This window comes from Halomonas heilongjiangensis (assembly GCF_002879645.1).
GTDB lineage: Bacteria > Pseudomonadota > Gammaproteobacteria > Pseudomonadales > Halomonadaceae > Halomonas > Halomonas heilongjiangensis.
Genome location: NZ_PNRE01000059.1, coordinates 1 through 51,659, shown reverse-complemented (window position 1 = coordinate 51,659; position 51,659 = coordinate 1). Strand labels below are relative to the sequence as shown.

The 51,659-nt window shown below is 68.1% G+C and carries 62 protein-coding genes; 34 read left to right on the top strand and 28 right to left on the bottom strand.

The features are described 5' to 3' along the window. Window positions 1-106 precede the first annotated feature (106 nt). The gene (locus C1H66_RS13435; protein WP_102628384.1) at window positions 107-514 is read left to right on the top strand and encodes a VOC family protein; all 408 of its coding nucleotides are present in this window, start codon (window positions 107-109) and stop codon (window positions 512-514) included. A 93-nt stretch (window positions 515-607) separates the two neighbouring features. Continuing rightward, entirely contained in the window at window positions 608-958 is a 351-nt protein-coding gene (locus C1H66_RS13430) for an antibiotic biosynthesis monooxygenase family protein (RefSeq protein ID WP_102628383.1), read from the top strand. A gap of 243 nt (window positions 959-1,201) precedes the next feature. Here C1H66_RS13430 and C1H66_RS13425 read toward each other — a convergent pair whose 3' ends face one another. Then, window positions 1,202-1,660, bottom strand: a complete 459-nt coding sequence (locus tag C1H66_RS13425) for a cupin domain-containing protein (protein WP_102628382.1) — start codon at window positions 1,658-1,660, stop codon at window positions 1,202-1,204. A 91-nt stretch (window positions 1,661-1,751) separates the two neighbouring features. Continuing rightward, window positions 1,752-2,459, bottom strand: coding sequence for a glutathione S-transferase family protein (locus tag C1H66_RS13420; protein WP_102628381.1), 708 nt, complete (start codon window positions 2,457-2,459; stop codon window positions 1,752-1,754). 116 nt (window positions 2,460-2,575) lie between these two features. Between C1H66_RS13420 and C1H66_RS13415 the strand changes: the two genes are divergently transcribed. From C1H66_RS13415 to sigJ, 4 genes are all read left to right on the top strand, one after another. Beyond that, window positions 2,576-3,529: a helix-turn-helix transcriptional regulator gene (locus C1H66_RS13415; RefSeq protein ID WP_102628380.1), complete on the top strand. Its 954-nt coding sequence runs from the start codon at window positions 2,576-2,578 to the stop codon at window positions 3,527-3,529. A gap of 77 nt (window positions 3,530-3,606) precedes the next feature. Beyond that, window positions 3,607-4,044 carry a VOC family protein gene (locus tag C1H66_RS13410; RefSeq protein WP_102628379.1) on the top strand — a complete coding sequence of 146 codons (438 nt, stop codon included), beginning with the start codon at window positions 3,607-3,609 and terminating at the stop codon, window positions 4,042-4,044. 212 nt (window positions 4,045-4,256) lie between these two features. Beyond that, window positions 4,257-4,589 (top strand): putative quinol monooxygenase, encoded by a 333-nt coding sequence (locus tag C1H66_RS13405; RefSeq protein ID WP_102628378.1) that lies wholly within the window; start codon window positions 4,257-4,259, stop codon window positions 4,587-4,589. Then, window positions 4,589-5,461, top strand: a complete 873-nt coding sequence (gene sigJ, locus C1H66_RS13400) for an RNA polymerase sigma factor SigJ (protein ID WP_102628377.1) — start codon at window positions 4,589-4,591, stop codon at window positions 5,459-5,461. Before C1H66_RS13405 ends, sigJ begins: the two co-directional genes overlap by 1 nt. Here sigJ and C1H66_RS13395 read toward each other — a convergent pair. Next, window positions 5,456-6,376: a LysR substrate-binding domain-containing protein gene (locus C1H66_RS13395; protein WP_102628376.1), complete on the bottom strand. Its 921-nt coding sequence runs from the start codon at window positions 6,374-6,376 to the stop codon at window positions 5,456-5,458. The genes sigJ and C1H66_RS13395 overlap by 6 nt on opposite strands. 140 nt (window positions 6,377-6,516) lie before the next feature. On the opposite strand from C1H66_RS13395, the gene C1H66_RS13390 reads away from it, so the two are divergent. Further along, window positions 6,517-7,236: an FMN-dependent NADH-azoreductase gene (locus C1H66_RS13390; protein ID WP_102628375.1), complete on the top strand. Its 720-nt coding sequence runs from the start codon at window positions 6,517-6,519 to the stop codon at window positions 7,234-7,236. 60 nt (window positions 7,237-7,296) lie between these two features. Here the strand turns inward: C1H66_RS13390 and arsH are convergent, their stop codons facing one another. From arsH to C1H66_RS13375, 3 genes are all read right to left on the bottom strand, one after another. Further along, window positions 7,297-8,043 (bottom strand): arsenical resistance protein ArsH, encoded by a 747-nt coding sequence (gene arsH, locus C1H66_RS13385; RefSeq protein WP_102628374.1) that lies wholly within the window; start codon window positions 8,041-8,043, stop codon window positions 7,297-7,299. Further along, a complete protein-coding gene (locus C1H66_RS13380) occupies window positions 8,040-9,203 on the bottom strand; it encodes an MFS transporter (protein ID WP_102628418.1) in 1,164 nt (387 codons plus the stop codon). Before C1H66_RS13380 ends, arsH begins: the two co-directional genes overlap by 4 nt. A 142-nt stretch (window positions 9,204-9,345) precedes the next feature. Further along, on the bottom strand, window positions 9,346-9,768 hold the full coding sequence (locus tag C1H66_RS13375) for a PadR family transcriptional regulator (protein WP_205738665.1): 423 nt from the start codon (window positions 9,766-9,768) through the stop codon (window positions 9,346-9,348). 120 nt (window positions 9,769-9,888) lie between these two features. Here C1H66_RS13375 and C1H66_RS13370 point away from each other — a divergent pair, with 120 nt between their 5' ends. The 3 genes from C1H66_RS13370 to C1H66_RS13360 all read left to right on the top strand — a co-directional run bounded on the left by C1H66_RS13370 (window position 9,889) and on the right by C1H66_RS13360 (window position 11,894). Continuing rightward, window positions 9,889-10,620, top strand: coding sequence for a DUF899 domain-containing protein (locus C1H66_RS13370; protein ID WP_102628373.1), 732 nt, complete (start codon window positions 9,889-9,891; stop codon window positions 10,618-10,620). Window positions 10,621-10,689: 69 nt separating this feature from the next. Then, complete coding sequence (locus C1H66_RS13365; RefSeq protein ID WP_102628372.1) at window positions 10,690-11,124, top strand: VOC family protein; 435 nt, start codon at window positions 10,690-10,692, stop codon at window positions 11,122-11,124. A 20-nt stretch (window positions 11,125-11,144) separates the two neighbouring features. Then, entirely contained in the window at window positions 11,145-11,894 is a 750-nt protein-coding gene (locus tag C1H66_RS13360; protein ID WP_102628371.1) for a DUF899 domain-containing protein, read from the top strand. 21 nt (window positions 11,895-11,915) lie between these two features. Here the strand turns inward: C1H66_RS13360 and C1H66_RS13355 are convergent, their stop codons facing one another. Then, window positions 11,916-12,731 (bottom strand): helix-turn-helix transcriptional regulator, encoded by an 816-nt coding sequence (locus tag C1H66_RS13355; RefSeq protein WP_102628370.1) that lies wholly within the window; start codon window positions 12,729-12,731, stop codon window positions 11,916-11,918. A 92-nt stretch (window positions 12,732-12,823) separates the two neighbouring features. Between C1H66_RS13355 and C1H66_RS13350 the strand changes: the two genes are divergently transcribed. After that, window positions 12,824-13,276 (top strand): carboxymuconolactone decarboxylase family protein, encoded by a 453-nt coding sequence (locus C1H66_RS13350; protein ID WP_240618314.1) that lies wholly within the window; start codon window positions 12,824-12,826, stop codon window positions 13,274-13,276. A 10-nt stretch (window positions 13,277-13,286) separates the two neighbouring features. Here the strand turns inward: C1H66_RS13350 and C1H66_RS13345 are convergent, their stop codons facing one another. After that, window positions 13,287-14,186 carry an arylamine N-acetyltransferase family protein gene (locus tag C1H66_RS13345; protein WP_102628368.1) on the bottom strand — a complete coding sequence of 300 codons (900 nt, stop codon included), beginning with the start codon at window positions 14,184-14,186 and terminating at the stop codon, window positions 13,287-13,289. 238 nt (window positions 14,187-14,424) lie between these two features. On the opposite strand from C1H66_RS13345, the gene C1H66_RS13340 reads away from it, so the two are divergent. Beyond that, window positions 14,425-15,294: an Nmad3 family putative nucleotide modification protein gene (locus C1H66_RS13340; protein ID WP_102628367.1), complete on the top strand. Its 870-nt coding sequence runs from the start codon at window positions 14,425-14,427 to the stop codon at window positions 15,292-15,294. Window positions 15,295-15,347: 53 nt separating this feature from the next. On the opposite strand, the gene C1H66_RS13335 is transcribed toward C1H66_RS13340, so the two are convergent. After that, complete coding sequence (locus tag C1H66_RS13335) at window positions 15,348-16,022, bottom strand: glutathione S-transferase family protein (protein WP_102628366.1); 675 nt, start codon at window positions 16,020-16,022, stop codon at window positions 15,348-15,350. A 287-nt stretch (window positions 16,023-16,309) separates the two neighbouring features. Between C1H66_RS13335 and C1H66_RS13330 the strand changes: the two genes are divergently transcribed. From C1H66_RS13330 to C1H66_RS13320, 3 genes are all read left to right on the top strand, one after another. Next, a complete protein-coding gene (locus C1H66_RS13330; protein ID WP_102628365.1) occupies window positions 16,310-19,432 on the top strand; it encodes an ATP-binding protein in 3,123 nt (1,040 codons plus the stop codon). A 144-nt stretch (window positions 19,433-19,576) separates the two neighbouring features. Beyond that, entirely contained in the window at window positions 19,577-20,974 is a 1,398-nt protein-coding gene (locus tag C1H66_RS13325; protein WP_102628364.1) for an FAD-binding oxidoreductase, read from the top strand. Between the two features lie 15 nt (window positions 20,975-20,989). Continuing rightward, window positions 20,990-21,541 (top strand): cupin domain-containing protein, encoded by a 552-nt coding sequence (locus C1H66_RS13320; protein WP_102628363.1) that lies wholly within the window; start codon window positions 20,990-20,992, stop codon window positions 21,539-21,541. 31 nt (window positions 21,542-21,572) lie between these two features. On the opposite strand, the gene C1H66_RS13315 is transcribed toward C1H66_RS13320, so the two are convergent. Then, the gene (locus C1H66_RS13315) at window positions 21,573-22,469 is read right to left on the bottom strand and encodes a LysR substrate-binding domain-containing protein (protein WP_102628362.1); all 897 of its coding nucleotides are present in this window, start codon (window positions 22,467-22,469) and stop codon (window positions 21,573-21,575) included. 163 nt (window positions 22,470-22,632) lie between these two features. Between C1H66_RS13315 and C1H66_RS13310 the strand changes: the two genes are divergently transcribed. Then, window positions 22,633-22,980 (top strand): hypothetical protein, encoded by a 348-nt coding sequence (locus C1H66_RS13310; protein WP_102628361.1) that lies wholly within the window; start codon window positions 22,633-22,635, stop codon window positions 22,978-22,980. A 90-nt stretch (window positions 22,981-23,070) separates the two neighbouring features. Here C1H66_RS13310 and C1H66_RS13305 read toward each other — a convergent pair whose 3' ends face one another. Then, window positions 23,071-23,559, bottom strand: a complete 489-nt coding sequence (locus tag C1H66_RS13305) for a MarR family winged helix-turn-helix transcriptional regulator (protein ID WP_102628360.1) — start codon at window positions 23,557-23,559, stop codon at window positions 23,071-23,073. A 95-nt stretch (window positions 23,560-23,654) separates the two neighbouring features. On the opposite strand from C1H66_RS13305, the gene C1H66_RS13300 reads away from it, so the two are divergent. After that, window positions 23,655-24,599 carry a DMT family transporter gene (locus tag C1H66_RS13300; RefSeq protein WP_102628416.1) on the top strand — a complete coding sequence of 315 codons (945 nt, stop codon included), beginning with the start codon at window positions 23,655-23,657 and terminating at the stop codon, window positions 24,597-24,599. A gap of 31 nt (window positions 24,600-24,630) precedes the next feature. Continuing rightward, window positions 24,631-25,272: a nitroreductase family protein gene (locus C1H66_RS13295; protein ID WP_181423397.1), complete on the top strand. Its 642-nt coding sequence runs from the start codon at window positions 24,631-24,633 to the stop codon at window positions 25,270-25,272. A 100-nt stretch (window positions 25,273-25,372) separates the two neighbouring features. On the opposite strand, the gene C1H66_RS13290 is transcribed toward C1H66_RS13295, so the two are convergent. Further along, complete coding sequence (locus C1H66_RS13290; RefSeq protein WP_205738664.1) at window positions 25,373-25,813, bottom strand: cupredoxin domain-containing protein; 441 nt, start codon at window positions 25,811-25,813, stop codon at window positions 25,373-25,375. A 289-nt stretch (window positions 25,814-26,102) separates the two neighbouring features. Between C1H66_RS13290 and nfo the strand changes: the two genes are divergently transcribed. From nfo to C1H66_RS13250, 8 genes are all read left to right on the top strand, one after another. Next, window positions 26,103-26,954: a deoxyribonuclease IV gene (nfo, locus tag C1H66_RS13285; protein WP_102628359.1), complete on the top strand. Its 852-nt coding sequence runs from the start codon at window positions 26,103-26,105 to the stop codon at window positions 26,952-26,954. 44 nt (window positions 26,955-26,998) lie between these two features. Continuing rightward, window positions 26,999-27,409, top strand: coding sequence for an ArsR/SmtB family transcription factor (locus tag C1H66_RS13280; protein ID WP_240618313.1), 411 nt, complete (start codon window positions 26,999-27,001; stop codon window positions 27,407-27,409). Continuing rightward, a complete protein-coding gene (locus tag C1H66_RS22910; protein WP_170064150.1) occupies window positions 27,396-28,373 on the top strand; it encodes an SRPBCC domain-containing protein in 978 nt (325 codons plus the stop codon). Before C1H66_RS13280 ends, C1H66_RS22910 begins: the two co-directional genes overlap by 14 nt. Next, window positions 28,346-28,510 carry a VOC family protein gene (locus tag C1H66_RS13270; RefSeq protein ID WP_240618312.1) on the top strand — a complete coding sequence of 55 codons (165 nt, stop codon included), beginning with the start codon at window positions 28,346-28,348 and terminating at the stop codon, window positions 28,508-28,510. The genes C1H66_RS22910 and C1H66_RS13270 overlap by 28 nt, the downstream gene beginning before the upstream one ends. A gap of 13 nt (window positions 28,511-28,523) precedes the next feature. Beyond that, window positions 28,524-28,985: an SRPBCC family protein gene (locus tag C1H66_RS13265; RefSeq protein ID WP_102628358.1), complete on the top strand. Its 462-nt coding sequence runs from the start codon at window positions 28,524-28,526 to the stop codon at window positions 28,983-28,985. 33 nt (window positions 28,986-29,018) lie between these two features. Next, window positions 29,019-29,729 (top strand): DUF899 domain-containing protein, encoded by a 711-nt coding sequence (locus tag C1H66_RS13260; protein WP_240618311.1) that lies wholly within the window; start codon window positions 29,019-29,021, stop codon window positions 29,727-29,729. A 105-nt stretch (window positions 29,730-29,834) separates the two neighbouring features. Next, window positions 29,835-30,263 carry a VOC family protein gene (locus C1H66_RS13255; RefSeq protein WP_102628357.1) on the top strand — a complete coding sequence of 143 codons (429 nt, stop codon included), beginning with the start codon at window positions 29,835-29,837 and terminating at the stop codon, window positions 30,261-30,263. 19 nt (window positions 30,264-30,282) lie between these two features. Continuing rightward, entirely contained in the window at window positions 30,283-30,972 is a 690-nt protein-coding gene (locus C1H66_RS13250; protein WP_102628356.1) for an aspartate/glutamate racemase family protein, read from the top strand. A gap of 77 nt (window positions 30,973-31,049) precedes the next feature. Here C1H66_RS13250 and C1H66_RS13245 read toward each other — a convergent pair whose 3' ends face one another. Beyond that, window positions 31,050-32,228 carry an MFS transporter gene (locus C1H66_RS13245; RefSeq protein WP_102628355.1) on the bottom strand — a complete coding sequence of 393 codons (1,179 nt, stop codon included), beginning with the start codon at window positions 32,226-32,228 and terminating at the stop codon, window positions 31,050-31,052. Between the two features lie 151 nt (window positions 32,229-32,379). On the opposite strand from C1H66_RS13245, the gene C1H66_RS13240 reads away from it, so the two are divergent. After that, window positions 32,380-33,408: an AraC family transcriptional regulator gene (locus tag C1H66_RS13240; protein ID WP_102628354.1), complete on the top strand. Its 1,029-nt coding sequence runs from the start codon at window positions 32,380-32,382 to the stop codon at window positions 33,406-33,408. After that, window positions 33,374-33,934 carry a GrpB family protein gene (locus C1H66_RS13235; RefSeq protein WP_102628353.1) on the top strand — a complete coding sequence of 187 codons (561 nt, stop codon included), beginning with the start codon at window positions 33,374-33,376 and terminating at the stop codon, window positions 33,932-33,934. The genes C1H66_RS13240 and C1H66_RS13235 overlap by 35 nt, the downstream gene beginning before the upstream one ends. A gap of 18 nt (window positions 33,935-33,952) precedes the next feature. On the opposite strand, the gene C1H66_RS13230 is transcribed toward C1H66_RS13235, so the two are convergent. Both C1H66_RS13230 and C1H66_RS13225 read right to left on the bottom strand, forming a co-directional pair. Beyond that, window positions 33,953-34,315 carry an META domain-containing protein gene (locus tag C1H66_RS13230; RefSeq protein ID WP_170064149.1) on the bottom strand — a complete coding sequence of 121 codons (363 nt, stop codon included), beginning with the start codon at window positions 34,313-34,315 and terminating at the stop codon, window positions 33,953-33,955. Between the two features lie 148 nt (window positions 34,316-34,463). Then, window positions 34,464-35,021, bottom strand: coding sequence for a Spy/CpxP family protein refolding chaperone (locus tag C1H66_RS13225; RefSeq protein WP_205738663.1), 558 nt, complete (start codon window positions 35,019-35,021; stop codon window positions 34,464-34,466). Window positions 35,022-35,248: 227 nt separating this feature from the next. Here C1H66_RS13225 and C1H66_RS13220 point away from each other — a divergent pair, with 227 nt between their 5' ends. Further along, window positions 35,249-35,845: a Crp/Fnr family transcriptional regulator gene (locus tag C1H66_RS13220; RefSeq protein ID WP_102628351.1), complete on the top strand. Its 597-nt coding sequence runs from the start codon at window positions 35,249-35,251 to the stop codon at window positions 35,843-35,845. A gap of 7 nt (window positions 35,846-35,852) precedes the next feature. Here C1H66_RS13220 and C1H66_RS13215 read toward each other — a convergent pair whose 3' ends face one another. Continuing rightward, a complete protein-coding gene (locus C1H66_RS13215) occupies window positions 35,853-36,173 on the bottom strand; it encodes a DUF1330 domain-containing protein (protein WP_102628350.1) in 321 nt (106 codons plus the stop codon). A 120-nt stretch (window positions 36,174-36,293) separates the two neighbouring features. Here C1H66_RS13215 and C1H66_RS13210 point away from each other — a divergent pair, with 120 nt between their 5' ends. Next, a complete protein-coding gene (locus C1H66_RS13210) occupies window positions 36,294-37,100 on the top strand; it encodes a helix-turn-helix domain-containing protein (protein WP_102628349.1) in 807 nt (268 codons plus the stop codon). 5 nt (window positions 37,101-37,105) lie between these two features. On the opposite strand, the gene C1H66_RS13205 is transcribed toward C1H66_RS13210, so the two are convergent. Beyond that, window positions 37,106-37,909 carry an aminoglycoside adenylyltransferase family protein gene (locus C1H66_RS13205; protein WP_102628348.1) on the bottom strand — a complete coding sequence of 268 codons (804 nt, stop codon included), beginning with the start codon at window positions 37,907-37,909 and terminating at the stop codon, window positions 37,106-37,108. Window positions 37,910-37,960: 51 nt separating this feature from the next. After that, window positions 37,961-38,839 carry a LysR family transcriptional regulator gene (locus tag C1H66_RS13200; RefSeq protein ID WP_102628347.1) on the bottom strand — a complete coding sequence of 293 codons (879 nt, stop codon included), beginning with the start codon at window positions 38,837-38,839 and terminating at the stop codon, window positions 37,961-37,963. A gap of 95 nt (window positions 38,840-38,934) precedes the next feature. On the opposite strand from C1H66_RS13200, the gene C1H66_RS13195 reads away from it, so the two are divergent. Then, window positions 38,935-39,684 (top strand): NAD(P)H-dependent oxidoreductase, encoded by a 750-nt coding sequence (locus C1H66_RS13195; protein ID WP_102628346.1) that lies wholly within the window; start codon window positions 38,935-38,937, stop codon window positions 39,682-39,684. 25 nt (window positions 39,685-39,709) lie between these two features. Here the strand turns inward: C1H66_RS13195 and C1H66_RS13190 are convergent, their stop codons facing one another. The 8 genes from C1H66_RS13190 to pdxR form a co-directional block, all read right to left on the bottom strand. Continuing rightward, the gene (locus C1H66_RS13190) at window positions 39,710-40,636 is read right to left on the bottom strand and encodes a beta/alpha barrel domain-containing protein (RefSeq protein ID WP_102628345.1); all 927 of its coding nucleotides are present in this window, start codon (window positions 40,634-40,636) and stop codon (window positions 39,710-39,712) included. Between the two features lie 34 nt (window positions 40,637-40,670). After that, the gene (gene serC, locus C1H66_RS13185) at window positions 40,671-41,759 is read right to left on the bottom strand and encodes a 3-phosphoserine/phosphohydroxythreonine transaminase (protein ID WP_102628344.1); all 1,089 of its coding nucleotides are present in this window, start codon (window positions 41,757-41,759) and stop codon (window positions 40,671-40,673) included. Between the two features lie 25 nt (window positions 41,760-41,784). Beyond that, the gene (locus tag C1H66_RS13180; RefSeq protein WP_102628343.1) at window positions 41,785-42,288 is read right to left on the bottom strand and encodes a urate hydroxylase PuuD; all 504 of its coding nucleotides are present in this window, start codon (window positions 42,286-42,288) and stop codon (window positions 41,785-41,787) included. A 102-nt stretch (window positions 42,289-42,390) separates the two neighbouring features. After that, the gene (pqqE, locus tag C1H66_RS13175; RefSeq protein WP_102628342.1) at window positions 42,391-43,533 is read right to left on the bottom strand and encodes a pyrroloquinoline quinone biosynthesis protein PqqE; all 1,143 of its coding nucleotides are present in this window, start codon (window positions 43,531-43,533) and stop codon (window positions 42,391-42,393) included. Beyond that, a complete protein-coding gene (gene pqqD, locus C1H66_RS13170) occupies window positions 43,502-43,795 on the bottom strand; it encodes a pyrroloquinoline quinone biosynthesis peptide chaperone PqqD (RefSeq protein WP_102628409.1) in 294 nt (97 codons plus the stop codon). The genes pqqE and pqqD overlap by 32 nt, the downstream gene beginning before the upstream one ends. A gap of 81 nt (window positions 43,796-43,876) precedes the next feature. Beyond that, on the bottom strand, window positions 43,877-43,951 hold the full coding sequence (gene pqqA, locus C1H66_RS23540) for a pyrroloquinoline quinone precursor peptide PqqA (RefSeq protein WP_102628408.1): 75 nt from the start codon (window positions 43,949-43,951) through the stop codon (window positions 43,877-43,879). A gap of 278 nt (window positions 43,952-44,229) precedes the next feature. Continuing rightward, window positions 44,230-46,893: an insulinase family protein gene (locus tag C1H66_RS13160; RefSeq protein WP_170064148.1), complete on the bottom strand. Its 2,664-nt coding sequence runs from the start codon at window positions 46,891-46,893 to the stop codon at window positions 44,230-44,232. Window positions 46,894-47,003: 110 nt separating this feature from the next. Further along, complete coding sequence (gene pdxR / locus C1H66_RS13155) at window positions 47,004-48,524, bottom strand: MocR-like pyridoxine biosynthesis transcription factor PdxR (protein WP_102628340.1); 1,521 nt, start codon at window positions 48,522-48,524, stop codon at window positions 47,004-47,006. An 82-nt stretch (window positions 48,525-48,606) separates the two neighbouring features. Here pdxR and C1H66_RS13150 point away from each other — a divergent pair, with 82 nt between their 5' ends. Genes C1H66_RS13150 through C1H66_RS13140 form a run of 3 tightly spaced genes read left to right on the top strand, consistent with a single transcriptional unit; the run spans window position 48,607 to window position 50,407 of the window. Further along, window positions 48,607-49,080: a GNAT family N-acetyltransferase gene (locus C1H66_RS13150; RefSeq protein ID WP_102628339.1), complete on the top strand. Its 474-nt coding sequence runs from the start codon at window positions 48,607-48,609 to the stop codon at window positions 49,078-49,080. Further along, window positions 49,077-49,808 carry a GNAT family N-acetyltransferase gene (locus C1H66_RS13145; protein WP_102628338.1) on the top strand — a complete coding sequence of 244 codons (732 nt, stop codon included), beginning with the start codon at window positions 49,077-49,079 and terminating at the stop codon, window positions 49,806-49,808. The genes C1H66_RS13150 and C1H66_RS13145 overlap by 4 nt, the downstream gene beginning before the upstream one ends. After that, window positions 49,805-50,407, top strand: a complete 603-nt coding sequence (locus C1H66_RS13140; RefSeq protein ID WP_240618310.1) for an FMN-binding negative transcriptional regulator — start codon at window positions 49,805-49,807, stop codon at window positions 50,405-50,407. The genes C1H66_RS13145 and C1H66_RS13140 overlap by 4 nt, the downstream gene beginning before the upstream one ends. Here C1H66_RS13140 and aroQ read toward each other — a convergent pair. Together aroQ and C1H66_RS13130 are read right to left on the bottom strand one after the other, a co-directional pair. After that, window positions 50,404-51,009: a gamma subclass chorismate mutase AroQ gene (gene aroQ / locus C1H66_RS13135; protein WP_102628337.1), complete on the bottom strand. Its 606-nt coding sequence runs from the start codon at window positions 51,007-51,009 to the stop codon at window positions 50,404-50,406. The two genes, C1H66_RS13140 and aroQ, sit on opposite strands and share 4 nt — an antisense overlap. Window positions 51,010-51,148: 139 nt before the next feature. Then, the coding region (locus C1H66_RS13130; RefSeq protein ID WP_146010729.1) for a TolC family protein at window positions 51,149-51,659 on the bottom strand (511 nt) is incomplete at its 5' end.

The following is a 51,659-nucleotide window of genomic DNA, read 5'->3' as shown; positions in this document are numbered from 1 at the left end:
GCGCCTCGGATCCTCCATCCTTGATTCGTGCCCCGGCAAGTTCTGACTCACTTGCCACGGGGAACGGCATACGGCTCTTGTCTGACCAGCGAAAAGGAACGCCGCCATGGAGTTTCTCGTCAATCTCGATGTGGACGATCTCGAGCGCGCCATCGATTTCTACGTCACCGCCTTCGGGCTCGAGGTCGGCCGCCGGCTCGGCGACGCTGCCGTGGAATTGCTCGGCGGCCCGGCGCCGCTCTACCTGCTGGCCAAGCGAGCCGACACCCCGGCCTGGAAGAACGCCGAACAGCACCGCCATTACGGCCGGCACTGGACGCCGCTCCATCTGGACTTCGTGGTCGATGACATCGACACGGCCGTGGAGACGGCGGTCTCCGCCGGCGCCGAGCAGGAGCAGCCGGTCGCCACCCACGAGTGGGGCCGGCTGGCGCTGATGGCCGACCCCTTCGGCCACGGTTTCTGCTTCGTGCAGTTTCTCGGGCGCGGCTACGACGAGATCGCAACCTCGTAGTCACTCGTCTGTCGGGGCAATCGCCAGCCCGAATTCATGGGCCAAGGCGTACGCGGCCCACCCCACATCACATGAAAATCGGGAGATTCCCCCATGATCGCCGTGATCTTCGAAGTCATCCCCAAGCCCGGTCGCCGCGACCAGTACCTCGACATCGCCGCCAGCCTGCGTCCGCTACTCGATGGGATCGATGGCTTCATCTCCATCGAGCGCTTCGAGAGCCTGACCCAGCCGGGCAAGATCCTCTCGCTCTCCTTCTGGCGCGATGAAGACGCCGTGACCCAGTGGCGCCAGCTCGAGCGGCACCGCACCGCCCAGACCCAGGGCCGCGAGGTGGTGTTCGACGACTACCGGCTGCGCGTGGCCACGGTAATGCGCGACTACGGCATGCACGAACGCGAACAGGCGCCTGTAGACAGCCGCGAGCGCCACGACCCCGAGTGACAGGCATCCCGCCCCGGTAAGCCCTTACTTACCGGGCAGCCACGACCATTCCTGAAGCAGGCGAGACCGGCCTATCTGCCAAGCGTGCCCTTAGGGAAACGCTGAACAAATCGACGAGCGGAGCTAAGCGCAAGGCGCACGGAGCACGGAGCACGGAGCACGGAGCCTATGGGGTATAGGTGAGGATTCCGAGCACCGCGCAACACAGCGATTTGCCCGCGCAGGCATTTGTGCAGTGTTTCCTTAGCGCTGCACGTGCTCGATGGCGTGGCAATCGACCAGGTTCCATTCACCGCTGTTGCGATACAGCCGCTTGCCCAGGCGCGGGTAGTCGGACACGTCCTGGGCCAACCGCTGGCCCACCACCAGGCACACCAGTGGCTCGTCGCCATCGTTGTACATTTCATGCGCCACGCCGTTGATGGGACAACCGATGAAGTCGCCGGGGCCGATCGGCTGCTTCCGATCGCCCAGGGTTGCCACGCCGGTACCGGAGAGCACGTAGACGGCCTCCTCCTCGTAGCGATGGCAGTGGAATTCGGTCGAGAAATGGCCGGGCGGCACGCTGATCTGGTGTATTCCAAGCTGCGTCATGCCAACGGCATCCCCCAGCGACCTGTTGATGCGCACGGCCTTGGGATTGAGGAAGTGCACCTTCCTGACACCCTCCAGGGCTTCGATATCCTGCGCCGCTAGATACATACCCGTTCTCCTCCAATGTCGAGCCGCCGCCGGGGCATCGCCCGATCCTAGCGTGCCCGGCGGCACTCGACTGCCTCAGGGCGTGCCAGGCCTAGGCGGCCAGGCGCGACTCGAGCTCTTTCAGGGTGACATGCCCCTTGAAGTGCCCCTGTCCCGCAGGCTGCTCGCCGCGCTCAATGGCCTCGGCGAAGCGCACGGCCGGATCGTCCCTGAGCTTCGCCAGATGCCGGGCCAGGTTCGGATAGTCACTCTCGAGATCGAACAGACGGTGGTACTCGGCCCAACGTGCGATGCCGACGAAGTAGGCATCCGCCATGCTGCGCTCCTCGCCCAGCAGCCACTCACGCTTGTCCAGCAGACCATCGAGATAGGCGCAGCCTTCAGCCACTCGTTCACGACCCAACCGGCGCAGCAGCGCCTGCTCCACTCCATTCAATCCTTGGGTCTCGTAGAGCGCCCACAGCGGGTTGAAGGCTGAGAAGAAGTCGGTATTAAGGTAGGCCAGCATCTGGTTCAGGCGGTCGAACTCCCGACTGCCCTGCTCGAAGCCCAACTTGGTTTCCAAGTCGCGTGCCGCCAAGTGCTGCAGAATCGCCAGGCTCTCGGTCAGAGGCTCCCCGTCCTCCAGCAATAACGCCGGGGTCTGGAACAGCGGATTGACCTTGGCATAGAGCGGGTCCCAGGGTTGCTCCAGCATCTCGATGCGGCACAGCCGGTAGGGATGGTCCTGCCACTCGAACGCCACGATAGCGCCGAACGAACAGCCTTGCGGTACGCCATAGAAGAGAACGGGTTCCATTGTCTTGCTCCTTGCTGTGTCTAGTGGTGAAAACCAGGGCCTCTGCGCCTGGCCTTGTCAGCAAGGTAATGGCTAAATAGGACAGATCAGGCCCTATTTAAACGGTAATAATCAGCGTGGCCAATCCCACTGTTCGCATACTCATGCTGCTGGAACTGCTGCAGAGCTACCGCCATATGAGCGGCCGGGAGCTGGCCGAGCGGCTGGACGTCGACCGCCGTACGCTGCGGCGTTACATTCAGGCCCTTGAGGATTTGGGCATCCCCGTCACCACCGAGCGCGGGCGGCACGGCGGCTATCGCCTGATGCCGGGCTTCAAGCTGCCGCCGCTGATGTTCACCAGCGAAGAGGCACTGGCCGTCTCGCTGGGGCTGCTCGCCGCGCAGGGGCTGGGTATCGCCGAGACCGCCCCGGCGCTGGAAACCACGCGGGCCAAGCTGGAGCGGGTCATGCCCGCCAGGTTGAAGCAGCAGGCACAGGCCCTGAGCGAGAGCGCACGGCTGGAATTGCCTTCCGCACGCGCCCCGGGCGACGAACGCCTGCTGATACTGTTCGCCACCGCCACCCAAGCGCGCCAGCGGGTCCGGCTCGACTACCGTGACGACCGGGAGCAGCACACCCGCCGCGCGCTCAATCCCTACGGGCTGGTCTTTCGCAGCGGGCGCTGGTATGTCAGCGGCTGGTGCCACCTGCGCCGCGACCTGCGCAGCTTTCGCCTCGACCGCATCGTCGAGGCCACGCCGCTCGAGGCCAGCTTCGAGCGACCAATGGATTTCGACCCTGCCGAGTACCTGGCCAACAGTATCGCCAGCCTGCCCCGCGCCATCGCCGTCAGCGTGCGCTTTGACGCCGAGCTCGCCAATATCGTTGCGGAGCTGGGACGCAATATCGGCGTATTCACGCCCGACGGAAGCGCCGTGATGCTCCACGCGCGCACCGACAGCCTGGACTGGTTCGCCCGCCAGTTGGCCCACCAACCCTTCGATTTCGAAATACTCGACCCACCCGGGCTACGCGACGCCCTCTCGAAGCAGGCCGTCCGGCTACAGCGGTTGGCAGCGAAAAAATGATCGTGCACGTGTCGAAATCGACTAGCTTGTATCGATGAAGGGAAGCAGGACCTACAACAATCCCCTGGAGACCCACCATGCAGCTTTCCACCTACCTGATCTTCGACGGCAACTGCCGTGAGGCCTTCGAATTCTACCAGCGCTGCTTCGACGCCAAGCTCGAGGCCGTATCCACCTACGCGGAGATGCCCGCCAGCGAGGGTATGGAAATTCCCGCGGAAGCCAGCAACCTGGTCATGCATGCCCGACTGCGCATCGGTGACCAGCTGTTGATGGCCTCGGATAATGCCCCCTTCTGCCCGGCGCCCTACGAAGGTATCAAGGGCGCGAGCATTGCGATTGGTGTCGACTCGGTACAGGAGGCCGAACGCCTCTTCAATGCCCTGGCCGACAACGGCACCGTGCAGATGCCGCTCGAAGAGACCTTCTGGGCACACCGCTTCGGTATGCTGGTGGACCGATTCGGCGTCGCCTGGATGATCAACTACGACAAGGAGGAGCAGGCTGCCGCCTAGCGCAGTACCGCTTCCCTCCTGAGCCGCTCGGCAAGCAGAAGGTACGTACCTTGGCCGCTGGGCGGCGCCCTTTCTGGAATACGGGCACTCGGTTGTCCTAACCTCTTCGCCCGTAAACGCCTTTGACGTGTCACACAATGCCCTCCTGAATCGTCATCACAGTGACGGCCGCTCGGCCTTCATCTTCATCCCCAGCGATTCAGGAGCCACATATGAGCCAGAGCACTCTCTTCATTGTCCACAAGGCTTTGCCCGGCAAGCGCGATGAAGTGCGGCGCGCCTGGGAGACCCACCTGGCGCCCAGCATCGAGTCGCGCCAGGTCCACGACGCTTATTTCTACTGCTACGATGACAGCGACCCCGATACGATCCGCGTCTTCCAGCGCTATGCAGACGGCGCGGATCCGCAGGCCTTCATGCAGGGACCGGCCTACGACGCCTATATTGCCGCGGTGTCGCCCCTGCTTGCCCATCCGCCCGTGATTCACGCCGCTACAGTGGCCTGGGCCAAAGACAAAGCGGCCCCGGTAACCGAGAAAGCCTGATGCCTTCTGCCGACTTGCTTCGCTTCGAGGAGGCCCGCCCCATGCTGTTGGGGCTGGCCTATCGCATCCTCGGCTCGCGCGCCGACGCCGAGGATGCGGTGCAGGACACCTTTCTCAAGTGGCAGGCGGTGGATCGGGATGCGATCGATACACCCATCGCCTGGCTGACAACGGCCTGCACGCGGCGCTGCCTCGATCTGCTGGGCAACGCCCACCGGGCCAGGGTCGACTATGTCGGCGCCTGGCTACCCGAGCCCATCCCGACACCCACCGTTGCCGCCGCCGAGGATGGGACCTTACTCGCCGACTCGCTCTCCACCGCCTTCATGCTGCTGCTGGAACGGCTTTCGCCGAAGGAGCGGGCCGCCTACCTGCTGCATGAGATATTCGACACGCCCTACGCCGAGATCGCCGCCATGCTCGAACTCAAGGAGCCGGCCTGTCGCAAGCTGGTTTCCCGGGCACGGGCCAACCTGCAGGCGGCTGAGGAAAGACACGCCCCGTCCCGCGAGCGGCAGCAAGCGCTGCTGGAAGCGTTCCGGCTCGCCATTACAGAGGGCGCCACGGCACGGCTTGCGAACCTGCTTTCGGCCGAGATTCGCCTCAGCGCCGACGGCGGCGGCAAGGTGCCCACCCTGCTCGAGCCGCTGCATGGTCGGGAGGAAGTGCTGGCCTTCCTGGTGAATCGGCTACGCGGCTACTGGTCCGACTACCAATGGCGCGAAGCCGATATCAACGGTGGCCCCGGCTTCGTGATGTATCGAGAAGGAAACGTCGTCGCCACGGTTACCTTCGGCTACGACCGCTCAGGGCAGGCCACCGACATCTTCATCGTGCGCAATCCCGACAAGCTGGCACGGCTGACATTATGAGTGGCGCTCGACGATAGAACGGCAGGCGCTCTCTCTAGACGGAGAGTCCAACAACCCCATGATCCAGTCGCGCACGGCAGCGATGGCCGACTCCTCGAGTCGCTCGGGCGGGTAGACGAGCTGGAAGGGAGCGGCCTGTATCTCGGGTCCGAATGGCTGTACCAGGCGTCCCTGACGCAGCTCCTCCTCGATCAGGTACCGGCTCATCAAGGCTATGCCCTGGCCATCTAGCGCAGCGGTGATGCCGTGGGTTTCGTCGGAGAACATCAGCCCGGCGCTGACGTCGAGCCCTGGCACCTGGACCTGGCGCTGCCAGGCCGCCCAGTCCAACGGCGCGGGCGAAGAGAAGTGGAGCAGCGTATGGCGCACCAGCTCGGCGGGGTCACGCAGCCCCAGCGAGGGGCTGCAGACGGGCACGAAGACATTGTCGAACAGCTTCTCTGCGACCAGCCCGGGCCAGGGGCCCACGCCATAGCGAATCGCCATGTCGGCGACGATGCCGTCCAGAGCGACCGCCTCGTGGGAGACCTGGATGCTCAGGTCGATTTGCGGGTGGGCGTCGCGCAGCAGGCACACCCAGGGCAACAGCCAGCGCGCAGCCACGGCTGGCGTAGTCGAGAGCTTCACGCCATGGCGCGAGGGAGGCCGTCGCAGCTTGGTCACCGTCTCGGCGATGGCATCGAAGGAGCCGCTCAGCACGGTGAGCAGCGTCTGTCCCTGGGCCGTCAGTATCAGCTGCCGTGGCCTGCGCACGAACAGGGCGATACCCAAGCTCTCCTCGAGCTGACGAATCTGGTGACTGATCGCCGTCGGCGTGACCGAAAGCTCCTCGGCCGCCCGCTTGGCACTGAGGTGGCGCGCCGCGGCCTCGAAGGCGCGCAGGGCGGAGAGAGAGGGTAGTCGGCGTGGCGTCATGGCTGAGTTTAATTTTGCATTAGCGGAAAAGAATCGTCGTTTGTCGCCCTACTGTGCTTCTGGCTTGATGGCCGAAGCAAGCAAACACAACTGAAACCAACTCATTCAAGCGATCCTACACCCAGCGAAGGAGAAATCCCATGACCCGCCTACTCCATCTCGATGCCAGCCCACGACCTGGCCGCGCCGGTAGCCATGATCACGGTTCACATACCCGCCGGCTGACCCACCACTTCGTTTCCCGCTGGCACGCCCTGGAACCGAATGCCGAGATCGTCTATCGCGATATCGGCTTGTCCTCGCCGCAGCTGACCAGCGTCGAATGGATCGAAGCCGCCTTCACGCCCGCCGAGCAGCAAACCGAGCCAATGCGGACAGTGCTTGCCGAGAGCGATGCGCTGGTCGATGAGGTCGTACGGGCCGACATCCTGGTGCTCGGCGTGCCCATGTACAACTTCGGGCCACCGGCCGTCTTCAAGGCCTGGATCGACAACATCATCCGCATAAATCGCACCGTCGACTTCGATCCACAGTACGGCGCCCACCCCCACCTGCCTCTGGAGGGCTACGTGCCATTGCTGGCCGACCGTTCACGCCACGCGGTGCTGCTCTCTTCCCGCGGCGGTTTCGACTTCGACCCGGGCCGCTCCCTGGCCGCACTCAACCACCTGGAGCCGAGCGTGCGCACCGCCCTGCAGTTCATCGGCATCGGCGGCTTCCATGACATCGCCATCGAGCACCAGGAGGAAGGCGGTGACGTACTGGCCGCCTCGACCGAAAGCGCCTTGGCGCGTATCGACCGGTTGGTGGAGCGCTTGCACAGCGAAATAGCTCTGCCGCGCCTATCGCAGCCGGCCTGATGACTGCCCTTCGAGGTGGCTGAACACCGGGGCGCAAAGCGCCCCGCCTTTTGCCATTCGCTATGAGGCCTGACCTACTGCCGCCTTGTCCGTCACCGGGTCGGCCTTGGCCCCGGCCGCTTCGCGGCGCTCCGAGTAGCGGTCCACCAGCGTCTCACTATAGGGTCGCAGCAGCAGGGTGAAGCGCACCAGCTCCTCCATCACATCGACGATGCGATCGTAGAGCGGCGAGGGGCGCATGCGGCCGGCCTCGTCGAACTCCTGGTACGCCTTGGGCACGCTGGACTGGTTGGGGATGGTGAACATGCGCATCCAGCGACCCAGCAGGCGCAGGGTATTCACCGCGTTGAACGACTGCGAACCGCCGCTGACCTGCATGACCGCAAGTGTGCGCCCCTGGGTGGGGCGTACCGCCCCCATGCTCAGCGGCAGGTGGTCGATCTGCGCCTTCATCACGCCGGTGATCTGGCCGTGGCGCTCGGGGCTGCACCACACCTGCCCTTCCGACCAGATGGCCAGCTCGCGAAGTTCGCGCACGGCAGGGTGATCGTCGCCGGCCACTTGGTCCGGCAGCGGCAGGTCGGAAGGGTCGAAGATGCGCGTCTCGGCGCCGAAGTGGCGCAGCAGCCGTGCCGCCTCCTCCACCGCCAGGCGCGAGAAGGAGCGCTCGCGCAACGAACCGTAAAGCAGCAGGATGCGCGGCGGATGCCCCAGCGGATCGGGCAGGCCCTGGCCAGGGGGCTGGCGAGCGAAGCGCTCATCGAGCGCCGGGAGATGGTCAGGGTCAGATAGCGTGCGAAGCCTCATGTCGCCTCCTTCATGGCGTGGGTTTGCAGAACGAACAGCGCCACCAGGGCCGCGAGCCCCAGGGCGGAGGAGAACAGCAGCGCCTGAGTACCAAAGCGCTCGATCAGCAAGGCAAAAGCCAGCGGCGCCAGCGCCTGGCCGAAGCGTGCCGGCACCATTAGCAGGCCCTGGCGCAGGCCATAGCCGTGCGGGCCGAAGATCGCCAGCGGCAGCGTGCCCTTGGCGATGGTGAGAATGCCATTGCCGGCGCCGTGCAGCAGCACGAATAGCGTGGCCAGTGGTGCCCCCAGCGCTATCATGCCGAGCGCCCCGATGGGGTGGGCTATGACCGCCAGCTTTGCCGAGAGCAGCGGATGGAAGCGCTGCAGCAGCGAGAACTCGAGCAGACGCGCCGCCACCTGAGCCGGCCCCACCAGCGCCGCGGCGGCGATGGCAGCGGCTGGCGACAGGCCTGCGATCTGCAGCAACCATGGCAGGTGCGCCGCCATGCCGGTACTGACGAACCAGGTCACGGCGAAGACGAAGGCCAGCAGCCCCATGGGTAACCAGGTCGTCTCCCCTTCGGCCGCTGACGCCTCGGCGCGGGGAGCGGGCGGCTGGATGCCAAAGGGAACCAGAAGGCGGTTGAGCGGCAGGCCCAGCAGCAGGTGCACCGCCGCCCAGGTGAAGCAGGCGTTCTGCCAACCGAATTCGGCGTTGAGCCAGCCGGTGATCGGCCAGCACACGGTGCTGGCAAAGCCCGCCAGCAGGGTAATACCGGTGATGGGGCCGCGCGCCTCGCGGCCGTAGAGCCCCGCCAGGGTCGAGAAGGCCGATTCGTACAGTCCCATGCCCATGCCGACGCCGATCACCAGCCACCCCGCCCACAGCATCATGGGACCGGCGGCCAGCCCCAGCAGCACCAGCCCCGCGGCGAACACCAGGCTCGAGATCGCCAGCACGTCGCGCCCGCCGCAGCGATCGATGCGCCGCCCCACCGCCGGCCCCAGCAGCGCCGATACCACCAGCGCCGCGGAGAACGCCGCGAACACCGTGCCGGTGGCGAGGCCCAGATCCAGGGCCATGGGCACGGCGAGGATCGCCGGCAAGTAGTAGGTCGAGCCCCAGGCGAGCGTCTGGGAAACGCCCAGCACCGCGACGATCCGGGATCGGGACGTCATGTTGCCCTCCCCACGGCCGCGGCGGTCCATCGTGGCGACGGGCCGGCCGGGCTCGCCAAGGCATCCATCATCAAGGCATCGATCATCGAGGTATCAGGACCTGAAAAGAGCCCTGAAACGACACCCGGACACCACCTGATCATCACGTCTCCTCGCTCTCGGGGTCGGCCGACGCGGCGTCCGCCAGACGACGGCTGGCCACGATGCACTCGGTGGCCTCCAGCCAGGCATCCACCGCCACCCGGAAGGCATGGCGGCCCTTGTCCGTCAGCGCATAGACCTTGCGCGACCGACCCTGGACGACCTGGGTGTCGGAAGAGAGATAGCCCCCCGCCTCGAACTCGTTGAGCACCGGGTAGACCGTGCCCTCCGAGGGACTGCAGCAGCCGTTGGTGGTCCGCTCCACCGCCTGCACCACCTCGTAGCCGTGCATCGGCTTGCGGTGCAGCACGCTGAGCACGAAGAACTTCGACAGCGACATCTTGATGGTGCCGCGCCAATACGAGGGGTCGCTGTAGTCCGGGACCTTGCGGCCGCCGGCGGGTGTCGGTCTCGGGGTAGTCATGGGTCGAAGCCTATACCTCGATGATCGAGGCGTCAATCACCTCGCATGCTGCCGGGCGCCCGATGTCGATTCCGCCTCGCCCCGAGCGACTCTCTCCTGCAAGCCACAGGAGGACATGTCATGTCGCCACACGATCTCACCCCCACAGGCATCGTCTCCCGCGACGAATGGCTCGTCGCCCGCCAGGAACTGCTGACCAGGGAGAAGGAGCTCACCCGCCTGCGCGACGCGCTGAACGCCAGGCGCCGCGCCCTGCCATGGGTGAAAGTCGAGAAGGCGTATGCCTTCGATACGCTCGAGGGCCGCCGGACCCTCGCCGAGCTGTTCGACGGACGCAGCCAGCTCATCGTCCATCATTTCATGTTCGGCCCCGGCTGGGAGGCGGGGTGCATCGGCTGCTCCTTCGCGGCCGACCACATCGAAGGCACGCGGGTGCATCTCGAGTACCATGACGTCAGCCTGGTCCGGGTCTCGCGGGCGCCACTCGCCGAGATCGACGCCTACCGCAAGCGCATGGGCTGGCAGGTGAAGTGGGTCTCCTCGCACGGCAGCGACTTCAACTACGATTACCAGGTCTCGTTCACCCCCGAGGAGATCGCCCGGGGCGCGGTCACCTACAACTACGCCACGGCCAACGTCTCGATCGAGGACCTGTCCGGCCTCAGCGTGTTCTACCGGGACGCCAACGGCGAGGTGTTCCACACTTACTCGACCTACGGGCGCGGCGACGAACTCGTCGACAGCACCTACATGCTGCTCGACATGACGCCCCGGGGCCGCAACGAGACGGGGCCCCACCACAACCTGATGGACTGGGTGAAACGCCACGACGAATACGCAGCCACGAAATAGCGCGCGCCTTGTCGAACCGACGGGGCCTCGCTCGACCAGAGAGTGGACATCGATACGGAGGAAGTCCTCATGCTGCTGAACACCTACCTCATCTTCAACGGCGACTGCCGCGCCGCCTTCGAGTTCTACCAGCGCTGCCTCGGCGGCGAGATCGCCGCGCTGCACCCCTACTCGGAGGCGCCGGAAGAATGCGCCCAGGATGTGCCACCGGAGCATCTCGACAAGATCATGCACGCCCGGCTGGAGGTGGACGGGCAGGTCCTGATGGGCTCCGACACCACCCCGGCATGCCCCGCCCCCTACGAAGGCATCAAGGGGGCCCATGTCTCGATCAGCGTCGACACCCCCGAGGAGGCCGAGCGAATCTTCCCCGCCCTGGCCGACAACGGCAGCGTCGTGATGCCCCTGGAGGAGACCTTCTGGGCCCTGCGTTTCGGCATGCTGGTCGACCGCTTCGGCGTGTCCTGGATGATCAACTGCGAACGGCAGCAGGCGCCGTCATGACCCCACCGGGAGACACCGCCATGAGCGAACACGCCCTGCCCCATCCCCCCATCGCCACCCGCGACGCCTGGCTGACCGCTCGCAAGGCCCTACTCGCCGAGGAGAAGGCCCTGACGCACCAGAGGGACGCGGTGAACGCCGCACGCCGACGGCTGCCGATGGTGAAGCTCGACAAGGCCTACGTCTTCGACGGCCCGGCCGGCAAGACCCGTCTGCTCGACCTGTTCGAGGGGCGGCGCCAGCTCATCGTCTACCACTTCATGTTCGACCCGGAGTGGGAGAAGGGCTGCAGCGGCTGCACGGGGTTCGTCAACGCCCTGGGGGACCTCTCGCTGCTCCATGAGCGCGATACCAGCTTCGCGCTGGTCTCCCGGGCGCCGCTGGCCAGGCTCGAGGCCTACCAGGCCTACCAGGCCTACCAGGCCGAGCAGGGCTGGCACTGGCCCTGGGTGTCGTCGCTCGACAGCGACTTCAACTACGACTTCCACGTCACCCTCGACGCGGCCGTCGCGCCGCCTGAGTACAACTACCGCAGCCGGGAGGAGCTCGAGGCGCGCACCGGCGAGCCCCACTTCATGAGCGGCGAGTGCCACGGGCTGAGCGTCTTCTTCCGCCTGGGCGAGGAGCTTTTCCACAGCTATTCGGCCTACGCCCGGGGCTGCGAGAGCCTCACCGACGCCTACGCCCTGCTCGACACCACGCCCTACGGCCGCCAGGAGGACTTCGAGGTCTCGCCGCCGGGCTGGCCCCAGCGGCCGACCTATGGCTGAGCACCCCGCGGTGGGCCGCGACTAGCCGTAGCGCCACCGCACATGGTCGAGATAGCCGCCCGGGGTGACGCCGGTGACCGCCTTGAAGTCATGAATGAAGTGCGCCTGGTCGAAGTAGCCGGCCGCATAGGCGGTATCGGTCAGCGATACCGCCGCCCCGCCCCGCTTGATCAGCTCGCGGCTGCGTGCGATGCGCAGCAGGCGGGCATAGCGCTTGGGCGAGAGCCCCACATGGTGCTGGAATAACCGCTCCAGCCGGCGCTGGCCGATCGGCAATTCATCGGCCAGCGCCGCGATGCTGCCCGGGCCATCCCCCTGCAGACAGCGCCGGCGCAGCCATTCGAGCGATGCCGGCAGCGCCGGATGCAGCGCCTCGGCATGGCGCAGCCGCTCCAGCAGGAAGCGCTCCAGCAGCGCGATGCGCCCGGCGAGGTCGGGCGCCTGGCACAGCCTCTCGTGCAGCGCCTCGAGCGCCAGATAACGCAGAGCATCGCCCGGCACCAGCTCCATCCCGGCCAGCGCGGACAGCGCCTCGCCGATGAACAGCGCCCCGTTTCCCGGCAAGAAGCGAACGCCGAGCAAGTCGAGATCCTCGCCCACCGTCAGCCGCGCCGTGCACAGCTTGGGGCCGTCGACCCAGCAAGCACCGGAAACGTCTTCCCCGTTGCGGCTCAAGGCACCGCCGAAGTTGAACAGCAGCCCCATGCCGCCATCGGGGTGCAGCAACTCCACCGCATCCGGCGCAGCAACTCCCTTGGCGCGCCAGAAGCACTGCACATGGGAGCTCAGCGCGGAGCTGGGGGCGAACTGCTGCAGGCGAAGGCCGGTCGCGTGCACGACGCCGCCAGGTCGAAAATCTACAATGCCGCGCCCGACGCCCGGGCTAGGTTGGGACCTGTCATTTACCGTCAGGAGACCCTCCAATGCGCATGAACTACTTTTCTGCCAACCCCGCCGGCCTCAAGACCCTGGTCGACGCCCAACGCCATGTTTCCAAGGCCGCGGAAGACGGCGAACTGGGCGACGGCCTGCTGGGACTGATCTATACGCGCGTCTCGCAGATCAATGGCTGCGCCTACTGCATCGACATGCACACCAAGGATGCCCGACGCGCCGGCGAAAGCGAACAGCGGCTCTACGCCCTGAGCGCCTGGCGCGAGACGCCCTTCTTCACTCCCCGCGAGTGCGCCGCCCTGGCCTGGGCCGAAGCCAATACACTGATCGCCGGGCGCGGCATCGACGACGCCCTGTTCGACGCCACCCGGGCGCACTTCTCGGAGCAGGGTCTGGTCGACCTGACCCTGGCGATCTGCGCCATCAACGCCTGGAACCGCATGTCGATCAGCTTCTCGGCGGACGCCGGCAGCTACCGCCCCGACTGACCCTCATCCCTCAGGTGCCAAGTTGCTCGCCTTCCGACGATGCCCCGGTGAGCGACTCGGCACGCCGCAGCAGCGCGCGCTCCTGTTCGGGCGAGAGCGCCAGCCCGAACAGCTCGCGCAGCACACCGGGCAGCGCTTCGGCACCGATCCGGTGCAGTTCCGGCGCCTCGCCGGGACGGAAGGTCTTCAGCTCCAGGTCGGTGAGGGCGTGACGAACCTCCGCGCCATTGCGCTGGGCCACGATCCGCCGCACGAAGGGCGAGTCCGGGTGATGGGACACTTGGTAGTTGTGCTCCTCGTAATCGGCACGATAGTAGGGCTCGTCGCTGAACTGGTAGAGGTTGAACCAGCCGTCGTGGCGCCGGTAGCGCAGCAGCCAATACCCCAGCGGCGAGCGCTCGAGGCGATACTCCCAGCGGCCATGGCGCACCTCGACGCCCTCCTCGAGCGGGATCGGCTCACGCGGCCCGACGTTGCCGACACCGACATCAACCAGCCACCGCCGCCCCTCCACCGTCACATTGAGGATCGTATGCCCGATAGCGGTGAGCTTGCGCTCGTCGTCGCCCATCAGCATCCGCGCGCTGCGCCCCTCGACGGCGAAGCCGAGCCGGTCCAGCACCGTGGCGAACAGGATGTTCTGCTCGTGGCAGTAGCCGCCGCGGCGACGCCGTACCAGCTTGTCCTGCAGGCTCTCCAGATCGAGCCGGATCTCGCCACCGGTGACGATCTCCAGGTTCTCGAAGGGCACCGCCGTGAGGTGCGCCCGCTGCAGGGCGCGCAGCGTTTCCAGGGTCGGCGTCAACGGGTCGCGGTAGTCGATACGTGCCAGATAGGCCTCGAGATCGAGAAGCGGCGTTTCCCACAGGGCCGACTCGTGGGGCGGAAGCGGGGACACGGAGGCATTCATGGCTGGGACTCCTTCGCTGGGCGGCACCCTGCCGCGATGGGTGAGATGGCCGCCAAGGGCGACCGGTGCACCGCAGGCTAAGACCTCAAGCCGGCTTGAGGTAAAGCACAAGATGGCCTATCGGCCCCATAGTCATCGCCAATGCAATGGGTGTCTTCGAAGGCATCTGATAGCATCTCACGGCCAGCCATGTCCGCTGATGCATGACGACGCCACAGGAGAGAGCACGAGAGACGGGATGAAACTGATCCTCAGCCGCAAGGGCTTCGACTCCTCCGCCGGCGGCGTGCCCAGCCCCATCTTTCCGGATGACCGGATGGTCGCCCTGCCCATCCCGGATGCCGCATCGACGATTCGCTACCGGGATATCGCCCATGATGGGGCCTCGCTCGGCGACCTGGTCGGCCAGCTCACCCGCGGCAAGGTGACACCAGATGACGGTGCCCATCTCGACCCCGACCTGAGACCCGACATGCTGCCCCGAGCGCCCGGCTGGCGACCGATCTTCGGACAGGCCGGCCAGGCCCAGGGGCACCTGCGTAACCATAGGGTCGGTCCGGGCGATCTGTTCCTGTTCTTCGGGCTCTTCCGGCGCGTAGAGCCTCACCACGGGGCCTGGCGCTGGGCCGCCGATTCGCGCCCCTGCCATGTCGTCTGGGGCTGGCTGCAGGTGGCGGCGGTACTGCCGATCGACGGTTCCCGGCCGCCGGGATACGAATGGGCGGCCTATCATCCCCACTTCCGGCGGGAAGGCGGTCCCAATAACGTGGTCTATCTGGCGAGCCGGCGACTCCGCCTCGACGGGCTATTCGACGGGCTGGGCGAGACACTGCCGGGCGCCGGGGTCTTCCCGCGTTACTCGCCGGACCGGCAGTTGACCGCTCCCCAGGCCGCCAACACCTCTACCTGGCGACTGCCCGCCTGGTGCTATCCGGAAAATGGCCGCAGGCCCCTGACCTACCACGCGAACCGGCAGCGGTGGCGAAGACGCGGGGCTCACACGGAATTGACCGCGGCGGCGCGCGGCCAGGAGTTCGTCCTCGACGGTGACGAGTACCCGGAAGCACTGCCCTGGGCAGGCGACCTGATTCGCCACCGGGATCGGTAAGGCCACCCGACTCGATGGCGGACTGCCATCGGGTGCCTATTCCTCAATGCCTCCTATCCCCCCCCTCCCGCTTCCATCGCCGGCTTCGGCGAGACGCCCTGCGCCAGAGCCGCCTCGTGCTGGGCGGCCAGAGCGCGCAGGAAGGCCTCCCGCGCCTGCAGCCGCCGCCAGTAGTCGGCCGCGGCGGGCTTGAAGCGTTCCTCCAGGCCGATATGGCTCGCCAGCAGCAGCGCATAGCCCACCGAGACGTCGGCGGCGGTGAAGCGGCCGGCGCAGAGGAAGGGCTCGCGCGCCAGACGCGGCTCGAGGGTGCGCAGCCGGGAGAGGAACCACCTGGAATAATCCTCGACGACCTGGGGCTGGCGGCGCTCGGGCGGCTCGAAGTGCCCGTAGCGCAGCACCAGGGTCTGGGGAAAGGTCAGGGTGGCCTCGCCGAAGTGCAGGAAGTTGAGGTAGTCGGCATAGCCCGGCTCATCCGCCCTCACCCCAAGCCTCGCCTCGGGGCGACGCGAGGCGAGGTACTGGCAGATGGCCGCGGACTCGGTCATCTGTACCTCGCCATCGAACAGCGCCGGCACCGTGCCGAGCGGGTTGATCGCCAGGAAGGCCTCGTCGTGCACGCGTGGGGGAAAGGGATGCATCACGAGTTCATAGGGCAACCCCAGCTCCTCGAACATCCACAGGGGGCGAAACGAGCGCGCGCTGACGCAGTGATGGAGTGTAAGCATGATTGGGTCCGGTCGAATACTGTCGGTTGATCTCCCAGCCCATCCTAGCCGGGGATACCGGGATGCGCGCCCACTACCTTCGCCGTGCTGGCCGTGGCGGGCTTCTCCTGGGAGGTCGCCCGCGGCGCGCCCGGCGCCTGTAGGTCGGCTCCCTGCGCCCGGCCCACTATTATACTGACGGGGCGAATATACTGACGGGGCGAAGGTGTCGCCCCCTGCCGCCGCGCAGGGCCGGTGGCCTTTGGAATCATGCCGCAGGGATTGCTCTCGTCGATGCGAGGCGGGCCATGTTGGAGATCCGGCTTCTGGGTGAGCAGCAGGTCATCGCCGACGGGGTGTCGGTCGAGGCGCTGCGGTCGCTGCGCACCCTGGGACTGCTGGCGTACCTGGTGATGCACGCCGGAGCGCCGCAGCCCCGCCAACACGTCGCCGGGGTGTTCTGGCCCGACTCGAGCGAGGCCCAGGCCCGCACTAACCTGCGCCGCGAGCTGCACCAGTTGCGCGCCGCCCTGCCCGAGCCCGAGCGCTACCTCGCCGTTGGCCCCCGCACCCTGTGCTGGCGTGACGACGCGCCCTGCCGCATCGACCTCGTCGCCTTTCGACACGCCGCGGATGAGGCCCGGGTCGCCGACGACGACAGCGCCTTCCTGGCCGCCGCCGAACGGGCCGTGCGCGCCTACGGCGGCGACCTGCTGCCCTCCTGCTATGACGACTGGGTGCTCGACGCCCGCGAGCGCCTGCGCGGTACCTGTGTCGACCTGCTCGACCGGCTGGCTGCCGCTCTCGCCGAGGCGGGTCAGCTGCAGGCGGCGATGGGCCATGCACGGCGTCGGGTGGAGCTCGAACCGCTCGAGGAGTCCGGCTATCGCGCGCTCATGGCGCTGCAGGCGCGCGCCGGCGACCGAGCGGCGGCCCTGCACACCGGCCAGCGCTGCGCCGCGGTGCTCGAGCGCACCCTGGGGGTCGAACCCTCCTCGGCGACCGTCGCGCTCTACGAGGCGCTGTCCACGCCCGCCGAACCGACGCTGGCGGTGCCACCGGCACTGCGCCAGGCGCCGCCGCTGATCGGCCGGCGCGCCGAGCTGGCGACCCTCGAGGCCGCCTGGGCCAGAGTGGCCGAGGGACCCCGGCTGGTCGTCATTGCCGGCGAGGCGGGGGTGGGCAAGACGCGCCTGGCGGCGGAGCTCGCCCACCCCATCCAGCACCACGGCAAGGTAGTCGCCCAGGCACGCTGCTTTTCCTCCCGGGCCCGGCTGGCACTGGCTCCGGTGGCCGAATGGCTGCGCGGCGTGGCGCTGCGACCGGGTATCGAGCGGCTGGAGGCGACGTGGCGGGCCGAGGTCGGGCGCCTCGTGCCCGCCCGGCCGGCGCCGCTGGCCGATGCCTGGCAGCGCCGCCAGTTCTTCGAAGGCCTGGCCCGTGCGGTGCTGTCCGCCGGCACGCCGACACTACTGGTGCTCGATGACCTGCAGTGGTGTGACAGGGAGACCCTCGCCTGGCTCGAGCTGCTGCTCCACCTGGAGCCAAGCGCCCCGCTGCTGCTGGTCGCCACCCTGCGCAGCGAGGAGTTCGACGACAACCTCGAGCTCGTCGCTGCTTGCCGGCGGCTGCAGGCACAAGGGGCGCTGCAGACGCTCGAGCTCGCCCCCCTGAGCGCCCGGCAGACCGCCCGACTCGCCGCCGCCCTGCACGATGCGCCGCTCGACGCCGCAGCCGCCCGCCGACTGCAGGCCCGTACCGGCGGCTTCCCGCTGTTCGTCGTCGAGTCGCTGCGCCAGGGCGGAACACGGCCGTCGCGGATCGAGGCGATTCTGGACGGCCGGCTCGCCCGACTCGGCCCCGCGGCGGAGGAATTGATCGGGTTGGCCGCCGCCCTCGGGCGGGACTTCTCCCTCGAACTGCTCGCCGCCGCCAGCGACCTCGACGACACCACCCTGAGGGACGCCGTCGACGAGCTGTGGCAGCGGCGACTGCTGTGCGAACAGTCGGCCACCACCTACGACTTCGCCCACGACCTGCTTCGCGATGCCGCTTACCGGCGACTCACGCCCCCCCACCGTCGCCTGCTGCACCGACGCATCGCCATCGCCCTCGAACGCTGCCACACCGACGATCGCGCGGCCGTAGCGGCGCAGACCGCCGAGCAGTTCGAACGCGGCGGCCAGCCCGAGCGGGCGATCCACTACCACGCCCTGGCCGCGGAGGCCGCGACCGCGGTGTTCGCCCTCGAGGACGCCGTCGGCCACTACGACCGGGCGCTGGAGTTGCTGGCCACCCAGCCGGACGACGCGACGCGGGCCCGGCGCGAACTGGCGCTGTGCCAGGCGATGGTGCCGCCGCTGGTCGCCCTGCACGGCTACGCCGTCCCCCGGGCGGGCACGATGATCGAGCGCAGCGTGGCGCTCGGCGAGCGGCTCGGCGAGACACTGGCGCGGTCGTGCGGCGAGTCGGCCCTGTGCTGGCACCTGTTCGTCCAGGGGCGCATGCACGACGCCGCGGCGCTGGCCGAACGGCTGGCGACGCGCCCCGCCGGGGCCCTGGATCGCGCCGGCTGGCGCCTCCAGGCGTTGTCCCTGCCACTGTTCGGGCTCGGTCGGCACGCCGAGGCGCTGGACACCTTCGACCGTCTCGAGCAGGAAGAGGTCGGCGACGTGAACCTCTTCGGCTTCCGCGCCGGCGTGCTGATCCGCGGCGCACGGGCACATGCCCACTGGCTGGTAGGGCAGTCGGCGGAAGCGGCGGCCACCGCCGAGTCCGCCCTGCGCCTGGCCAAAGAGACCGCCCACCCCTTCGAGGAGACGATCGCCCACGCCTATGCGGCGATCACCCACCACCTGCTCGGCGACCGCGAGCGTACCGACTCGCACGCCGCCACGGTGCGGCAACTCTGTGCACGCCACGGCTTCGCCTACTACGGAGAGTGGGGGCGGATCCTGGCGGGGCGGCTGGCCGGGGGCGCAGCGGGCGAGGCCCTCATCCGCCAGGGCACCGAACGCCTGCAACGGCAGCACGCGGGCACACGCATGCCGTTCTGGCTCGCCCTGCTCGCCGAGGTCCTCATCGAGACCGAGCGCGCCGACGAGGCGAGCCGGGTCCTCGCCGAGGCCCGGGCCTGGGCGGAGCAGCACGGCGACCGCTGGTGGCTGGCGGAACTCTGGCGCCTCGACGCCACCCTCCGGGACATCCCCGAGGCCGAGGCCCGCCTCGAACGAGCGCTGGCCATCGCTACCGAACAGGACGCCCTGGCCCTGCAGCTGCGCGCCGCCATCGACCTCGCCCGCCGGTGGGTCGCGGCCGGGCGGCTCGCCGAGGCCAGTCACCTGCTGGGCCCATTGCGGCCACGCGCGGCCGGCTGCAACCCCGCCGAACTCGCCGCCGCCGACGCCCTGCTCACCCGCCTCCGTCCCTGACACGCACCGGGCACCCCCGATCGATGGCACGCGCCGTGCGCCATTGCGTCCGACGAACGCTTCACGAACGCTCGGCAAACGCCGCGCTGCGTATGCTCGAGCCATTGATCGGCCACCCATCCACCAACCCGAGGAGGACCCGTCATGGCACTCAGTGGTGAGCTTTCACAGGCGGCGCTCGAGGCGCTGCGGGGCGGCCTGCGCGGCAGGCTGCTCCACCCCGGCCAGGAGGGCTACGACGCCGCCCGCGCCGTATGGAACGGCATGATCGACCGCCAACCCGGCGCCATCGTGCGCTGTGCCGACGTCGCCGACGTGATGACGGCGGTACGCACGGCGCACGAGCACGGCGTGCGGCTGGCCGTGCGCGGCGGCGGGCACAGCGCCAGCGGCCTGGCCTTGTGCGACGGCGGCCTGGTGATCGACCTGTCGGCCATGCACGGCGTGCGGGTCGACCCGGCCGCCCGCACGGTCACCGCCGAGGGCGGCTGCACCCTGGGCGACGTCGACCACGCGACCCACGCCTTCGGACTCGCGACGCCCTTCGGTATCATCTCCACGAGCGGTGTCGGAGGGCTCTCCCTGGGCGGCGGGAGCGGCTACCTCACCCGCCACTACGGGCTGACGATCGACAACCTGCTGGCCGCCGATGTGGTGCTGGCCGACGGCCGCTTCGTGACCGCCAGCGCCGAGACACACCCCGACCTGTTCTGGGCACTGCGCGGCGGCGGGGGCAACTTCGGCGTGGTGACCGCATTCCATTTCCGCTGCCATCCGGTGCACCACGTGATGGCCGGCCCGGTCCTGTACGACCTGGCCGACACCGGAGCGGTGCTGCGCTGGTACCGCGACTTCCTGCCATCGGCGCCGGAGGAGCTTTACGGCTTCTTCATGGTCGGCACCGTGCCGCCGGCGCCGCCCTTCCCGGAGGCCCTGCACGGCCGCCACGTCTGCGGCATCGTCTGGGTCTACAGCGGCGACCGCGAAGACGCCGACGCCGCCCTCGCCCCGGTGCGTGAGTTCGGCTCGCCGCTGCTGGACGGCATCCACGAGGTGCCCTTCCCGGCCCTCCAATCGGTCTTCGACCCCCTCTACCCCCCGGGGCTGCACTCCTACTGGCGGGGCGATTTCTTCACCGAGATCACCGACGAGGCCATCGCCGTCCACGAGCGCTTCGCCGAGGTGCCCACGCCGCTCTCCACCATGCACCTGTACCCCATAGACGGGGCCGCCCACCGGGTGGGCCGAGACGAGACGGCCTTCCACTACCGCGAGGCGACCTGGAGCGCGGTGATCGTGGGTATCGACCCCGACCCGGCCAATGCCGACCGCGTGCGCGACTGGGTCGTGCGCTACTGGGAGGCGCTGCACCCCAGCTCGGCCGGCGGCGCCTACGTGAACTTCATGATGGAGGAGGGACACGACCGGGTCCGGGCGACCTACGGCGAGAACTACGCGCGGCTCGCCCGCCTCAAGGCGCGCTACGACCCGGACAACCTGTTCCGCCACAACCACAACATCCCGCCGGCCGACCCGGCGTGACGCAGGAGAACCGCGATGAAATCCCATACCATCCCTTCCCTGGCCCTCCCCCTCGCCGCGCTGAGCGTTGGCGTGGTGGCACTGGCCATGCCGGTCCTGGCGTTGGCCGACGACCCGCGGCCCATCGTCGTGGAGGAACTGACCCCGCGCGGCGCGATCACCGACGAGGTCGGCATCCGGATCGGCCTCGCCGTGGAGGGTCGCGACCGGCAGGACCTCGAGGTGCCCGAGACCGGACGGGTCGCCACCGCCCGGATCACCATCCAGCCGGGGGCGGCCTTCCCGTGGCACAGCCACCCTGGGCCGGTGCTTGCCACCGTCGCCCAGGGCGAGCTGGTCTACGTCTATGTCGACGACTGCGTGGAACGCCCCTATGCCGCGGGCGAGCTGTTCATCGATCCGGGCTTCGACAACATCCACAGCGCCTTCAACCCCAGCGAGGACGAGGTCGCCGTGGTGGTGGCGACCTTCCTCAACGCCCCCGAGGGCGAGAACGGCCAGGGCCTGACCATTCCCCGCGAGCCCGAGCAGACGTGCCCCGACCTACCCATCGGCGGGGCGCACTGAGGGCCCGCCTCGCTGCGACATGCACGGCAACTTAGCCGTGCATGTCGCCGAACGCCTCGGTCACATACCCCACCAGGGCCTCGCTGGCCTGGCCCGCGCCGCCCCGTTTCACCAGCTCCAGCTGGTAGTCGCCGAGGGGCGGCAGCAGGTTCTTGTCGATCCGGCGCAGCGGCGGCCGGATCAGGGCCAGCGGGAAGGGGGAGACCGCCAGGTCGGCGAGCATGGCGGCCTCCTGCCCGGCGCAGTGTTCGCAGGTGTAGGCGATGCGGTAGCTCACTCCGGCACGGTCGAGGGCGTCGAGGGCCATCCCCCGCCAGGCACAGCCATGGTGGGCCAACGCCACCGGCAGCGGCGAGCGCTGGGCGGCGATCCCGCCTTCGCGCCCAGCCCACACCAGCGGCTCGCTGTGCACGATCTCGCCACGCACTGCCTGCCCCGGGTTGCCGGAAGTGACCAGCACCAGGTCGAGCTCGCCGGCATCCAGACGCGCCAGCATCCCCGCGCTGCTGCCCACCACCACGTCGACCTGGACCGCCGGGTGCGAGCGGGCGAACCGCGCCAGTACGCCGGGCAGGATGCGCGTGCCGACGTCATCGGTGGTCCCGATGCCCACCCGTCCCTCCAGCGACGGCGCCAGGAACTGGGTCACCGCCTCCTCGTTGAGCTTGAGCAGCCGACGCCCGTAGCCCAGCAGCACCTCGCCCTCCGGCGTGAGCCGTACCTGGCGCGCCTCACGTACGAACAGCGGCTGGCCGAGGGTCTCTTCCAGGCGCTTGATCTGCATGCTCAGGGCCGACGGCGTGCGGAACACCTGCCGAGCGGCGCGGGTGAAGCTGCCGCTCTCGGCGATCGTCACGAAGGTGCGCAGCACGTCGGTATCCAGCAGCGGCAGTGCCACCCCACCGGTCGGTAAGGACATCTGTGTCATGGCCGAAACCTTTCAGAAATTCTTAAAGGTCAATGTAGTCCTTTTCGTTTGATTGATCAAAAGACCGGGACCATGCTGTCCCCCAGAGGTCGCGACCCTCCACCCACCCGCAAGCAGATACCGGCAGCCGCCCGCCTGGCGGCCGCCTGGATGGAGGTGCGAGATGAGCCAGTACGAACCGATTCGCCGCCCGAGAGTCGTTGCCGACAAGCCGGCGCCACCGCCAGCACCGGACTTCTATATGCCGGCCATGCCACCCCTCGGGCTGATCACTGCCGTCGAGCACTGGTGGCACGTCTACCGCCGCCGGCGGCAGTTCCGGCAACGCTTCCTGCCGCTGCTCGCCCACGACGACCATATCCTCGAGGACATGGGCCATCACCGCGACGACATCCTGTGGGCATCGCGCCTGCCGCTGCAGGTCGATGCACTCAAGGCCCTCGAGGAGTGCCGGGCGCTACGCAAGGCCCAGCAGGGCCCTTACCGCCTGCTTGACCTCACGTTACCTTGAGAACTTAGGCTCCTGGCGAACTCCCGCCAGGAGCCCTACCCCATGACACAGCCTCGACAATTGCGATCGACCCCCGCCGCGGCTCGGCCGCTATTCCACTTCCAGGCCGTCGAGCAGCTTGCCGAGCAGCCGACCCAGCGTCTCCTGCTCTTCCCGACTGAGGGCGGAGAGCAGGCGCGCCTCGTTCTCGACATGCAGCGGGACGAGCCGGTTCATCATCTCCAGCCCCTGCTCCGTCAGCGAGACCAGGGTGCCGCGACGGTCCTCGGGGTTGGGGGTGCGCACGATCAGCCCCGCCCGCTCCAGGCGATCCAGCCGGTTGGTCATGCCCCCGGACGAGACCATCAGGGTGCCGAACAATTGGGTCGGCGTCAGCGCATAGGGCGCACCGGCGCGGCGCAGGGTGGCCAGCACGTCGAACTCACCCAGTTGCAGGCCATGGGCCTTGAAGAAGGCCTCCAACTGGTTCCGGGTGATCAACTGGCTGGTCTTCAGGTAGCCGACCACCTCCATCGGGAGCAGGTCGAGGCTGGGCAACTCGCGTTGCCACTGGGCGATCGCCGATTTCACTCTGTTCATTGCCAACCATTTATCTCGATGCTAAGATATTTTTATCTTGATGATAAGATGCTTGGCGAGAAGATACTTTCCGCCGAGCAACGGGAGGATGGATGATGTCGAACGCAACGCTGTCGCGCAAGGATACGGATCGGGCCGGGCTCTACGCCCTGGGCTGCCTGCTGCTGGTCGGCACCTTCCTGGCGCTGTCACTGGTGGTGGCCAAGTTGGCGGACGGCGCCGGGGCGCCGCGGCTGACCTTCCTGATGACGGCCATGGCCGGGGCCGGGATCGTGCTGGGCACCATCGGGGCGCTGCAACGTCGGTCCATGGCGCTCAACCGCCGTACCCTGGAGTACGCCGCCGTGGCCGGGGCGCTGTTCGCCGTGCCCAATGCGCTGGCCTTCCTCGCGGTACGCCATGTCGGCGCGGGCTTCATCTCGCTCAGCTTCGCCTTCCCGATCCTCGTCACCTGGCTGCTGGCCGTCTGGCTGAGCCTGGAGCGCCTGCGTGCCCTGCGGCTGCTGGGCGTGCTGCTGGGGCTCTCGGGCGGGCTGGTGCTGGCCGCGGCCAAGGCCGGCGGCGCAGGCGGTGCCCAGGGGTGGGTCCTACTGGTGCTGGCCATGCCGCTGGTGATCGCATTCGGCAACATCTACCGCACGCTGCGCTGGCCCGTCGGCACCGCGCCGGTGTTCCTGGCGGCGCTGATGATGTTCGGCGGCGCCGTGACGCTGCTGCCCTTCGTGCTGCTGCTCGAGCCCGGCCAGTCCCTGGCGCTGTTCACCACCGGGGCCGCTCTGCAGCTGCTGCTGGTGGAAGTCGCCGTGTTCTCGGTGCTCTACCTCTTCTACTTCGTGCTGCAGAAACTCGCCGGCCCCGTCTACCTGAGCCAGATCGGCACGGTGGCGGCGCTGGTCGGCACGCTGATCGCGGTGCTGGCACTCGGCGAGGCCCCGCCCCCCAACCTGGGCCTGGCCGCGCTGCTGGTGGCGTTCGGCACCGTGCTCTTCCATCGCGGCGCCCGCGCCGCGTCCGTCCCGAGTGGCGCCAGGACCACCTGATGGCGTCACGTTTCCCCGACAAGGAGTCATCATGAGTCTCATCGAAGCCCTCAACTGGCGCTACGCCACCAAACGCATGAACGGCCAGCGAGTGCCCCGGATGCAGGTCGACCGGATCCTGGAGGCGGTGCGCCTGGCGCCCTCCTCCTACGGCCTGCAGCCCTACTCCGTGCTGGTGATAGAGGACCGGGCGCTGCGCGAGCGGATCAGCCCGGTGGCCTTCGACCAGCCGCAAATCACCCAGTCCTCGCACCTGCTGGTGTTCGCCGCCTGGGATCCCGTCGAGGAGGCCCACGTCGACGATCTGATCCGGCTCACCGCCGAGACACGCGGCCAGCATCCGGACGACCTGGCGGCATACGGGAGCACCATCAAGGGGGCCGTCGGCGGCTTCGCATCGGCCCACGAGAAATTCCAGTGGGCGGCCAAGCAGGCCTACCTGGCCCTGGGAACGGCGCTGGCCGCGGCGGCCGCGGAGCGCGTGGACGCCTCGCCCATGGAGGGCTTCGACCCGGCAGGACTGGATGACCTGCTCGGGCTCAGGGAGCAGAACCTGCGCAGCGTCGTGCTGATGGCGCTGGGCTATCGTGACGGCGAAGCCGACCGGCACGCCGGCCTCGAGAAGGTGCGCTGGCCCCGGGAGAAGCTGTTCATCCATATGAGCGAGATGTGATCTCTCGGCAGGTTGTGCTTCCGGGGCCTACCCTGAAACTGGAGGTGCGCCCCCGCTCGATCCTCCGGGAGGCCCGGAAGCACAGCCGCCGGCAATCGGCTCACTCCACCACCTCCAGCACACCGGACATTCCTCTGTTGCGGTGGCTGGGCAGGAACGGCAGCTTTTTCCCGCAATGGAAGACCACCCGACCCGGTACCTGGGGGGTAAAGCGGATGACCTTCTCCTCACGCTCCAGTTCCTCTTCGATATCGAGCCCCAACGCCTCCGACTGGATCACCAGGTCATGCGGCGCAAGGCCGCGCTCCCGGCTCACCACCAGTTCCACCGGGACGCCCACCTTGACCTGAATATGCTCGGGCTCGAAGAAATAACTGCCACCGACGAGGCGGATACGTTGCACACCATCGCCGTCGGGCGTGGCCACATATGGCTCCGCATTGGCCCAGGCCTCGCTCGTGGCCAGGGTAATCAGCGCCGCCATCAACAGCATTCCCACCCAGATGTTTTTTCCGTATGGCTTTTCGTCGACTACCATCATGTCTGCCTCTGGTTACACTTCATCACCGCGGGAGCGAGCCCTCACTTGTCGCGATACCGCGAAGGCACGAGGAGTTGTCATGCTTTTGGGGGTTCTCTTGGCCGCCCCGGTCGGCACTTACTTGCACTGTGCTTATGAACCAGGAGACACCATCTAGCCACTCCAGCATAGCGGGCCACGAGGCCACATCCCACGAGGAGGTCGATCGACATCGCCGGACGGGCTGATGGCGCCCCGCCACGGTGCTATCGTAAGCCCACCCTTGAGCCGTGATGGAAGGAAACGCCGCATGAAATATCTCGGAGCCCACGTCAGTGCCGCCGGAGGCCCCGATCAGGCCGTGCTGCGCGCCGTGGAGATCGGCGCCGACGCCTTTGCGCTGTTCACCAAGAACCAGCGCCAGTGGCACGCCAAGCCGCTGACCGACGAGGCCATCGACGCCTTCCACGCGGCCTGCCGCGAGCACGGCTTCGGCCCGGGGCAGATCCTTCCCCACGACAGCTACCTGATCAACCTCGGCCACCCGGATGCCGCCGGGCTCGAGAAGTCCCGCGCGGCCTTTCTCGACGAATTCCAGCGCTGCGAACAGCTCGGGCTCACCCTGCTCAACTTCCACCCCGGCAGCCACCTGAAGAAGATCAGCGAAAGCGAGTGCCTGACCCGCATCGCCGACTCGATCAACCATGTGCTCTCCGAGACCCGGGGCGTCACGGCGGTGATCGAGAACACCGCCGGCCAGGGCACCAACCTGGGCTGGCGCTTCGAGCACCTCGCCGAGATCATCGACCAGGTCGACGACAGGTCGCGGGTCGGGGTGTGCATCGACACCTGCCACGCCTTCGCCGCCGGCTACGACCTGCGCACGCCGGAGGCCTGTACCGCGACGCTGGACGAATTCGATGCCGTGGTCGGCTTCGAGTATCTACGCGGCATGCACCTCAACGATGCCAAGAGCGAATTCGCCAGCCGCGTCGACCGCCACCACAGCCTGGGCCAGGGCAACATCGGGCTGGACGCCTTCACCACCCTCATGCGCGACCCGCGCATCGACGACATCCCCATGGTGCTGGAGACCATCGAGCCGGCGATCTGGGCCGAGGAGATCGCCTGGTTGCGGGCCCAACAGCTCGACGCCGCCTAGGCCTCCAGGCCTGACACCCCCTTCCACGCGTAGATGACCACCCAATGCTCAACCAGACGGTTGACAAACCTTCGCCGGCGATCTATCTAAACCATATGGTTGAACAACAGACGATCGTCCTGGATCGGGTCTTCCATGCCTTGGCCGACCCGACCCGACGGGCAATGCTCAAGCGCCTCGCCTCGGGCGAGCGCAGGATCGGCGAGCTGGCCTCGCCCTTCTCGATGTCGCTCGCGGCCGCCTCCAAGCATGTGCGCGTGCTGGAACAGGCGGGATTGATCCGCCGCCGCGTGGAGGGTCGGGCCCACCTCTGCCGACTCAATCCGGACCCGCTCGCCGCGGCCGACGAATGGCTGCACTTCTACGAGCGCTTCTGGGGCCAGCGCCTCGATGCGCTGGAGGAGGCCCTGAACGCCGAGGATGGCAGCGAAGGAGATCATCATGACGGACGATAACCATATCTCGGTCAGCATCAGCCGGGATTTCGCCGCGTCCCCCGAGCGGCTCTTCGACGCCTGGCTCGACCCGGCGATGGTCAGGCACTGGTTCGCCCCCGGGCTCGGCGAGATGGTGCGCGTCGAGATCGACCCGCGCGTGGGTGGCACCTTCCGTCTCGACCAACAGCGCGGCGACGAACTCGCCCGGCACTGGGGCACCTATGTCGAGCTCGAGCGGCCCAGGCGACTGGTCTTCAGTTGGTGCGTCGACGGCGTGGATGGCGAGGATCTGGTGACGATCGATATCGCCCCCGTGGAAACGGGATCCCGTCTCACCATCACCCATCGCATGGAAGCCGACTTCGCCGAGTATGCCGATCTCACCCGGCAGGGCTGGGGCATGATGCTGGAAGGCATGGCCCGGGGCCTGGCCAGCCAGTCGCAGCACGGCCAGCTGTTCGCGCCGGACAGCATCCGCTTCGAGCGCCTGCTGCCCGGCCCCATCGAGCGGGTCTGGGCCTATCTAACCGAATCCGACAAGCGCGCCCGGTGGCTCGCCACCGGCAGCATGGCGCCTCGGCTGGGCAGCGCCTTCGCCCTGCATTTCGACCACGCCGGCCTCTCACCGCAACGGGCACCCGCACCGGATCGCCTCCGTCACTTCGAGGGTGGCTGTACCACCCAGCACGAGATTCGCCGCTTCGAGCCGCCCCATGTGCTGGTGATGACCTGGGGTGGCGGTCGCGAGGGCCCGTCCGAGGTGACCTTCGAGCTCAGCGAGGAAGGCAACCGGGTGCGGCTGGTGCTGACCCATCGCCGGCTGGGCGATGTCGATACCCTGGTCGACGTGGCCGGCGGCTGGCATACCCATCTCGCCATTCTGGTCGAGGTGCTGGAGGGCCGCACGCCGCCGCCCTTCTGGCCGTTGTTCGAACGCATGGAGGAGGAGTACCGATGGCACATCACGTCACGACGCACCTGATGTTCGATGAGACCGCCGAGAGTGGGACCGCCGAGGAGGCCAAGGTGCTGGTGCCGCCCGACGACTACGGGTTCAGCACCCGCTTCACCTGGCTCAACGACCGCTTCGGCGTATCGTGGCAGCTCAACCTGACCTGAACGGAGGCACACCATGGCGACGCTTCATCATCAGGTATGGATAGATGCACCGGTGGAGAAGGTGTACGCGGCACTGTCCAGCGCGGAAGGTCTCGGCCAGTGGTGGGCGCCTCACACCACCAGCGAGACGGATGAGGGCCTGGTGTTGTCCCACAGCCCGGGGCCGGCCCATGGCGACGTGCAGATGAAGGTCCTGGAGCGCACGCCCCACCGGCGGATCGAGTGGGAGATCATCAGCACTCACCCGGCGTCCAGTCCCGCCTCCGCCTGGACGGGCACCCGCATCGTCTTCGAACTCGCCACCCTACCCAGCCCCGGCCACTGGCTGGGCATGGACAACGCGGGCCAGCCAATGACGGTGCTGAACTTCCGGCACGCCGGCTGGAATGAAGACAGCGAGTTTCTGGGCTTCTGCAACTATGCCTGGGGGGTCACCCTGGACATGCTGAGACAGTGGTGTGAATCGAAGGATTGATCGACGACTGCCACGTCACGGGAGGAACCAGCAGTGAACGATTCCCGCACGCCCCTGCCCCCCATCGTCTCGATGGACGAGTGGCAGGCCGCATTAGAGCAACAGATCGCCAGGGAAAAGGCGCTGACCCGCGAACGCGACCGGTTGAACGCCGAGCGCCGCCGGCTGCCGATGGTCGAGGTGACGAAGGCGTACACCTTCGAGGGGCCGGCGGGCACCGCGAGTCTCCTCGACCTGTTCGAAGGGCGTCGCCAGCTGATTGTTTATCACTTCATGTTCGGCCCCGACTGGGAGGCCGGCTGCGACGGCTGCTCCTGGGTCGTCGACGCCATGAGCCATCCCGCCCACCTGCACGCCCGCGACACCTCGCTGGTGCTGGTCTCGCGCGCCCCCCTGGAACAGCTCGAGCGCTACCGGGCGCGCATGGGCTGGCGGCATTTGCCCTGGGTCTCCTCCCTGGGCAGCGACTTCAACCTCGACATGGGCGTGACGAGCCAGGACTGCTGCGCCCCGGACACCGACCGCGGCGAACGACACGGGGTCAGCGTCTTCCTGCGCGACGGCGAACGGATCTTCCGCACCTACTTCACCGGCAAACGCGGCGTCGAATACCTGGGCAGCCACTGGACCTACCTGGACCTGACCCCCTACGGTCGCCAGGAGACCTGGGAGGACTCGCCCGCGGGCTGGCCCCAGACGCCGCCGTATGCGTGGAACCGTCGCCACGACGAGTACGGGTCGTGAACGCACGCCCCGAGCACTGCCCGCGGCGACAACTTGATCTACCCTGAATGCCACCTCACCGGGGTTTGCCCGGGGATGATTTGCCACGAACGGGGGTAGCACCGCATGCAACCGCGTATCACGCTGATCACGTTGGGCGTCGACGACCTGGAGCGCGCGCTGCGCTTCTATCGCGATGGCCTCGGTCTGGAAACGCCCGGCATCGTCGGCGAGGAGTTCGAGGAAGGCGACGGTGCCGTGGCGTTCTTCGAACTGCAGGGCGGGCTGAAGCTCGGGCTCTGGCCGCGTCGCTGTATCGCCAATGACGCGAACCTGACGATGGGTGCACCGAGCGCGACCGAGTTCACCCTGGCACACAATGTCGCCTCCCGGGAAGAGGTCGATGGCGTCATGGAGCAGGCGACAAGCGCCGGCGCCACGATCACCAAGCCCGCCCACGAGACCTTCTGGGGCGGCTATGCCGGTTACTTCCAGGACCCCGACGGCCATCTGTGGGAAGTGGCCTGGAACCCTGTCTGGGAAATCGAGGAATGATGAGGAGCACGGAATCGCCATGAAGACCATTGGCCTGCTCGGCGGCATGAGCTGGGAGTCCACCGCCAGCTACTACCACGCACTCAACGAAGGCGTGAAAGCCGCCCTGGGCGGGCTGCACTCGGCGAAGCTCTGCCTGTACAGCGTGGATTTCGCCGAGATCGAACGGCTGCAGCACGCCGGCGACTGGGACGCCACCGCCGAGATCCTGAGCCGAGCCGCTCGCAGCGTGGAAGCCGGTGGCGCCGACTTCCTGTTGATCTGCACCAACACCATGCACAAGGTCGCGCCCGAGATCGAGGCGGCGATCTCCATTCCCCTGCTGCATATTGCCGACGCCACGGCACAGCGCCTGGCCGGCGACGGCATTCGTCGCGTCGGCCTGCTCGGCACCCGCTTCACCATGGAGCAGGACTTCTACAAGGGCAGAATCGCCGCCGGCTACGGCATCGACGTCATCGTGCCCAACGCGCAGGAACAGGCCCTCGTGCACCGGGTGATCTACTCCGAGCTGTGTCTCGGCCAGGTCCGCGACGCATCGCGGCAGCACTACCTCGAGATCATCGCGTCGCTGCACGCCCGCGGCGCCGAGGCGGTGATCCTGGGTTGCACGGAGATCGCGCTACTGGTGCAGCAAGCCCATACCCCGGTGCCGCTCTACGACACCACCGCCATCCATGCCGAGGAAGCCGTGCGCCTGGCCGTGTAAGCCCATTCACATGTCACTGCGCTAACGGTGATCGGTGATGGCAAGCAGGCAGGCCCGCGCCGGCGGGCCTGCGCGATTCACGCCGTGGCCAGTGGCCGCGTGCGGATGCCCATCAGGATCATCAGCGCGGCCAGCAGCAGCACGGCGCCGCTGACGGCGAACACGTTGAGGGCGCCGCCCAGGTCGAAGATGAGGCCGCCCACGGCGGCACCGGTAGCGATCGCCAGGTTGATGGCCGCCACCAGTAGGCCGCTGGCACTTTCGGCCTCGTCGGGCACCGTACGGGTGAGCCAGGTCGACCAGGCGACGGGAATGGCGCCGAAGGCCAGCCCCCACATCGCCACCAGCGCGGCATCGGTGGCCGGTGTGCTTTCCAGCACTACCAGCGCCACCCCGAGCGTACCCATCATCAGCGGCATCGCGATCATGGTCAGGCGCAGGCTGCGTTCGACCATCCAGCCGCCCAGGTAGTTACCCACGAAGTTGGCCACACCGAAGCCCAGCAGGATGGTGGCCACACCGGTCACGCCGACACCGGTCACGGTCTCGAGGAACGGGCGAATATAGGTGAAGAAGGCGAAGTGGCCGGTGAAGACCAGGGCCGCGGCCAGCATGCCCAGGCCGATTCGCGGCCGCATCAGCACGTCGAACAGGGTGCGCAGGCGCGTCTGGCCAGTCGGCGCCAGGCGCGGTAGGGTCATGAACTGCACCACCAGCGCCAGTAGCCCCAGCAGCGCTGCCATGCGGAACACGTCGCGCCAACCGAGTAGATCGCCGAAGTAGCTGCCCAGTGGTGCCGCGGCGATGGTCGCCGCGGAAACCCCGCTGAACATGATCGAAAGCCCCCGCGGCACCAGGTCCTCGGGCACCAGGCGCATCATGGTGGCGATCGACATGGTCCAGAACCCGCCCAGGGCCAGCCCCAGCAGCACGCGCCCGAGGAGCAGGATCGTCAGGTTGGGGGCAAAAGCCACCAGCAGGTTCGAGGCCACCAGCAGCATCGAGAAGCCCAGCAGGACATGGCGCCGGTCGATACGCCGGGTGACGGTGGAAATCAGCAGGCTGGTCAGCAGCGCGACCGCGGCGGTGACCGTTACCGCCTGGCCCGCCATGCCCTCGGTCACGCCCAGGTCCGCCGCCATGGGCGTGAGCAGGCTGGCGGGCAGGAATTCCGCCGTTACCAGCCCGAACACCCCGAGGGCCATCGAAACGACTGCCCCCCAAGCGGGCCTGGCCCGCTGTGCCAACTCGTTCATGCTCGTTCTCCTTTCCTAGAGAAGCGTTCGTCAGGAACGAGAAGACTAGAGGGGCCATCTCGGACGTTCTATATTAAATGCTCTTGAATGCTTGATCATTCGTCCGAATCGGATATAAGCGAAGCGATATGACGAACATGAGGAGTGTGAGATGCCAAAGCCGGAACTGGCCAGCGACCTGGTCAGCGAGCTACTGCTCGGCATGCGGCTGCGCGGTATCGCCTATCGCCGCATCCAGCTCTCGCCGCCCCTGGGGGTCGAGTTCGGCAAGGTGGAGGGCTGGGCCCAGTTCCACTTCGTGGCACGCGGCCCCGTCTACCTGCGCAGCCCAAGCGGCAGCATTCACACCCTCTCGACGGGCGATGCCCTGCTGCTGCCGCGCGGCGGCTCCCACGCCCTGCTCTCCGCGCCCGACCAGCCGGCACAGGACATCACCGCCTTCGAAAGCGCCAAGCTGTGCGAGGCGGTCAGCGCGATCCGTGCCTGCCCGCAGGGTTGCATCCTCGACGGCGCCCTGACCTTCAGCGGCTGCATGGAGTTCGACCTGGGCAGCATGCACGCCCTGGTCGCGCTGATGCCCGAGGTGCTGTACGTCGGCACCCTGCTGGAGCGGCACCCCGAGATCCTGCCCATGCTGGAGGCGATGGAACGCGAGGCGCGAACGGAACGCGCGGGCTTCGCCGCCATCCTGGCGCGGCTCGCCGACGTGGTGTCCGCCTTCATCGTGCGCGGCTGGGTGGAGTGCGGCTGCGGCGATGCGACGGGCTGGATCGAGGCCCTGCGCGACCCGCGCCTGGGCCGCGTCATCGCCGCGCTGCATCGTGACCCGGGACGGCACTGGACGGTGGCCGAACTCGCCGCGGAAATGGGCAGCTCACGCTCGGTATTCGCCGAACGCTTCCTGGCGGTAACGGGGATGACGCCGCACCGCTACATGACCGAGCTGCGCATGCGCCTGGCCGTCCAGTGGATCGGCAGGGAAAGACAGCCGATCGAGAGCGTGGCCTATCGCCTGGGCTACGGCAGCGCGGCCGCCTTCAGCCGCGCCTTCAAGCGCATCCATGGCTACCCGCCCGGCACCCTGCGCCAGCAGCGCGAAGCCAGCGCGGATGAGATCTCGAACGCCCCAGCTTCCAGGAGCCCCGATGAACGAAGCCCAGTCGCTGCAGCAGGCCATTGATGAGCCGGTGCGCCTGGTAGACTACGATCCCGCCTGGCCGACACGTTTCGACGCCGAGTGCGGCCGCCTGCTGCGGCGCTTCCCCGCCGAGCTACTCGACGTGCAACACATCGGCAGTACCGCCATTCCCGGCATGCCGGCCAAGCCCATCATCGACGTCATGGCCGGCGTTGCCTCCATGGCCGTCGCCGACGCCCTGTTCGAGCCACTGCTCGGTTTCGGCTACGTGACCTCGGTCGAGTTCAACGCCACTCTGAGCGACCGCCGCTGGTTCATGCGCCACGCCCACGGCCAGCGCACCCACCACCTGCACGTGGTGGTCTACGACGGCGACCTGTGGCGCAAGCGGCTGGCCTTTCGCGACACCCTGCGCAGCGATGCGGCGCTGGCCGTACGCTACGCCGCCCTCAAGCGCGAGCTGGCCTCCTGCCACCGGGAAGATCGCGAGGCCTACACCCGTGCCAAGGGGGATTTCGTGCGCTCGATCGTCGAGCCGGGCTGGGATCACGGCCGAGCAGTTCGATAGCGGCGAGGCCAGCGCCGCTCAGTAGAGATGCACCGCCTCGAAGTGCGCCACGGCGGCACCGGCCTCGTCCTTGAGGGTCAGCGCCTGGCCTTCGACCTGCCAGCTCGCTGCCGCTTCCAACGCCGTGAGGAAGGCCTGCTCGGTCTCGGCTCCCTCCGGGCAGGCCATGCGCGTGGTGGCCAAGGGGCCGAAACGGAGGGAGTCGTTCTCCAACCGGTAGCTGCCCGCCAGGCGATTGCAACCGGTGGAGCCCGCCACGCGGCTCTCCTCGGCGTGCAGCACGAAATGCGCCTCGCGCTGGTTGTCCACCGCCTCGGCCGCGACATCGCCGACTCGGGTCAGCTTCCAGTAGGTGTTCTCCAGTGGCTCATCATGCGTCATCGGACTCTCCATGCCGGCACAGCCCGCCAGGACGATGGCCAACGATCCCAACAAGGTGGCGAAACGCCTTTTCATGTCTCATTCCCTCGACAAGCGATGTTCGCCCCCCTAACGCGACGGGCTCCATGCGCCGTTATTGACTGACTAATTATTTCGTGAAACCGCTCCGCGAGTCATGGTCCCGGCCATAACCACGGAGGTGGCTGTAGCGCGCGACCTGCGCTGCGGTGAGTACCTGCTTCATCTCGAGGTGGTAGGTCAGGTGTGTGGCGCGTAGTTCTCCCCGGAGGCGAGCGGCTTCGGTGGTCGCCCGCATGACGGATTGCGGCTCCGCCCGGCCATCGGCAAACAGCGCCTCGAGCGCACGCTCGCTGTCGATGAGGCGCTCGCCCAGCCTCACGGCCTCGGCCTGCATCTCCGCGAACAGCGCCTCGGTCCGGCGTCGCTGCGCCGGGGTCAGCTCCAGTCCCTCGGCCAGCTCCAGGACATGGCTGGGGCCGGGATAGCCGTTGAGTTCCGCCGGCAAGGCAAACGACATGCCCCGCCCGACGCGCAAGTCGTCGAGCTGTGCGTCCGTCAGCGCCCCGAGCTCCTGCCGCTGCCTGCCCGCGTAGGGCGAATGCTCCCCGGGGGCGTGGCTCGGCGCCTCGGCGCTTGCCTGCATCGTCAACGACAGGAACAGGAGTGTTGCAACTGCGATCTTCATACTGGGGTCCCCTTGGATTGCCGTTACGACTACGCTTTGTCTGAAAACTGCCTGCGCTCGTCCATACGGCGTTAAAAATCGGCTCAAAGACCTCATTTACAGCTCGTAAACTCCGTCCTTTCGTCGATTTTTGCCTTGTCTGATCATCGCTCGCCGATTTTTCAGACAAAGCTTAGACTGACCTCGCGGCGCCCCACTTCATATGATTGCGATCATACGGACACTCCATGACGACCATCGCCGAGATTCTCGAGGCGCTCGTGGCACGCCCCGGCACCAGCCGGACGCTGGAGGCCGGCGAGACCCTCTTTCGCGCCGGTGACCGGGTCACGGCGCTTTACGTCATCGTCGCCGGACGCTTGCGCCTGGTGCGGCCGGGCAGTGCCGGTGCCGAGGTGACCCTTCATCGCGCCGCCGCGGGGGAGGCCTTTGCCGAGCCGTCACTGTTCGCCGAACGCTATCACTGCGATGCCGTCGCCGAGACGGCGACCCGGGTGCGGGCCTATCCGAAAGGCGCGATTCTCGCCGCCCTCGGCACCAGGCCCGAGCACGCCTTGCGCTTCACCCGCCACCTCGCCGGCCAGGTGCAGGCCGCCCGCTCGCGTGCCGAGATCCTCAGCCTGCACACCGCGGCCGACCGGGTCCTGGCCTACCTTCGCCTGCATCTGCCGAGCGGCAGCGATGTCCTCGATATCGACCAGAGTTGGAAGCAGCTGGCATCGGAGCTCGGCCTGACCCACGAAGCCCTCTACCGCACCCTCGCGCGGCTCGAGCGGGAAGGCCGCATCCAGCGCAGCGGAAGACGGGTCAGCCTGATGCGATAGGCCCTCGTCAGCCCAGGATATCGATGCCCCGGTGCCCTTCCGGCACGCCCTCCACCAGGATGACATCGCCCACGGCGTTGGCGGTGCGCAGCGGCAGGATGCGCCGGTAGGCCTCGGAGCGATACCAGGCCCGGGCCTGTTCCAGGTCGGGAAAGCCGAGCATGATCGTATCGCCCTGCCAGCGCCCCTCCAGCACCTGGGTGGTGCCGCCGTGGATCAGATAGCGGCCGCCGTAGGGGGCCAGGGTGGCATCGATCTCTTCCAGGTACTCGACGATCTCGGGTCCCATGGTGACGTCCTGCAGGCGGGCGATGGCGTAGGCGGTCATGGCGATGCTCCTGTGATGAGGTGTGATGAGCTGTCACGGGTAGCTTCGCCCGGCGTGTGCGGCCTGGCGATTACCCGCGAGGTAATAGCCAGCCATATCGCTCGGCGCTAATCTGGGCCCATGACCACGACCTCCCCCACCCCCGGGCAGCTGTTGAAGATGTGGCGCCAGCGGCGACGACTGAGCCAGCTCGCGCTCGCCGCCGACGCCGACATCTCCCAGCGCCATCTGAGCTTCGTCGAATCCGGGCGCGCCGTGCCGAGCCGGGAGATGCTGCTGCGCCTGGCGGAGCAGTTGAACGTTCCCCTGCGCGAACGCAACCGGCTGCTGCTCGCCGCCGGCTTCGCCCCGGCCTACGGCGATCGCGGCATCGACGCGCCGGAGCTCGAGACGGTGCGCGGCGTGATCGAGCGGCTGTTGGCGAGCCATGCCCCCTACCCGGCGCTGGCCGTCGACCGCCACTGGCACCTGCTGATGGCCAACCGCCCGCTCGAGCGGTTGCTCGTCGGCATCGAGCCCGCGCGGCTGAAGCCGCCGGTCAACGTGCTGCGGCTCACCCTGCATCCCCGGGGGCTTGCGTCGCGCATCCGCAACTTCCGCGAATGGCGCGCCCATATTCTCGAACGCCTGGCTCGCCAGGCCGATAGCGCCGCCGATCCGGCCCTTGTCGACCTCGCCGAGGAGCTCAAGGGCTACCCGGTACCGGTCGGGTCACGCCCCCACCTGGCCGCCGCCCGCACGCCTCATGCCGGCATCGTCGTGCCGCTGGAGCTGGCCCTGCCGGATGGCCGCGTGCTGTCGCTGCTGAGCACCACCACGGTATTCGGCACCCCGCTCGACATCACCCTGGAGGAACTCGCCGTCGAGTCGTTCTTCCCGGCGGACGCGGCCACCCAGGAAGCGCTGCAGCAGTTGGACGATACCTAGCCGCATCACCTGCCTGGGGCGTCACCGCACTGCTCGATGGCGTGCCGCAGGAAGGCCGCCAGCGCTTCCACCTGCGGCATGCGCTGCGTCCAGTCGTCGCCGCCCCCGTCGAGATACGCATGCCGCGCCAGCGCCATCGCGGCCCGGTGCTCCGGCGGCAGGCGCTCCAGGGCCCAGGCGGCGGCAACGTCCTTGGGAGCGATCTCCCCCGTTTCGAGGGTCATCCACATCCGCGCCAAAGTCAGCAGCACGTTGCGCTCATCGCCCTGCAAGCCGGCGATCAGGCCAGGCAGCGAGTCGACGATGGCGCGCCGCAGGTCCATCTCCGGAATCGGCGCGATCAGTTCCGCGAGTTCGGGCCCTTGCAGGGCGAGGCTGCTCTGCCTGGCGGTGGCCAGCACGACCGCCAGGTCGGGGTCGGTTGCGGCGGGGGGAATGCGGCCCTGTTCGAACGCCTCCCGCAGCCATTCGCCATAGACCAGCTCGCTCCTCGGCGGGTAGTGCCAGGGCACCAGCCCCTGCCGGCAGAGCAGCGTCACTTCCAGCGGCCGGGGCGAGCCGTCGTCCGCGGGGCTGCCGGAGACCGTCATCAGCGCCTCGACCAGACGCCGTCGCACCTGCTCGGCGGGTGGCTGGCTGACGATCGCCAGCACGTCCACGTCGCTATTGGGGCGCAGGCCGCCCCTGAGCGCCGAACCGAACAGGTAGACGCCGACGACGGTGTCGCCCAGTTCGCGACCGATGATGTCGAACGCGGCCTCGGCTTCCTTCGGTAGTAGCTGCCCGGTCGTTCTGGATGTGGGCGTCATCATGACCTCCGCATTTTCTCATATCAGCAGGATTGACCAGTACGGGTCGGCTCAATCGGTCGTCGCGATCCCCAGTCTCCCGCTACCGATCAACGCCTCGGCGACGAAGGCCAGGAAGGCGCGGATACGCGCCACCCGACGCAGGTCGGGGTGAGTCAGCAGCCACAGCTCGGTGGCGAGTTCCGGGATCGGCTCGCCGAGGCGGGTCAGGGCCGGCTCGGCGTCGGCCAGGTAGCAGGGCAGCACGGCGCGACCCAGGCCGTCGCGGGCGGCGGCCAGCATGCCGAGCAGGGTGTCGACGCGGTAGCGGCAGTGGGCGTCGGCCCCGTTGTCGGCCATCCAGGCCTCCAGCGGCGCATAGCCCAGGTGGCGATCCGGCCCGACCCAGGCGGCGGCGTCCCCTGCCCCGCCGCCCCGGGCATAGATCGCCTGGTCAATGCTGCCGACCCGCCGCCCCACCAGGTGCTCGGGCGGCGACGACGAGGGCCGCACCGCCACGTCGGCGTCGCGCTGGGAGAGATTGAACAGCGCATTGGAGACCGCCACCTCGAGCACGATCCCGGGATGGGCGCGCCGGAAGTCGGCCAGGATCGGCGACAGCAGCCCCATCAGCAGCGTGTCGGTGGTGGTCACCCGAATCACGCCGGAGAGCCGCAGGTCGCGCCCCACCAGGCGCCGTTCGGCACGCAGGACCTCGGCTTCCACCCGCGAGGCCGTCGCCGCGAGTTCCTCCCCCGCCGCGGTGGGCGAATAGCCCGTCCGTGCCCGCTCGAACAGCCTGACCCCCAGGCGCCGCTCGATGGCGTTGAGGCGCCGGAACAGCGTGGCGTGGCTGGCGCCCAGTCGCCGCCCCGCCCCCGACAGCGTTCCCGCCTCGGTGATCGCCAGCACCACGCGCAGGTCGTCCCAGTGCAACGCTTGTTCATTCATGCAAGGTTCATTGTCATTCTTGGGGAATATCGGTTCGTCAGCGTACAGCATAGCCTGCAGGGACACACCGTACGCTTTCCTACCGGAGACCCGTCATGCATGCCCTGATCGTGTTCTGCCACCCCGAGCCCCGCTCGTTCAACGGTGCCCTGAAGGACGTGGCGGTGGAGGCTCTCGAGCGCCGCGGCCACAGCGTCGAGGTCTCGGACCTCTACGCCGAGGGGTTCGACCCCGTCGAGCACCCGGCACACTTCGCCGAGCGCGCCGAGCCGGAGACGTTCCTGCCACTGACCGAGCAGCGCCACGCCTTCAACGCCGGCACCCTGCCCGACGACGTGCGGCGTGAGATCGCCCGGCTGGAGCGTGCCGACCTGGTGATCCTGCAGTTTCCCCTCTGGTGGCACGGCCTGCCGGCGATGCTCAAGGGCTGGTTCGACCGGGTCTGTGTCTATGGCGGGGTCTACTCCGGGAGCATGCGCTACGACCTCGGGCGCTTTCGTGGCAAGCGTGCGATCTGCTCGGTGACCACCGGCTCGCCGGCGCCGGCCTTCACGCGTCACGGCCGCGGCGGCGACATGGCGACCCTGATGTGGCCCATGCACTGCTCGCTCTACTACCTGGGCATGAGCGTGCTGGCGCCACAGGCCACCTACGGCGTGCAGGGCGGCGGGCTCAGCTACCAGGCGGAAGCGGACTTCCGCGCCCACCTCGAGGCCGCGAAGGCGCACTGGGCCCGGCGGCTGGCCACCCTCGAGGAGGCCAGCCCGATTCCCTTCAGCGGCTGGGACGACTGGGACGAGCACGGCGTGCTCAGGGACGAGCATCCGGCCCGGTGGCGCCCCTGAGCGGCACCCTCGCACAGGCTCCCGGTCAGGAGCCCCGGGCTCCCGCTCGCTGAATGGCGAGGGCGACCCGGGGTCCCTCGTAGACCAGGGCGTCGTGGAGCTGCACCAGGGTGGCACCGGCACGCAGCCGCCCGGCGACATGCTGGGCCGAGCCGATGCCCCCCACCGCGATGATCGGCAGGCGCCCCGAGAGCGCGGCGGCGAGCCGCTCGATCCGATCGCAGGCCCGGCGTTGCCGTTCCGGCCCCTGCCAGTCGGCATAGCGCTGCGGCGTGGCCGGCGGGCCGCCATCGAGCGCCGCGATCAGCGCATCGAAGCGCAGCGCCGCCAAGCGGGCCACGACCTCGGGAAGCTCGCCGGCCTCGAGCGGCAGCCTGACTTTCACGGCCAGGGGCACGTAGCGGCCGGACACCGCGGTCAAGGCCCGCTGCTCCCGCTTCAGGGCCACCAGGAGCGCCTCCAGTATCTCCCTCCGGGTCGGGTGCAGCAGTTCCGCCGCCTGGGGGCTGCACAGGTTGATGGCGATATAGTCGGCCTGGCCCCACACCGCTCGCAGGCCGACGAGATAGTCATGCTGGGCATAGGGCGGCGCTGTCTCGGGACTCATCCCGATATTGACGCCCAGGATGGTGCCGGTGGCGCCGCGCGCCGGTTCGCTGGCCACATAGGCTGCCGCGTCCCGCGGGGTGAGCGTGCCGACTTCGATGCAGCCGAATCCCAGGGCACCCGCGTGCCGGCCCAGCCGTCCGCGCTTGTCGAAGCCGGCGGCGATGCCGAGCGGGTTCGGAAAGGCCAGCCCCATGGCCTTCACCGGGGCGAAGGTTGCCGGAGGCGTCTCCCGTCCGGTCCAGCGCCACGGGGCCCGGGCGCCCAGCCTGGCCCGGACAAGGGCGAGCCGGCGGCCAAGCGGGGGCCTGCGGTGCATCAAGGCGGTCATAAGGTAGCGGAACATGGGGCACCCCGGGAGCGGCGGCCAGGCCCGGCGATCAGGCGTGCCGGGCGGCGAACGCCCGCATGAAGGCGATCAGCGCGTCGACACCCGCGTCGGGCATGGCATTGTAGAGGCTGGCGCGCAGCCCCCCGACGGCCGGATGGCCGTGCAGGTTCAGCAACCCCTGCTGCCGGGCCTGCTGCAGGAACTCGGTCGTCAGCGAGGCGTCGGCCAGGTGAAAACAGGCGTTCATGGCCGACCTGTCCGCCGCGCGTTGATGGCAGGCGTACAGGTCGCTGCCGTCGATGGCAGCGTACAGCCTGTCGCTCTTGCGCCGATTGCGCTCGGCGATGGCGCCCAGTCCGCCCTGGCGCTTCAGCCAGCGAAACACCAGGCCGGCGATGTAGACCGCATAGGTCAATGGCGTGTTGAACCGCCCCCCGCTTTCGGCCTGAACCCGGTAGCTGAAGGCGGAGGGGGTTTCCGGCCGCGCCGGCCGAATCAGGTCGTCACGGATGATGACGATGGTCAGCCCGGCGGGGCCGATGTTCTTCTGCGCGCCGGCATAGATGACCCCGAAGCGCTCGACGGCGATGGGACGCGACAGGAAGTCGGACGTCATGTCGGCGACCAGCGGCACCCTGCCGGTATCCGGCAGCCAGTGGTACGCCAGGCCATCGGCCGTTTCGTTGCTGGTGATATGGCAATAGCCCGCCCCGGGGTTCGGCCGCCAGGCGGCCTGAGCGGGAATCCGGCGATAGTCGTGGGTCGCCCCGCTGGCGGCGACGTTGATCCGCGCGTAGCGGCTGCCCTCCGCGATCGCCTTGCGCGACCAGTGCCCCGTGTCGACATAGTCCGCCGTGGCCCCGGGCGGCAGCAGGTTCATCGGCAGCAGTGAGAATTGCGCCGAGGCGCCACCCTGCAGGAACAGGATGCGGTAGCCGGCAGGCACGCCGAGCAGCTCGCGCAGGTCCCGCTGCGCCTGCTGCATGATGGCCTGGAACGCCTCGCCGGTGAAGGGCATCTCCATGACCGACATGCCGCTTTGCCGCCAGTCCAGCAGCTCCTCCCGGGCCTGCTGCAGGACCTCACGGGGCATGATGCCGGGGCCTGCGGCGAAGTTGTAAACGGGTGAGGAGATCATTCGCTTGCCTCCCGCGCGCCGGCGCTCAGAAGAGATGCAAGCCATGCCCGCTGGCCGCCATGAAGAACAGTAACGGAATCGACAGGATCGTATTGGTGCGTGACGAAAGGAAGGTGATTCGTGAACAGCGCACCCGCTCCTCCATCGGCGCCGGCACGAAGCCCAGCACCTTCTGCTGGTGGGGCCAGAGCACCAGCCACAGGTTGAGCAGCATCAGGGTGCCGATCCAGGCCCCCATGCCGATGACCGCATGGGGCCCCTCGAGCAGCAGGGCGTCGCCCAGCCAGCCCCGATACCAGAGCATGCCCATGCCGGACCCCCAGACCACGAGGGAGGCGTAGCGAAAGGTGCCATGCTCGCGCTGCATCCGCGCTTCCAGCGCGGCGGTGCGCGCCTCTTCGCTCGCCTCGCCGTTGAGCGGCGTGAAGGTGGGGTGCTTCACCACATTGGCGTAGTTGTGACCGATCCAGACGAGCGCGAAGAGGAGATGCGCCCAGCGGAACACGAAGTCGAGCAGTGCGAGGGTCATGGCATGCAGGCCCCTAGATCAGTGTCCGGACGATCAGATAGAGCACGGCGGTCAGGGCCATCCCGGCGGTCAGGGTCCCCCCGAGGGAGTCGTGCGGCAGTTTCATGTCACGTTTCTCCCCGGGTGATGGCCGCCCTGGCGGGCGATCAATGAGTCCTCATGCTTTTTCGGGATCTCCGACTGAACGATGGCCTGCTGGATGAGATGGTGGTGGGGCGACTTGCTGCAGGCGGGGTCCGCATTGGCGGCGTCTCCCGTCAACAACAGGGCCTGACAGCGGCAGCCGCCGAAGTCCTGCTCCCTCTCGTCACAGCTTCGGCAGGGCTCCTTCATCCACTCGTTGCCGCGGAATTTCTGGAAAGTGGGAGACTCCCGCCACAGCCACTCGAGGCTGTGTTCCCTGACATTGGGGAACTCAAGGGTGTCGATGGTACGGGCCTGGGAACAGGGCAGGGCCGCGCCATCCGGCGCGATGGTCAGGTGAATGGAGCCCCAGCCGTTCATGCACGCCTTGGGGCGACCTTCGTAATAGTCGGGAATGACGAAGAAGATGGTCAGCGAGTCGCCCAGGCGCGCACGGGCCTTGTTCACTTCCGCTTCCGCCCACTCCAGCTCCTCTCGAGTGGGCAGCAGCCGATCCCGGTTGAGCAGCGCCCAGTTGTAGTACTGCACGTTGGCCAGCTCCAGGTACTCCACGCCCAGTTCGCTGGCCAGCTCGATGATGTCCGGTACCTGGGCGATATTGTGGCGAGAGATGGGGACGTTCAACACCATGGGAAAACCGTGTGCCTTGATCTCCTTGGCGATCGCCAGCTTCCTGTCGAAACTCTCCACCCCCGCCAGCATGTTCGCCGTGGCGCGGTCGCTGGACTGGAAGCCCAGCTGGATGTGCTTGAGCCCTGCCTCCTTGAGCGCCGCCAGTCTCCTTGCGGTGAGTCCGATCCCCGAGGTGATCAGGTTGGTGTAATACCCCAGGTCATTGGCTTCGCCGACCAGCTCCTCGAGGTCCTTGCGCAGGGTGGGTTCGCCGCCGGAGAAGCCGATCTGCATGGCCCCCATCTGGCGGGCGTCGCGTATCACCCTTTTCCACTCCTCGGTGCTCAGTTCATTCTCGCGATAACGGTCGAAATCCACCGGGTTGCTGCAGAACACACACTGCAGAGGGCATTGGTAGGTGAGCTCGAGCAGCACCCAGATAGGCTTGCCATCACCATCAAGACGCAACGCGGATCCAGCCTTTGGCATGGGATACCTCCAGGAACTTGATGACGCCTTCGGCGATGGCATCGCGATCGGCACGGTAGAGTGCATTGAGTTCGTCGATGAGCTCGGCGACGGTGGACTCGCCATTGCAGTGCTTCAGGATGGTGCCGCCCGTATCATTCAGCTTGACGATGCCCTCGGGGTAGAGGAGCACATGGGCGTCCTGGGACGCTTCCCAGCGAAAGAGAAAGGTAGGACTGATGACGTAGCTGTCGCTCAAGCGGACCCGGTGGTGCGTTGTCATGCCCTGCTCCTCGGTGATATGCATGAGAACCAGCCGGGAATGGCCAGGGGCCATTCCCGGCGGCTCATTCAGTGGATATCGTCAGCGCACATAGACATAGGCGGTGACCTCGAAGCCCAGACGCAGATCACAGAATTCCGGATCGACCCATTGCATGAAAACCTCCTGATCACTTGGCTCGTTGTTGTTGCAACCGATGGCGTTGCCTTGCCAAGGCTAGAGAGGTAAAACAAATGCATGTATAGAACCTTGGAAGTAGAACCGACCTCCCTTTGTCGCAACTTCTCATCCTTTCACTGGGCAAACAGCTCGCTATTTTCCAGCAGTTGACCACGGTCAAATCCGCTCGATAACATTCGACCCAGGCGAATTTCCACGCCTATGCCGACGCTGGCCGCGCCTCCGCCAACAACAGCGCCGAGCCCCCTCCGGGGTCAGGTATGCAGCCAGACCCAGGGAGAGGGCAGCAGCTGGGCCTGGTAGAACCGCTGCAGCTCCTCGAGGGTCAGGTCGGCGACGGCCTGCAGCAGCTGCCGGGGCCGCTGGAAATCGGCGTCGCCCGTGGCCAGGTCGGCCCAGCACTGCGCCGCCTGCTGGGTGGGCTGGCGCTGCTGCGCCTGCAGGGTCTGCAGCAGGCCGTCGCGGTAGTGGGCGAAGCGCTCGGGGTCGAGCGTGGGGAGGGGGGCGTCGGGCGCCGTCAGGAAGTAGCGTATCTGCTCCTGCAGCTCGTCCACCGAGAGCGACGGCGACTGCACCAGCAGGATCAGTCCCGGCCGGTCGTGCAGGGGCAGGTAGCGGGCCAGCACCACATAGCCGAGCTGTCGTTCGATGCGCAGGCGGTGAAAGAAGGGGTCGTGGAGCAGCGCGGCCAGCAGACGGTAGCGAGCCTCCTGCAGCGGCGAGGCATCGGGCCCCGGCAGGTACAGGGCTACCGCGCTGTCGGGGTGGCTCGCCTCGAGCCGATAGTGGCAGGCCTGGCCCGCCTGCAGCGGCACGATCGGCGGCCGGCGGCGTTCCACCGCCGGCCGGTCGCCGGTCAGCAGGCGCGCTTCCAGCACGTCGGCCAGCCGCTGTGCCTGGGCCCCATCCAGCGGCCCCGCCATCAGGCAGTCGATCCCCAGCGAGTGCAGCAGCGCGTGCCGAAACGTCTGCAACCGCTCCCGTCGCATCGTGGCCAGTTCGGCCAGGCGCTCCTCGTCGCCGAAGCCATGGCCCAGCCGTGCCTCGGGCAGCTGCAGCAGGCGACGAAACGCAGGGTCGTGCTGCCGCTGGTACCAGCGCGCCTGCAGTCCCTGCCGGGCCTGGTCGAAGCGCGCCGCGGTGATCCGGGTTCGGGTCAGGCAGCTCGCCAGCCGTTGCAGCAGCCTGTCGAGCTGCTCGGGAACGCCGCCGGCCCTCAGCGTGATGCCCTGGTGATGGCGGCTCAGCGCCACCTCCAGGCCGGCGGCCCGTGCCTGCTGCCACTCGGCGGCCAGCTCCCGTTCCAGCCAGGCGATCAGCAGTTCCGTCAGGACGGTGGCGCTCAAGGTGTGCGTGGGGCAAGCAGCCACCAGGTTCAGGTAGAGCGTGGTGTGCCCGCCCGGGGCCCGGGCGAGCGGCTGATACCAGACCCGGCTCTGTCCGCTGTCGCGCAGCAGGCGGGGCACGGGGGCACTCGCCTCCCCCGGCTTGGCATCGGGCATCGCCATGATGAAGGGATTGGGGGGCGGCAGCGTGAAATCGAGCGCCCCGTCCCATCGGGCGGCCCCGGGATCGGGCGCCGCCGCGATCCGGTAGGGCGTCGGGAACCAAGGGCTCGTGCGGTCACCCCGCACCGCAGGATCAATCGTCAGCGCCAGCAGGTTGTCCGGGGTCAGGCGGGCCAGGCAAGCGCGGATCACCCGGGGCTGGAACTCATCCAGCCGGTAGGGGCCGCGCAGCGCTTCCGCGACGGGATAACGGTGGAGCTGGTCGGCCAGCGACTTGACGAACTCCAGGGTGGACGTCGTCGCCGCGAGCCGGAAGCGCTGGTCGGCCAGCGCCTGTCGCTCCCGGTGGCGCCAATCGGCGATGCCGTCCGCCTCGATGCGCTGCAGGCAGGCGAACACCGCCGCCGTGATGACCGCGGTGTGGCCCATGCCGTCGGGGGTGAGGCGCAATCGGATCTGGAACAGGGCCTGGGGCCGGGTATCCAGCAGCACCGAGCCGTCGATATCCGTGAGCCACCCCCGCTCCATGAGCTGGCCGTACAGGCTGCCGGGGCCGCGGAACGCGAGCAGCTGCCCGAGGTACTCCCAGGGTTGCAGGTAATCGTCGGGCCGCAGGGCGGGCACCGGAAAGCACAGGCGCAGCTCATGGCAGCGATGCGTCGGCTGCAGCGCCAGGCTCAGGGGGAGGCTCCCCGGCGGCAGCAGGGGCGGATGGGCCGCCGGCGCCGCTCTCGTCCCGCACGGGATATCGGCGAAACAGCGACGCACCTGCCGCTCCAGGGTGTCCAGCGACGCCGCCCCGACGACCGCCAGCCGCAGGTTGGTGGCCGTGTAATGGCGCTCCCGGAAGGCCATCAGGGCCCGACGCAGCGACTCGGGGGCCGCCCCCAGGGTGTCCCGGTTGCCGGCCAGGAAGCGGCTGGCGGGATGCGCCGGATCGAGCACCTGCTTGATGACACCCAGGATGCGCTGCTCGTCGTCCTGTCGCCGTGCCCGGTACTCCGCGTCGATCACCTCACGCTCCTGCACGATGGCCGACTCGGTCAGGCGCGGGGCGATGAAGAACTGGGCGAACCGATCCAGGGCGCCGTCCAGCCGGGCGGGGGGGATCTCGAAGAAGTAGCGGGTCTGAGCGAGCTCCGTCGTGGCGTTGTAGCGCCCGCCGTGCCCCTGGACATAGGCCGGAAAATCCTCCGGCGCCGGGTACCGTTCCGTGCCCAGGAACAGCATGTGCTCCAGCAGGTGGGCCAGCCCCGCGCAATCGGGCGGTTCATCGCCGCTGCCGGCGCCGACGCTCATGGCGGCCCCCGCCTGGTCGGCGGCGGGATCGCAGAGCAGCAGGACCCGGAGCCCGTTCGGCAGGGTGAGCGATCGGCACCGGCGACGGTCGCCGGGAGGCGTATGAATCATCGGGGCGGTTCCGGGCGATGGGGAACGGGCGACAGGCGCTCGGCCGGCGCTGTCGCTACCGTCAACGGTACCACACCCCGGGGAGCGCTCGAACAGGGGAAGGAGACCGTTCAGGGGCAGGATCGCTCGCTGGTGACCGCTGCCCATTCGCGCGCCAGCCAGCTTCCGGCACGCTCGATCTCGTCTTCATGTGCTCCGGCATAGCCCAGCACCAGGCCGGGGCGCCCCGGCCGGCGCAGGTAATAGCGCGACAGCGGCGAGAGCGTGACGCCCTGCCCGGCGGCCCTGGCGACCAGGGTCCGCTCGGTTTCCTCATCGTCGAGCCAGGCCACCAGGTGCATGCCGGCCTGGCCCCCGGAAAGCCTCAGGCCACGCGCCACCGCCGGCGCCAGGGCCTCGCGCAGCCGTGCCTGTCGCCGGCGATAACAGTCACGCATGCGCCGCACATGGCGCGAGAAGTGCCCCTGGGCGATGAACTCGGCCAGCGCCGCCTGCACCGGATACTGCCCCTCGCGATGCAGGCGCGCATTGGCCCGTCGGAACGGCACCACCAAGGGATCGGGCAGCACCAGGTAGCCCAGCCGCAGCCCCGGATAGAGCACCTTGCTGAAGGTCCCGACATAGATCACCCGGGCCCCGTCGACCAGCCCCTGCAAGGCGGCGATGGGCCGCTGACCGTAGCGGAACTCGCTGTCGTAGTCGTCCTCGACGATCCAGGCGCGATGACGCTCGGCGACCTCGAGCAGCGCCAGACGCCGCGCCAGGCTCATCGTGACGCCGCTGGGATATTGATGAGAGGGCGTGACATGGATCAGCCGGGGCGAGGCGCCTCCGACGGGCACCCCTGGAACGCTCATGCCCTCGGCATCCACCGGCACCGGCTCCACGTCGAAACCGGCGGCACTGAAGCAGGCCTGGGCCCCGTGGTAGCCGGGTTCCTCGACCCACGCCCGGTCGCCGACATCGCCGAGCATCCGCGCCAGCAGCTCGAACCCCTGCTGGGCCCCCTGCACGATCAGGATCTGCTCGGGGCGACAACGCACCGAGCGCGACAGCCGCAGATAGTCGCACAGCGCCTCGCGCAGCGCCGGTACGCCGCCCTGGGCCTGGTAATCCAGCCATTGGGTGGGCGTCGCATGCAGATGGCGCCGCAACAGCCGTTGCCAGAGCGCATGGGGAAAGCGATCGAGCGCCGGCACGCCGGGCGCGAAGGCGCCGAAGCGGTCGTCCAGGCTGGCGCAGAAGTCGAGCAGGCGCACGCCACGCGACGACAGCTCGGCCTCGTCCACCGCGGTCCGATCAGGCAGTGGACGCGTCTCGCCGGACTGGCTGGCCATGGATTCGAACGCCACATCCGCCACGAAGGTGCCGGCACCGGGTCGGCTCTCCAGGAAGCCTTCGGCGATCAACTGGTCGATGGCCGCCAGCACGGTGTTGCGGCCCAGGCTCAATTCACGCGCCAGGCGGCGCGAGGACGGCAGCCGCTGGCCGCTGGCCAGGCGCCCTTCCCGTATCCAGGCACGCAAGGCACGGTATAGCCGTTGTGCCAGCGGCGCCGAGGCCGGGCTGGCCAGTTCGAGCCCCAGCGCCTCGCTTACCCAGTCCGCTTCGTCACCGACAACCGGTCCCATGATTTTCCCCGGAATTGGTTCTTATCGAGGAACCAATATGCCGCCAGACTGACCGGGTGTCACCCCGCAGGAGGACCTTCCCATGTCGGTGCGTCATGCCAAGCTGCGCGATATCGAAGCCCTCGGTGAGCTGCTCGACGGCTACCGGGTGTTCTACGACCAACCTTCGGACCCGGCCGGTGCCCGGAACTTCCTGGCGCACCGCCTGGGCCTGGGCGATGCCCACCTGCTGGTCGACGAAGGCGAGGACGGCGAGTTGCTCGGCTTCGTGCAGCTCTACCCGCTGTTTTCCACCGTGCGCCTGGCTCCGCTATGGTTGCTCAACGACCTCTTCGTCGCACCCCGGGCGCGCCAGCGCGGTATCGGCCGAGCGCTGATGAACGCCGCCCGCGACCTGGCCCTGGCCAACGGCGTCAGGCACCTGAAGCTGGCCACCCAGATAGAGAACCGGGTCGCCCAGGGGTTGTACGAGTCGCTGGGCTGGCGGCGCGATACGGTGTTCCATCACTATGCGCTGACGGTGGACGACCGGGTCCTCGAGGAGAGCTGTCCATGACGGAGATGAACACCTACGGCCAGCCGGTGGGCCACCCGGTAGCGGGCTGGCGAGGCGCCGCCTTTCCCGACCCCGAGCCCATGACGGGGCGCCTGGTACGGGTCGAGCCGCTGGACGTCGACCGTCACGCCAACGACCTGCATGCGGCATTTCTTGCCCCGAGCACTACGCCCGGCGAGGGCCTGGAGGAGCGCTGGACCTATCTGGGCGGTCGCCCCTTCGACAACATCGCCCAATACCGCGACTGGCTGGGCGGGCGAGCGGCCAGCCGCGACCCGAGCTTCCATGCCATCGTCGAGAATGCCAGCGGCGAGGCGCTGGGCATGGCCGCCTACCTGCGCATCGAGCCCGAAGAGGGCTCCATCGAAGTCGGCCACCTGCACTTCACGCCACGCCTCAAGCGGTCTCCGGCCGCCACCGAGGCGATGGTACTGATGATGCGTCGCGCCTTCGCGCTCGGCTACCGGCGCTACGAATGGAAGTGCGACGCGCTCAACGCCCCCTCGCGGCGCGCCGCCGAGCGCCTGGGCTTTCGCTTCGAAGGCGTCTTTCGTCAACACCGCGTGGTGGCTGGCCGCAATCGCGATACCGCCTGGTTCTCGATCCTCGACGGCGAATGGCCCGCGCTGGAGAGCGCCTTCACGCGCTGGCTGTCGCCGGACAACTTCGATGACCGAGGGCATCAGCGCACGGCGCTTTCCCCCCTGACCCAGGAGGCTCTGGCATGATGCACATTCCATCCTCCATGCAGATGCCCCTGGAGCAGGCCCACGCTCTTATCGAAGCGTTCAGTTTTGGTGTGCTCGTCAGCGATGGCCTGCAGGCCACGCACCTGCCCTTTCTTCTGGAGCGCGATGAAGGCGAGTACGGCGCGCTATACGGCCACTTCGCCAGGGCCAATCCCCATTGGCGGGACCGGGACGGCCAGAAGGTGCTGACGATCTTCAACGGCCCTCATGCCTATATCTCTCCCACCTGGTATGCCGGGAAACCGGCGGTGCCCACCTGGAACTATGCCGTCGTACACGTCGAGGGCACGCTCGAACTGCTCGATTCCTCCACCACGAACGACATCCTCGACAGGACGCTGGCCAAGTACGAACCCGAGCTGCTCGCTGATCCCGACACCTTGAGCGATGCCCTGCGCGACAGGCTACTTCCCGCTATCGTCGGCATCCGGATCCGTATCGACGCGATCCATGGCAAGGCCAAGCTCGGCCGGCACCGATCGCCGGAGGATCAGGCCGGCGTTGACGCCGGGTTACGCCATAGCGACGACCCGCAAGCCCGGCAGCTGTGGCGTTATATGCAGACCATTCCGACTTAGCGCGCCATGCGCTCCATCAGCGGTGCCAGTGCCACGGCGCGCGGCTCGCCATCGAAGTCGTCCTGGACCAGCACCCGGGCCCGCGTCTCCAGGTAACGGCCCGCGCCCTCGACCCGGGCGATCCGCTGCATGTCACCCAGGGCGTCGATGAGCTGCGGCGTCAGGCGATCGAGCACCGGCCTGACCTCCTCGGCCAGATCCGGCGGGCTGGCGAATGGTCCCCGTCCCTCCTGCACCCACCGAAGATGAAGCCGGCGCTGGATCTGCTTGCTGGCGTCGAACTGCTTCTCGAAGAACTCCCGGGCGAAGGCGTCATCGACCCCAGCCTCGGCCGCCTCCGCGGCGACCCGGTCGAGGATCTGCGCCTCGCGTTCCGGGGCCTCTATCGCCGCGCCGGAGTTCCATTTCGATCTCGCCACGACGGGTGCGACGTCGAGCCGTTCATCGATCAGTTGCAACATGCGGTCGATGGCCACCTTGTCCTCATCCGCGGGCTCCGGGGGTTGCATCTGGCAACCGGCGAGAAGGATCAGGGCGGCCAGCGCGAAGACAGGAAGGAGCCAGGGCAGCGAAAGCGTCTTGCCTGTGCGGTAACGGGGCATCGGGGCAACTCCATTGCGAGTGGATTCAGAGCCATTGTGGCAAGAAATCACCGAACCGGCCTCCTGCCGGCCGGGGGCTCCCGGGCGTCTCCCGCCGGCCGACTGTCGTAGCGCAGACTCGGCCGCCGGCGGTCGCGCCTCAGAGCGAGGCGCTCTCGACGCTTATCCTCCTGCCCTCCGGGACGTCGTCCCAGCCGCCCGCCAACGCCTTGTAGAGCCCGACCAGGGCCGTGGCGGAACGGGTATGGCTGCGCGCCAGGCTGTCCTCGGCCTCGAGCCGCGAGCGCTCGGTGTCGATGACCTCCAGGAAGTCGATGACCCCCACCTCGAAGCGCACCCGGGCCTGGCGCGCCGCCTCGGCGCTGGCCTCGGCGGCGTCGACCAGGTGCTCGCGCTCGCGCAGCGCCTGGGCATAGCGGGCGAGCGCGGTCTCGGTTTCCTCCAGCGCCACCAGGACCGTCTGCTCGTAACGGGCCAGGTCGGCGTCGGCGTCGGCATCGGCGGCCGCCATCCGGGCGCGCACCCGCCCCGTATCGAGGAACGACCAGTCGATGCCGAGCGCGATCAGCCGCGTCTCGCTGTCGCGAGCGAACAGGTCACCGGTACTGGCCGCCTGGGTGCCCAGCAGCCCGCCGAGGGTGAAGCGCGGA

Excerpts from the sequence above, each read along its gene's own strand:
- C1H66_RS13330 (WP_102628365.1), top strand. The coding sequence starts at position 16,310 with ATGTTGGAGATCCGGCTTCTGGGTGAGCAGCAGGTCATCGCCGACGGG.
- C1H66_RS13215 (WP_102628350.1), bottom strand. The coding sequence starts at position 36,173 with ATGACCGCCTACGCCATCGCCCGCCTGCAGGACGTCACCATGGGACCC.
- aroQ (WP_102628337.1), bottom strand. The coding sequence starts at position 51,009 with ATGCCCCGTTACCGCACAGGCAAGACGCTTTCGCTGCCCTGGCTCCTT.
- C1H66_RS13145 (WP_102628338.1), top strand. The coding sequence starts at position 49,077 with ATGACGGAGATGAACACCTACGGCCAGCCGGTGGGCCACCCGGTAGCG.
- C1H66_RS13420 (WP_102628381.1), bottom strand. The coding sequence starts at position 2,459 with ATGGAACCCGTTCTCTTCTATGGCGTACCGCAAGGCTGTTCGTTCGGC.
- C1H66_RS13395 (WP_102628376.1), bottom strand. The coding sequence starts at position 6,376 with ATGACGCCACGCCGACTACCCTCTCTCTCCGCCCTGCGCGCCTTCGAG.
- C1H66_RS13195 (WP_102628346.1), top strand. The coding sequence starts at position 38,935 with ATGCATGCCCTGATCGTGTTCTGCCACCCCGAGCCCCGCTCGTTCAAC.
- sigJ (WP_102628377.1), top strand. The coding sequence starts at position 4,589 with ATGCCTTCTGCCGACTTGCTTCGCTTCGAGGAGGCCCGCCCCATGCTG.
- C1H66_RS13410 (WP_102628379.1), top strand. The coding sequence starts at position 3,607 with ATGCAGCTTTCCACCTACCTGATCTTCGACGGCAACTGCCGTGAGGCC.
- C1H66_RS13140 (WP_240618310.1), top strand. The coding sequence starts at position 49,805 with ATGATGCACATTCCATCCTCCATGCAGATGCCCCTGGAGCAGGCCCAC.
- C1H66_RS13300 (WP_102628416.1), top strand. The coding sequence starts at position 23,655 with ATGTCGAACGCAACGCTGTCGCGCAAGGATACGGATCGGGCCGGGCTC.
- C1H66_RS13365 (WP_102628372.1), top strand. The coding sequence starts at position 10,690 with ATGCTGCTGAACACCTACCTCATCTTCAACGGCGACTGCCGCGCCGCC.
- C1H66_RS13320 (WP_102628363.1), top strand. The coding sequence starts at position 20,990 with ATGAAATCCCATACCATCCCTTCCCTGGCCCTCCCCCTCGCCGCGCTG.
- C1H66_RS13340 (WP_102628367.1), top strand. The coding sequence starts at position 14,425 with ATGAAACTGATCCTCAGCCGCAAGGGCTTCGACTCCTCCGCCGGCGGC.
- C1H66_RS13225 (WP_205738663.1), bottom strand. The coding sequence starts at position 35,021 with ATGAAGATCGCAGTTGCAACACTCCTGTTCCTGTCGTTGACGATGCAG.
- C1H66_RS13200 (WP_102628347.1), bottom strand. The coding sequence starts at position 38,839 with ATGAATGAACAAGCGTTGCACTGGGACGACCTGCGCGTGGTGCTGGCG.
- C1H66_RS13335 (WP_102628366.1), bottom strand. The coding sequence starts at position 16,022 with ATGCTTACACTCCATCACTGCGTCAGCGCGCGCTCGTTTCGCCCCCTG.
- C1H66_RS13350 (WP_240618314.1), top strand. The coding sequence starts at position 12,824 with ATGAACTACTTTTCTGCCAACCCCGCCGGCCTCAAGACCCTGGTCGAC.
- C1H66_RS13390 (WP_102628375.1), top strand. The coding sequence starts at position 6,517 with ATGACCCGCCTACTCCATCTCGATGCCAGCCCACGACCTGGCCGCGCC.
- C1H66_RS13345 (WP_102628368.1), bottom strand. The coding sequence starts at position 14,186 with ATGAATGCCTCCGTGTCCCCGCTTCCGCCCCACGAGTCGGCCCTGTGG.
- C1H66_RS13280 (WP_240618313.1), top strand. The coding sequence starts at position 26,999 with ATGCTCAACCAGACGGTTGACAAACCTTCGCCGGCGATCTATCTAAAC.
- C1H66_RS13325 (WP_102628364.1), top strand. The coding sequence starts at position 19,577 with ATGGCACTCAGTGGTGAGCTTTCACAGGCGGCGCTCGAGGCGCTGCGG.
- C1H66_RS13205 (WP_102628348.1), bottom strand. The coding sequence starts at position 37,909 with ATGACGCCCACATCCAGAACGACCGGGCAGCTACTACCGAAGGAAGCC.
- C1H66_RS13255 (WP_102628357.1), top strand. The coding sequence starts at position 29,835 with ATGCAACCGCGTATCACGCTGATCACGTTGGGCGTCGACGACCTGGAG.
- C1H66_RS22910 (WP_170064150.1), top strand. The coding sequence starts at position 27,396 with ATGACGGACGATAACCATATCTCGGTCAGCATCAGCCGGGATTTCGCC.
- C1H66_RS13305 (WP_102628360.1), bottom strand. The coding sequence starts at position 23,559 with ATGAACAGAGTGAAATCGGCGATCGCCCAGTGGCAACGCGAGTTGCCC.
- C1H66_RS13295 (WP_181423397.1), top strand. The coding sequence starts at position 24,631 with ATGAGTCTCATCGAAGCCCTCAACTGGCGCTACGCCACCAAACGCATG.
- pdxR (WP_102628340.1), bottom strand. The coding sequence starts at position 48,524 with ATGGGACCGGTTGTCGGTGACGAAGCGGACTGGGTAAGCGAGGCGCTG.
- nfo (WP_102628359.1), top strand. The coding sequence starts at position 26,103 with ATGAAATATCTCGGAGCCCACGTCAGTGCCGCCGGAGGCCCCGATCAG.
- C1H66_RS13405 (WP_102628378.1), top strand. The coding sequence starts at position 4,257 with ATGAGCCAGAGCACTCTCTTCATTGTCCACAAGGCTTTGCCCGGCAAG.
- C1H66_RS13245 (WP_102628355.1), bottom strand. The coding sequence starts at position 32,228 with ATGAACGAGTTGGCACAGCGGGCCAGGCCCGCTTGGGGGGCAGTCGTT.
- C1H66_RS13435 (WP_102628384.1), top strand. The coding sequence starts at position 107 with ATGGAGTTTCTCGTCAATCTCGATGTGGACGATCTCGAGCGCGCCATC.
- serC (WP_102628344.1), bottom strand. The coding sequence starts at position 41,759 with ATGATCTCCTCACCCGTTTACAACTTCGCCGCAGGCCCCGGCATCATG.
- C1H66_RS13250 (WP_102628356.1), top strand. The coding sequence starts at position 30,283 with ATGAAGACCATTGGCCTGCTCGGCGGCATGAGCTGGGAGTCCACCGCC.
- C1H66_RS13425 (WP_102628382.1), bottom strand. The coding sequence starts at position 1,660 with ATGTATCTAGCGGCGCAGGATATCGAAGCCCTGGAGGGTGTCAGGAAG.
- C1H66_RS13290 (WP_205738664.1), bottom strand. The coding sequence starts at position 25,813 with ATGATGGTAGTCGACGAAAAGCCATACGGAAAAAACATCTGGGTGGGA.
- C1H66_RS13160 (WP_170064148.1), bottom strand. The coding sequence starts at position 46,893 with ATGATTCATACGCCTCCCGGCGACCGTCGCCGGTGCCGATCGCTCACC.
- C1H66_RS13370 (WP_102628373.1), top strand. The coding sequence starts at position 9,889 with ATGTCGCCACACGATCTCACCCCCACAGGCATCGTCTCCCGCGACGAA.
- C1H66_RS13190 (WP_102628345.1), bottom strand. The coding sequence starts at position 40,636 with ATGTTCCGCTACCTTATGACCGCCTTGATGCACCGCAGGCCCCCGCTT.
- C1H66_RS13150 (WP_102628339.1), top strand. The coding sequence starts at position 48,607 with ATGTCGGTGCGTCATGCCAAGCTGCGCGATATCGAAGCCCTCGGTGAG.
- pqqD (WP_102628409.1), bottom strand. The coding sequence starts at position 43,795 with ATGACAACGCACCACCGGGTCCGCTTGAGCGACAGCTACGTCATCAGT.
- C1H66_RS13240 (WP_102628354.1), top strand. The coding sequence starts at position 32,380 with ATGCCAAAGCCGGAACTGGCCAGCGACCTGGTCAGCGAGCTACTGCTC.
- arsH (WP_102628374.1), bottom strand. The coding sequence starts at position 8,043 with ATGAGGCTTCGCACGCTATCTGACCCTGACCATCTCCCGGCGCTCGAT.
- C1H66_RS13380 (WP_102628418.1), bottom strand. The coding sequence starts at position 9,203 with ATGACGTCCCGATCCCGGATCGTCGCGGTGCTGGGCGTTTCCCAGACG.
- C1H66_RS13235 (WP_102628353.1), top strand. The coding sequence starts at position 33,374 with ATGAACGAAGCCCAGTCGCTGCAGCAGGCCATTGATGAGCCGGTGCGC.
- pqqE (WP_102628342.1), bottom strand. The coding sequence starts at position 43,533 with ATGCCAAAGGCTGGATCCGCGTTGCGTCTTGATGGTGATGGCAAGCCT.
- C1H66_RS13360 (WP_102628371.1), top strand. The coding sequence starts at position 11,145 with ATGAGCGAACACGCCCTGCCCCATCCCCCCATCGCCACCCGCGACGCC.
- C1H66_RS13430 (WP_102628383.1), top strand. The coding sequence starts at position 608 with ATGATCGCCGTGATCTTCGAAGTCATCCCCAAGCCCGGTCGCCGCGAC.
- C1H66_RS13375 (WP_205738665.1), bottom strand. The coding sequence starts at position 9,768 with ATGACTACCCCGAGACCGACACCCGCCGGCGGCCGCAAGGTCCCGGAC.
- C1H66_RS13315 (WP_102628362.1), bottom strand. The coding sequence starts at position 22,469 with ATGACACAGATGTCCTTACCGACCGGTGGGGTGGCACTGCCGCTGCTG.
- C1H66_RS13270 (WP_240618312.1), top strand. The coding sequence starts at position 28,346 with ATGGCACATCACGTCACGACGCACCTGATGTTCGATGAGACCGCCGAG.
- C1H66_RS13180 (WP_102628343.1), bottom strand. The coding sequence starts at position 42,288 with ATGACCCTCGCACTGCTCGACTTCGTGTTCCGCTGGGCGCATCTCCTC.
- C1H66_RS13265 (WP_102628358.1), top strand. The coding sequence starts at position 28,524 with ATGGCGACGCTTCATCATCAGGTATGGATAGATGCACCGGTGGAGAAG.
- C1H66_RS13210 (WP_102628349.1), top strand. The coding sequence starts at position 36,294 with ATGACCACGACCTCCCCCACCCCCGGGCAGCTGTTGAAGATGTGGCGC.
- C1H66_RS13220 (WP_102628351.1), top strand. The coding sequence starts at position 35,249 with ATGACGACCATCGCCGAGATTCTCGAGGCGCTCGTGGCACGCCCCGGC.
- C1H66_RS13230 (WP_170064149.1), bottom strand. The coding sequence starts at position 34,315 with ATGACGCATGATGAGCCACTGGAGAACACCTACTGGAAGCTGACCCGA.
- C1H66_RS13310 (WP_102628361.1), top strand. The coding sequence starts at position 22,633 with ATGAGCCAGTACGAACCGATTCGCCGCCCGAGAGTCGTTGCCGACAAG.